At 61.5% G+C, this 53,642-nt stretch carries 60 protein-coding genes and 9 tRNA genes (1 of these 69 running past the window's edge); 39 read left to right on the forward strand and 30 right to left on the reverse strand.

Features of this window, described 5'->3' with window-relative positions:
* The first annotated feature begins 236 nt into the window (after positions 1–236).
* The 6 genes from GTP69_RS19335 to GTP69_RS19360 all read left to right on the forward strand — a co-directional run bounded on the left by GTP69_RS19335 (position 237) and on the right by GTP69_RS19360 (position 5,112).
* Positions 237–1,100 carry a CheR family methyltransferase gene (locus tag GTP69_RS19335; protein WP_110848814.1) on the forward strand — a complete coding sequence of 288 codons (864 nt, stop codon included), beginning with the start codon at positions 237–239 and terminating at the stop codon, positions 1,098–1,100.
* 9 nt (positions 1,101–1,109) lie between these two features.
* On the forward strand, positions 1,110–1,706 hold the full coding sequence (gene cheD, locus GTP69_RS19340) for a chemoreceptor glutamine deamidase CheD (RefSeq protein ID WP_110848813.1): 597 nt from the start codon (positions 1,110–1,112) through the stop codon (positions 1,704–1,706).
* A gap of 19 nt (positions 1,707–1,725) precedes the next feature.
* Complete coding sequence (locus GTP69_RS19345) at positions 1,726–2,802, forward strand: protein-glutamate methylesterase/protein-glutamine glutaminase (protein ID WP_161056393.1); 1,077 nt, start codon at positions 1,726–1,728, stop codon at positions 2,800–2,802.
* A gap of 135 nt (positions 2,803–2,937) precedes the next feature.
* Positions 2,938–3,327: a chemotaxis response regulator CheY gene (cheY, locus tag GTP69_RS19350; RefSeq protein WP_008450066.1), complete on the forward strand. Its 390-nt coding sequence runs from the start codon at positions 2,938–2,940 to the stop codon at positions 3,325–3,327.
* Between the two features lie 111 nt (positions 3,328–3,438).
* Complete coding sequence (locus tag GTP69_RS19355; protein ID WP_161056394.1) at positions 3,439–4,650, forward strand: EAL and HDOD domain-containing protein; 1,212 nt, start codon at positions 3,439–3,441, stop codon at positions 4,648–4,650.
* 66 nt (positions 4,651–4,716) lie between these two features.
* Positions 4,717–5,112, forward strand: coding sequence for a hypothetical protein (locus GTP69_RS19360; RefSeq protein ID WP_161056395.1), 396 nt, complete (start codon positions 4,717–4,719; stop codon positions 5,110–5,112).
* Here the strand turns inward: GTP69_RS19360 and panC are convergent.
* From panC to GTP69_RS19375, 3 genes are read right to left on the reverse strand one after another with little or no spacing between them, the layout of a single operon-like run.
* A complete protein-coding gene (gene panC, locus GTP69_RS19365) occupies positions 5,109–5,948 on the reverse strand; it encodes a pantoate--beta-alanine ligase (RefSeq protein ID WP_161056396.1) in 840 nt (279 codons plus the stop codon). The genes GTP69_RS19360 and panC overlap by 4 nt on opposite strands.
* A 25-nt stretch (positions 5,949–5,973) precedes the next feature.
* Positions 5,974–6,834, reverse strand: coding sequence for a segregation and condensation protein A (locus GTP69_RS19370; RefSeq protein ID WP_110848808.1), 861 nt, complete (start codon positions 6,832–6,834; stop codon positions 5,974–5,976).
* A 20-nt stretch (positions 6,835–6,854) separates the two neighbouring features.
* Entirely contained in the window at positions 6,855–7,064 is a 210-nt protein-coding gene (locus GTP69_RS19375) for a DUF3460 family protein (RefSeq protein WP_110848807.1), read from the reverse strand.
* A 127-nt stretch (positions 7,065–7,191) separates the two neighbouring features.
* Here GTP69_RS19375 and GTP69_RS19380 point away from each other — a divergent pair, with 127 nt between their 5' ends.
* Together GTP69_RS19380 and GTP69_RS19385 are read left to right on the forward strand one after the other, a co-directional pair.
* Positions 7,192–8,094: a DMT family transporter gene (locus GTP69_RS19380; protein ID WP_161056397.1), complete on the forward strand. Its 903-nt coding sequence runs from the start codon at positions 7,192–7,194 to the stop codon at positions 8,092–8,094.
* Positions 8,095–8,170: 76 nt separating this feature from the next.
* Entirely contained in the window at positions 8,171–9,844 is a 1,674-nt protein-coding gene (locus GTP69_RS19385; protein WP_202424494.1) for a hypothetical protein, read from the forward strand.
* On the opposite strand, the gene GTP69_RS19390 is transcribed toward GTP69_RS19385, so the two are convergent.
* Positions 9,810–10,715: a LysR family transcriptional regulator gene (locus GTP69_RS19390; protein WP_161056398.1), complete on the reverse strand. Its 906-nt coding sequence runs from the start codon at positions 10,713–10,715 to the stop codon at positions 9,810–9,812. The genes GTP69_RS19385 and GTP69_RS19390 overlap by 35 nt on opposite strands.
* Positions 10,716–10,823: 108 nt before the next feature.
* Between GTP69_RS19390 and GTP69_RS19395 the strand changes: the two genes are divergently transcribed.
* Both GTP69_RS19395 and GTP69_RS19400 read left to right on the forward strand, forming a co-directional pair.
* Positions 10,824–11,447: a glutathione S-transferase family protein gene (locus GTP69_RS19395; protein WP_161056399.1), complete on the forward strand. Its 624-nt coding sequence runs from the start codon at positions 10,824–10,826 to the stop codon at positions 11,445–11,447.
* A 2-nt stretch (positions 11,448–11,449) separates the two neighbouring features.
* Complete coding sequence (locus GTP69_RS19400) at positions 11,450–13,456, forward strand: 2Fe-2S iron-sulfur cluster-binding protein (RefSeq protein ID WP_161056400.1); 2,007 nt, start codon at positions 11,450–11,452, stop codon at positions 13,454–13,456.
* Between the two features lies 1 nt (position 13,457).
* Here the strand turns inward: GTP69_RS19400 and GTP69_RS19405 are convergent, their stop codons facing one another.
* The 5 genes from GTP69_RS19405 to metG form a co-directional block, all read right to left on the reverse strand.
* Entirely contained in the window at positions 13,458–13,775 is a 318-nt protein-coding gene (locus GTP69_RS19405) for a hypothetical protein (protein WP_161056401.1), read from the reverse strand.
* A gap of 90 nt (positions 13,776–13,865) precedes the next feature.
* Positions 13,866–14,171: a hypothetical protein gene (locus tag GTP69_RS19410; protein WP_161056402.1), complete on the reverse strand. Its 306-nt coding sequence runs from the start codon at positions 14,169–14,171 to the stop codon at positions 13,866–13,868.
* Entirely contained in the window at positions 14,168–14,626 is a 459-nt protein-coding gene (locus GTP69_RS19415; protein ID WP_161056403.1) for a hypothetical protein, read from the reverse strand. The genes GTP69_RS19410 and GTP69_RS19415 overlap by 4 nt, the downstream gene beginning before the upstream one ends.
* Before the next feature lie 86 nt (positions 14,627–14,712).
* On the reverse strand, positions 14,713–15,192 hold the full coding sequence (locus GTP69_RS19420; protein WP_161056404.1) for a GNAT family N-acetyltransferase: 480 nt from the start codon (positions 15,190–15,192) through the stop codon (positions 14,713–14,715).
* Between the two features lie 10 nt (positions 15,193–15,202).
* Positions 15,203–17,368 (reverse strand): methionine--tRNA ligase, encoded by a 2,166-nt coding sequence (metG, locus tag GTP69_RS19425; RefSeq protein ID WP_161056405.1) that lies wholly within the window; start codon positions 17,366–17,368, stop codon positions 15,203–15,205.
* A 100-nt stretch (positions 17,369–17,468) separates the two neighbouring features.
* Between metG and apbC the strand changes: the two genes are divergently transcribed.
* Positions 17,469–18,557: an iron-sulfur cluster carrier protein ApbC gene (apbC, locus tag GTP69_RS19430; protein ID WP_161056406.1), complete on the forward strand. Its 1,089-nt coding sequence runs from the start codon at positions 17,469–17,471 to the stop codon at positions 18,555–18,557.
* 14 nt (positions 18,558–18,571) lie between these two features.
* On the forward strand, positions 18,572–18,961 hold the full coding sequence (locus tag GTP69_RS19435) for a DUF4399 domain-containing protein (protein WP_161056407.1): 390 nt from the start codon (positions 18,572–18,574) through the stop codon (positions 18,959–18,961).
* Here GTP69_RS19435 and GTP69_RS31115 read toward each other — a convergent pair whose 3' ends face one another.
* From GTP69_RS31115 to GTP69_RS19450, 3 genes are read right to left on the reverse strand one after another with little or no spacing between them, the layout of a single operon-like run.
* Positions 18,962–19,825, reverse strand: a complete 864-nt coding sequence (locus GTP69_RS31115) for a DUF2141 domain-containing protein (RefSeq protein ID WP_202424495.1) — start codon at positions 19,823–19,825, stop codon at positions 18,962–18,964.
* Positions 19,826–19,848: 23 nt separating this feature from the next.
* Positions 19,849–20,139, reverse strand: coding sequence for a transcriptional regulator (locus GTP69_RS19445; RefSeq protein WP_161056408.1), 291 nt, complete (start codon positions 20,137–20,139; stop codon positions 19,849–19,851).
* 11 nt (positions 20,140–20,150) lie between these two features.
* Positions 20,151–20,699 (reverse strand): hypothetical protein, encoded by a 549-nt coding sequence (locus tag GTP69_RS19450; RefSeq protein ID WP_161056409.1) that lies wholly within the window; start codon positions 20,697–20,699, stop codon positions 20,151–20,153.
* A 114-nt stretch (positions 20,700–20,813) separates the two neighbouring features.
* On the opposite strand from GTP69_RS19450, the gene GTP69_RS19455 reads away from it, so the two are divergent.
* The gene (locus GTP69_RS19455) at positions 20,814–21,419 is read left to right on the forward strand and encodes a TetR/AcrR family transcriptional regulator (protein ID WP_161056410.1); all 606 of its coding nucleotides are present in this window, start codon (positions 20,814–20,816) and stop codon (positions 21,417–21,419) included.
* A gap of 4 nt (positions 21,420–21,423) precedes the next feature.
* Here the strand turns inward: GTP69_RS19455 and GTP69_RS19460 are convergent, their stop codons facing one another.
* Complete coding sequence (locus tag GTP69_RS19460) at positions 21,424–22,395, reverse strand: ornithine cyclodeaminase family protein (protein WP_161056411.1); 972 nt, start codon at positions 22,393–22,395, stop codon at positions 21,424–21,426.
* A gap of 60 nt (positions 22,396–22,455) precedes the next feature.
* On the opposite strand from GTP69_RS19460, the gene GTP69_RS19465 reads away from it, so the two are divergent.
* The 17 genes from GTP69_RS19465 to GTP69_RS19545 all read left to right on the forward strand — a co-directional run bounded on the left by GTP69_RS19465 (position 22,456) and on the right by GTP69_RS19545 (position 30,393).
* Positions 22,456–23,571, forward strand: coding sequence for an alanine racemase (locus tag GTP69_RS19465; RefSeq protein ID WP_161056412.1), 1,116 nt, complete (start codon positions 22,456–22,458; stop codon positions 23,569–23,571).
* Between the two features lie 126 nt (positions 23,572–23,697).
* Positions 23,698–24,105 carry a VOC family protein gene (locus tag GTP69_RS19470; RefSeq protein WP_110848792.1) on the forward strand — a complete coding sequence of 136 codons (408 nt, stop codon included), beginning with the start codon at positions 23,698–23,700 and terminating at the stop codon, positions 24,103–24,105.
* Between the two features lie 30 nt (positions 24,106–24,135).
* Complete coding sequence (gltX, locus tag GTP69_RS19475; RefSeq protein ID WP_161056413.1) at positions 24,136–25,545, forward strand: glutamate--tRNA ligase; 1,410 nt, start codon at positions 24,136–24,138, stop codon at positions 25,543–25,545.
* An 85-nt stretch (positions 25,546–25,630) separates the two neighbouring features.
* Positions 25,631–25,706, forward strand: a tRNA-Ala gene (locus GTP69_RS19480).
* 35 nt (positions 25,707–25,741) lie between these two features.
* Positions 25,742–25,817, forward strand: a tRNA-Glu gene (locus GTP69_RS19485).
* Positions 25,818–25,857: 40 nt separating this feature from the next.
* Positions 25,858–25,933: transfer RNA gene (locus GTP69_RS19490), tRNA-Ala, on the forward strand.
* 36 nt (positions 25,934–25,969) lie between these two features.
* A tRNA-Glu gene (locus GTP69_RS19495) sits at positions 25,970–26,045 on the forward strand.
* Positions 26,046–26,090: 45 nt separating this feature from the next.
* A tRNA-Ala gene (locus GTP69_RS19500) sits at positions 26,091–26,166 on the forward strand.
* Between the two features lie 34 nt (positions 26,167–26,200).
* Positions 26,201–26,276 (forward strand) — tRNA-Glu (locus GTP69_RS19505).
* Between the two features lie 132 nt (positions 26,277–26,408).
* Positions 26,409–26,564: a hypothetical protein gene (locus GTP69_RS19510; protein WP_161056414.1), complete on the forward strand. Its 156-nt coding sequence runs from the start codon at positions 26,409–26,411 to the stop codon at positions 26,562–26,564.
* Positions 26,565–26,568: 4 nt separating this feature from the next.
* Positions 26,569–26,964: a YunG family protein gene (locus GTP69_RS19515; RefSeq protein ID WP_161056415.1), complete on the forward strand. Its 396-nt coding sequence runs from the start codon at positions 26,569–26,571 to the stop codon at positions 26,962–26,964.
* A 22-nt stretch (positions 26,965–26,986) separates the two neighbouring features.
* On the forward strand, positions 26,987–27,292 hold the full coding sequence (locus GTP69_RS19520; protein ID WP_161056416.1) for a hypothetical protein: 306 nt from the start codon (positions 26,987–26,989) through the stop codon (positions 27,290–27,292).
* A gap of 33 nt (positions 27,293–27,325) precedes the next feature.
* Positions 27,326–27,604: a hypothetical protein gene (locus tag GTP69_RS19525; RefSeq protein ID WP_161056417.1), complete on the forward strand. Its 279-nt coding sequence runs from the start codon at positions 27,326–27,328 to the stop codon at positions 27,602–27,604.
* A 152-nt stretch (positions 27,605–27,756) separates the two neighbouring features.
* Positions 27,757–28,083, forward strand: coding sequence for a DUF6968 family protein (locus GTP69_RS19530; protein ID WP_161056418.1), 327 nt, complete (start codon positions 27,757–27,759; stop codon positions 28,081–28,083).
* A gap of 61 nt (positions 28,084–28,144) precedes the next feature.
* Positions 28,145–28,777 (forward strand): hypothetical protein, encoded by a 633-nt coding sequence (locus GTP69_RS19535; protein ID WP_161056419.1) that lies wholly within the window; start codon positions 28,145–28,147, stop codon positions 28,775–28,777.
* Between the two features lie 163 nt (positions 28,778–28,940).
* Positions 28,941–29,243: a hypothetical protein gene (locus GTP69_RS19540; protein WP_161056420.1), complete on the forward strand. Its 303-nt coding sequence runs from the start codon at positions 28,941–28,943 to the stop codon at positions 29,241–29,243.
* Between the two features lie 433 nt (positions 29,244–29,676).
* A complete protein-coding gene (locus tag GTP69_RS19545; RefSeq protein WP_161056421.1) occupies positions 29,677–30,393 on the forward strand; it encodes an MgtC/SapB family protein in 717 nt (238 codons plus the stop codon).
* 13 nt (positions 30,394–30,406) lie between these two features.
* Here GTP69_RS19545 and GTP69_RS19550 read toward each other — a convergent pair whose 3' ends face one another.
* Entirely contained in the window at positions 30,407–30,832 is a 426-nt protein-coding gene (locus GTP69_RS19550; RefSeq protein WP_161056422.1) for a PIN domain-containing protein, read from the reverse strand.
* A complete protein-coding gene (locus GTP69_RS19555; RefSeq protein WP_161056423.1) occupies positions 30,799–31,071 on the reverse strand; it encodes a hypothetical protein in 273 nt (90 codons plus the stop codon). The genes GTP69_RS19550 and GTP69_RS19555 overlap by 34 nt, the downstream gene beginning before the upstream one ends.
* A gap of 177 nt (positions 31,072–31,248) precedes the next feature.
* On the opposite strand from GTP69_RS19555, the gene GTP69_RS19560 reads away from it, so the two are divergent.
* A tRNA-Glu gene (locus GTP69_RS19560) sits at positions 31,249–31,324 on the forward strand.
* Between the two features lie 37 nt (positions 31,325–31,361).
* Positions 31,362–31,437, forward strand: a tRNA-Glu gene (locus GTP69_RS19565).
* Positions 31,438–31,482: 45 nt separating this feature from the next.
* Here the strand turns inward: GTP69_RS19565 and GTP69_RS19570 are convergent.
* From GTP69_RS19570 to GTP69_RS19580, 3 genes are all read right to left on the reverse strand, one after another.
* Positions 31,483–33,519, reverse strand: a complete 2,037-nt coding sequence (locus tag GTP69_RS19570) for a S8 family serine peptidase (protein ID WP_161056424.1) — start codon at positions 33,517–33,519, stop codon at positions 31,483–31,485.
* A gap of 10 nt (positions 33,520–33,529) precedes the next feature.
* The gene (locus tag GTP69_RS19575; protein WP_161056425.1) at positions 33,530–33,832 is read right to left on the reverse strand and encodes a hypothetical protein; all 303 of its coding nucleotides are present in this window, start codon (positions 33,830–33,832) and stop codon (positions 33,530–33,532) included.
* Positions 33,833–33,921: 89 nt separating this feature from the next.
* The gene (locus GTP69_RS19580; RefSeq protein ID WP_161056426.1) at positions 33,922–35,064 is read right to left on the reverse strand and encodes a hypothetical protein; all 1,143 of its coding nucleotides are present in this window, start codon (positions 35,062–35,064) and stop codon (positions 33,922–33,924) included.
* 151 nt (positions 35,065–35,215) lie between these two features.
* On the opposite strand from GTP69_RS19580, the gene earP reads away from it, so the two are divergent.
* The 3 genes from earP (at position 35,216) to GTP69_RS19595 (ending at position 38,797) form a co-directional block, all read left to right on the forward strand.
* Complete coding sequence (gene earP, locus GTP69_RS19585; protein ID WP_161056427.1) at positions 35,216–36,334, forward strand: elongation factor P maturation arginine rhamnosyltransferase EarP; 1,119 nt, start codon at positions 35,216–35,218, stop codon at positions 36,332–36,334.
* A gap of 122 nt (positions 36,335–36,456) precedes the next feature.
* Complete coding sequence (locus tag GTP69_RS19590; RefSeq protein WP_110848779.1) at positions 36,457–37,032, forward strand: elongation factor P; 576 nt, start codon at positions 36,457–36,459, stop codon at positions 37,030–37,032.
* Between the two features lie 154 nt (positions 37,033–37,186).
* A complete protein-coding gene (locus tag GTP69_RS19595) occupies positions 37,187–38,797 on the forward strand; it encodes an amidase (RefSeq protein WP_161056428.1) in 1,611 nt (536 codons plus the stop codon).
* Here the strand turns inward: GTP69_RS19595 and GTP69_RS19600 are convergent.
* From GTP69_RS19600 to msrB, 5 genes are read right to left on the reverse strand one after another with little or no spacing between them, the layout of a single operon-like run.
* Positions 38,794–39,516, reverse strand: coding sequence for a TOTE conflict system archaeo-eukaryotic primase domain-containing protein (locus GTP69_RS19600; RefSeq protein WP_161056429.1), 723 nt, complete (start codon positions 39,514–39,516; stop codon positions 38,794–38,796). The two genes, GTP69_RS19595 and GTP69_RS19600, sit on opposite strands and share 4 nt — an antisense overlap.
* A 19-nt stretch (positions 39,517–39,535) precedes the next feature.
* A complete protein-coding gene (locus GTP69_RS19605; protein WP_161056430.1) occupies positions 39,536–40,180 on the reverse strand; it encodes a hypothetical protein in 645 nt (214 codons plus the stop codon).
* Positions 40,181–40,238: 58 nt separating this feature from the next.
* Positions 40,239–40,940, reverse strand: coding sequence for a peptide-methionine (S)-S-oxide reductase MsrA (gene msrA / locus GTP69_RS19610; RefSeq protein ID WP_161056431.1), 702 nt, complete (start codon positions 40,938–40,940; stop codon positions 40,239–40,241).
* 14 nt (positions 40,941–40,954) lie between these two features.
* Positions 40,955–42,853 (reverse strand): cytochrome c biogenesis protein DipZ, encoded by a 1,899-nt coding sequence (locus GTP69_RS19615; RefSeq protein ID WP_161056432.1) that lies wholly within the window; start codon positions 42,851–42,853, stop codon positions 40,955–40,957.
* A 15-nt stretch (positions 42,854–42,868) separates the two neighbouring features.
* On the reverse strand, positions 42,869–43,354 hold the full coding sequence (gene msrB, locus GTP69_RS19620; protein WP_161056433.1) for a peptide-methionine (R)-S-oxide reductase MsrB: 486 nt from the start codon (positions 43,352–43,354) through the stop codon (positions 42,869–42,871).
* Between the two features lie 123 nt (positions 43,355–43,477).
* Between msrB and GTP69_RS19625 the strand changes: the two genes are divergently transcribed.
* The gene (locus GTP69_RS19625) at positions 43,478–44,194 is read left to right on the forward strand and encodes a response regulator transcription factor (RefSeq protein ID WP_161047116.1); all 717 of its coding nucleotides are present in this window, start codon (positions 43,478–43,480) and stop codon (positions 44,192–44,194) included.
* Complete coding sequence (locus GTP69_RS19630; RefSeq protein ID WP_161056434.1) at positions 44,191–45,672, forward strand: sensor histidine kinase; 1,482 nt, start codon at positions 44,191–44,193, stop codon at positions 45,670–45,672. The genes GTP69_RS19625 and GTP69_RS19630 overlap by 4 nt, the downstream gene beginning before the upstream one ends.
* On the opposite strand, the gene GTP69_RS19635 is transcribed toward GTP69_RS19630, so the two are convergent.
* Positions 45,653–46,462 (reverse strand): AraC family transcriptional regulator, encoded by an 810-nt coding sequence (locus GTP69_RS19635; protein WP_161056435.1) that lies wholly within the window; start codon positions 46,460–46,462, stop codon positions 45,653–45,655. The two genes, GTP69_RS19630 and GTP69_RS19635, sit on opposite strands and share 20 nt — an antisense overlap.
* A gap of 137 nt (positions 46,463–46,599) precedes the next feature.
* Between GTP69_RS19635 and GTP69_RS19640 the strand changes: the two genes are divergently transcribed.
* On the forward strand, positions 46,600–47,751 hold the full coding sequence (locus GTP69_RS19640; protein WP_202424497.1) for an MFS transporter: 1,152 nt from the start codon (positions 46,600–46,602) through the stop codon (positions 47,749–47,751).
* 20 nt (positions 47,752–47,771) lie between these two features.
* On the opposite strand, the gene dbpA is transcribed toward GTP69_RS19640, so the two are convergent.
* The 4 genes from dbpA to GTP69_RS19660 form a co-directional block, all read right to left on the reverse strand.
* Complete coding sequence (gene dbpA, locus GTP69_RS19645) at positions 47,772–49,181, reverse strand: ATP-dependent RNA helicase DbpA (RefSeq protein WP_161051241.1); 1,410 nt, start codon at positions 49,179–49,181, stop codon at positions 47,772–47,774.
* Between the two features lie 131 nt (positions 49,182–49,312).
* Positions 49,313–49,537, reverse strand: coding sequence for a hypothetical protein (locus tag GTP69_RS19650; RefSeq protein ID WP_110848767.1), 225 nt, complete (start codon positions 49,535–49,537; stop codon positions 49,313–49,315).
* An 86-nt stretch (positions 49,538–49,623) separates the two neighbouring features.
* On the reverse strand, positions 49,624–51,285 hold the full coding sequence (locus GTP69_RS19655; protein ID WP_161056437.1) for an acid phosphatase: 1,662 nt from the start codon (positions 51,283–51,285) through the stop codon (positions 49,624–49,626).
* Positions 51,286–51,355: 70 nt separating this feature from the next.
* Positions 51,356–52,480 (reverse strand): sensor histidine kinase, encoded by a 1,125-nt coding sequence (locus GTP69_RS19660; RefSeq protein ID WP_161056438.1) that lies wholly within the window; start codon positions 52,478–52,480, stop codon positions 51,356–51,358.
* 196 nt (positions 52,481–52,676) lie between these two features.
* Here GTP69_RS19660 and GTP69_RS19665 point away from each other — a divergent pair, with 196 nt between their 5' ends.
* Positions 52,677–53,117 (forward strand): cupin domain-containing protein, encoded by a 441-nt coding sequence (locus tag GTP69_RS19665; protein WP_161056439.1) that lies wholly within the window; start codon positions 52,677–52,679, stop codon positions 53,115–53,117.
* Positions 53,118–53,168: 51 nt separating this feature from the next.
* On the opposite strand, the gene GTP69_RS19670 is transcribed toward GTP69_RS19665, so the two are convergent.
* Positions 53,169–53,245 (reverse strand) — tRNA-Met (locus tag GTP69_RS19670).
* A gap of 61 nt (positions 53,246–53,306) precedes the next feature.
* Positions 53,307–53,642 carry the 3' portion of a LysE family translocator gene (locus GTP69_RS19675; protein ID WP_161056440.1) on the reverse strand. The gene runs 294 nt beyond the window's last position, so the window shows 336 of its 630 coding nt (coding positions 295–630); its start codon lies off the right edge, out of view; its stop codon occupies positions 53,307–53,309.

A 53,642-nucleotide genomic window follows, 5' to 3' on the forward strand; every position in this document is an offset into this window, starting at 1 on the left:
GACGCCGGCCATTGCGGCGGCCGCACCGCGTCCGGCATCGGCGCCAGCGCCGGCTGCCGCGCGTCCGGCCGCACCGAAGAAAACCGCAGCGGCGTCCTCGGGCGCCGACGAGTGGGAAGAGTTTTAAGCTGTACCCGTCGTACCCGCGCACGCGGGTACCCATGCTGAGCATAGGCTCCCGCATACGCGCGAGTGACGGTTGGCATAGTTAGCATGACCTGAGAGGATGTAAGCATATGCCGCAATCAAAAGACACGGTCAAGGAATTTGACTTCAACGCCCGGGACTTCGAACGGGTCCGCGGGCTGATCTACAAACGCGCCGGCATTTCGCTGGCCGACAGCAAGCAGGAGATGGTCTACAGCCGTCTGGCCCGCCGGCTGCGCGCCACCGGCATCGATTCCTTCGCCAAGTACCTGGACGACCTGGAAGCCGGCCGCCTGGGTGAAGAGTGGGAATCGTTCACCAACGCCCTGACCACCAACCTGACCTCGTTCTTCCGCGAAGCGCACCACTTCCCGCTGCTGGCCGACCACGTCAAGGGCAAGCGCGAGCCGCTGACCATCTGGTGTTCCGCCAGCTCCACCGGCGAGGAACCGTACTCGATCGCCATGACGGTGTGCGAAGCGTTCAACACGCTGACGCCGAACGTGCAAATCGTCGCGACTGATATCGATACCAACGTGCTGGCGACCGCCGCCAACGGCGTCTACGGCATGGACCGGCTGGACAAGATGTCGCCTGAACGCCAGCGCCGTTTCTTCCTCAAAGGCAAGGGCGACCGCGAAGGCATGGCACGCGTGCGGCCCGAATTGCGTAATATGATAACGTTCAAGCAGTTGAACTTGTTGGCGGACAGCTGGCCGATCAGCGGCCAGTTCGACGCCATTTTCTGCCGCAACGTGATGATTTACTTTGACAAAGCCACCCAGCGCAAGATTCTGTCGCGCTTCGTGCCGCTGATGAAACCGGATGCGCTGCTGTTTGCAGGGCACTCGGAGAACTTCCTGTATGTCTCGGAGTCGTTGAAACTGCGCGGCAAGACCGTCTACGAATTGGACGATACCGCTGCGGCCCGTAAAGCACCGCAACGCACATGAGAATAAAACATGGACCTCGAACAATTTGCCACGAACGTCTACTTTGACCGCACGTTCGACTGCCAGGCCGCCAAGATCCTGCCCGGTGAGTATTACTTCACCAACAAGGACATGCTGATTGTGACCGTGCTCGGTTCCTGCGTGTCGGCCTGCATCCGCGACCGCGTCACCGGCCTGGGCGGCATGAACCACTTCATGCTGCCGGACGGCGGCGGCGACGGCAGTCCGGTGTCGGCCTCGGCGCGCTACGGCACCTACGCGATGGAGATCCTGATCAATGATTTGCTCAAGGCCGGCGCGCGGCGCGAAAACCTGGAAGCCAAGGTGTTCGGCGGCGGCGCGGTGCTGAAGGGCTTTACCGCCATCAACGTCGGCGAGCGCAACGCCGCCTTCGTGCTGAACTTCCTCAAGGTGGAAAAAATCCGCGTGGTGGCGGAAGATCTGAACGACATCTATCCACGCAAGGTGTATTTCTTCCCGCGCACCGGCAAGGTGTTGGTCAAGAAACTGATGCAGAGCCATAACGATACGTTGGTCAAGCGGGAAATCGAATATGCCAGCCGCCTCAAAGTGGCGCCGGTGGGTGGCGAAATCGATCTGTTTTAAATAACAAGAAAGCCTTTTTATGAAGATCAAAGTCCTGGTGTGCGACGACTCCGCACTGATACGCAGCGTGATGAGCGAGATCATCAACTCGCAACCCGACATGGAAGTGGTGGGCGTGGCGCCCGATCCGCTGGTGGCGCGCGAACTGATCAAGCAAACCAACCCCGACGTGCTGACGCTGGACGTCGAGATGCCGAAGATGGACGGCCTCGACTTCCTGGAAAAACTGATGCGCTTGCGACCGATGCCGGTGTTGATGGTGTCGTCGCTGACCGAGCGCGGCTCGGAAATCACCATGCGCGCGCTGGAGCTGGGCGCGGTCGACTTCGTCACCAAGCCGAAGATCTCGATCCAGGCCGGCATGCGCGAATACACCGAACTGATTACCGACAAGATCCGCGCCGCCTCCAAGGCGCGCGTGCAGGCGCGCCGCCTGCCGCAGCCGGGCGCCGACGGTCATGCGGCCGCGCCGCTGTCGGCCTTGCGCAATCCGCTGCTGTCGTCGGAAAAACTGATCATCATCGGCGCTTCCACCGGCGGCACCGAGGCGATCCGCGAATTCCTGATGCAGATGCCGTCCGACTGCCCCGGCATCCTGATCACCCAGCACATGCCGGAAGGCTTTACCCGCTCGTTCGCCAAGCGGCTCGACTCGCTGTGCAAGATCTCGGTGCAGGAGGCGCAGGGCAATGAGCGCGTGCTGCCGGGCCATGCCTACATCGCGCCCGGCCACTCGCACCTGTACCTGACCCGTAGCGGCGCCAACTACATGACCCGCATCGACCAGGCCGAGCCGGTCAACCGTCACCGGCCATCGGTCGATGTTTTGTTCCGTTCTGCTGCACAAGCCGCCGGTAAGAACGCGGTCGGTGTTATCCTGACTGGCATGGGCAAGGATGGCGCGGCGGGGATGCTGGAGATGCGTAACGCCGGAGCGTATAATTTTGCCCAGGACGAGGCGAGTTGCGTGGTGTTCGGTATGCCGCGCGAGGCGATTGCGGTCGGCGCGGCGCACGAAGTTGGGGCACTGCAGGCACTGCCGGGAATGGTTCTTGGACACCTGGCACAGCATGGTATGCGCGCCTTGCGTGTTTAATCGTGCAACTGTGACGTTTTACTGCTACTTTGTTCGCCTTCAGGCAACGAAAATGCTATCCTACAACTTAATGCCGATGTGGGCACGATTAGTAGGCACTATTAACAACCGCGTAAAGAAACAACGGAGCAATTCATGGCTGATCCAAAGATGAAATTTTTAGTTGTTGACGATTTTTCGACGATGCGCCGCATCGTCCGGAATCTGTTAAAAGAACTGGGTTATGCCAATGTCGACGAGGCAGAAGATGGCGTGATGGCGCTGGCCAAACTGCGCGCCGAATCGTTCGACTTCGTCGTGTCCGACTGGAACATGCCGAACATGGATGGCCTGACGATGTTGCAAAACATTCGTGCCGATCCAGCACTGGCCAAACTGCCAGTACTGATGGTGACCGCCGAGGCGAAAAAGGAAAACATCATTGCGGCGGCTCAAGCCGGCGCCAATGGCTACGTGGTGAAACCATTCACCGCCGCTACGCTGGATGAGAAACTGAACAAGATCTTCGAGAAACTCGGCGCTTGATTTAAGTTTTAAGTGGCTGTGAGCGGCACCCGTACACCCGCACACCGCTGCGGCCAGGGTCTGACCCCGCACGGGGTCAGACCCTTTCGTTTTGGGGTAGTGTGAAAAATCATGCACCAGACTAACTTCATCGTCCGTGAACCCTTGCTCGACCCCAAGCAGCGCGTGGTCGGGTATGAGCTGTGCTGGCAACAGTCCAGCAGCGGCGCGGCGTCCACGCTGGAAGCGCTGGAGTCGCTGGTCGGCTTTGTCGCCAGCCAGGTGGTCGATGAAGATGACGGCTGGCTGCTGCGCGACAAGACCCTGTTCCTGGAAGCGGTGCCGGCCATGCTGTCGACCGATGCGCTGTACGAACTGCCACCGGAACGCACTGTGTTGTCGATCAAGGCTGCCGAGCTGGCCAATCCGGACACGCTGGCGGCGGTGCAGGGCTTGCGTGCCGGCGGCGTCGGTGTGCTGCTGCGTGAAGCCGACCTGACGCGCATCGGCAGCCGTTTGCCGAGCATTGCATCCTATGTAGAAATGCGCTTCTCCGGCGCCGACGTGGCCACCCAGGCCCGCACCTATGCCGGCCTGAAGCAAACCAGCGTGGGCATGATCGCCCGCCCAGTCAGCAACTGGGCCGACTTTGACGCCTGTGCTGCCTTGGGCCTGAACGCCTTCGTTGGCAAACTCCACCTGACACCGCGTCCTACCACCGACAGCAAGGGTCTGAATCCGGCCCAGACCATCATCATGCAGCTGATGCAGATGGTCCGGCAGAACGCCGACATCGCCCAACTGGAGGCAGTGCTGAAGCGCGACGCTACGCTGTCGTACAAGCTGCTGCGCTTCATTAACTCGGCCGGCTTTGGCGCGGGCAGGGAAGTGCAGTCGCTGCGCCAGGCGCTGACCTTGCTGGGCTACCAGCCGCTGTACCGCTGGCTGACCTTGCTGCTGGCAACCGCCAGCACCTCGGGCTATTCGCCGGTATTGCTGGAAACGGCGGTTGTGCGCGGTCGTCTGGCCGAGCTGTTGGCGCAATCGGCGCTGGGCAAGAGCGAGGCGGAAAATGTTTTCGTGGCGGGCATGTTCTCGCTGCTGGACCGGCTGCTCGGTATTCCGATGCAGGAAGTGCTGGCCAACATTCAGCTGTCCGACGATGTGGTGGCGGCGTTGCTGACGCGCAGCGGCAAGTACGGGCCTTATCTGGCGCTGGCCGAGGCCTGCGAACTGAATTCCGACCTGGTGGCCTCGCTGGCCGCGACCCTCAAGCTGAGCCCGCTGGACGTCAACAAGGCGCATCTCTCAGCGCTGGCCTGGGCCCAAAACGTCGCCGCCTGATCTGCCTCAAACACCGCACGCGCAGCCGTTGACGCTCCCGATTGCGCGGCGCATGATGACTCCATCATGAACGCCAATTCCGACAGGGAGTACATCGACAACAAAGTGGGCGACGTCCGCACCGCAGTTGATGATTTACGCGTGGCGATGGCCGAGCGTTTTACAGCCGTTCACGCGCGTTTTGACGCGTTTGGCGCCAAATTTGACGCGATGGACAACAAGATAGAGAGTGCGGTGGAGGTGGCAAAGGCCGAGATTATCAAATGGATAGTCGGCGTGCTTTTCGCGATGATCGGGATGTTCATCGCCATGATAGGTCTCATGGTGAACTTGCTGACACGTCAGCCGCCAGCGCCAGTGCAAGCGCCGGTACCGGCAATCAGCACGCCGTCAGTCATTATCCAGCTGACGCCGCAAGGCGCGACCGTGTTGCCGGCCGCGCCTGCGGGTTCCAAACCTTAAATTTCCAGATTGTCGATCAGGCGGGTCGTGCCCAGTTTGGCGGCGGCCAGCACCACCAGCGGCGTGCCTTGCGCCAGATCGCCGGCGTTTGGCGGTTGCAGATCGCCGCGCTTGCGGATCGAGATGTAATCCGGCTTCCAGCCGCGCTGGGCCAGATCGTCCATCGCCTTGTGCTCCAGCTGGAACACATCCAGATGGCCCGAACGCACCTCATCCGCCACCGCATTCAGCGTCTTGTACAGCGCCGGCGCTTCAGCACGCTCAGTCGCCGACAGATACATATTGCGCGACGACAGCGCCAGGCCATCTTCCGCGCGATATGTCTCGGCCGCAATAATCTCGGTCGGCATGGCAAACTGACGCGACATATTCCGGATGATCATCAGCTGCTGATAATCCTTCTTGCCGAACACCGCCACGCGCGGCTGAACGCATGAGAACAGCTTGGTCACCACCGTGCATACACCGTTGAAGAAGCCCGGACGGAACTCGCCCTCCAGCGTATTGCCAAGGCCATCCGGTGGCTGCACGCGGTACTCCTGCGGCTCCGGATACAGATCCTTCTCGGTCGGCGCAAACAGCACGTACACGCCTTCCTTCTCCAGCTTCTCGACGTCGGCCTGGAAGGTGCGCGGATACTTGTCGAAGTCCTCGTTCGGGCCGAATTGCAGGCGGTTGACGAAGATCGACGCCACCACCGGGTCGCCGTGCTTGCGCGCCAGGCGCATCAGCGACAGGTGGCCTTCATGCAGATTGCCCATGGTCGGGACAAAGGCCGTGCGCAGCTGGCCGCTGAGTTGGTCGCGCAGTTCTTCAATCGAGGTGATGATTTTCATGGTGTAAGCTCATTCGTATGCCGGCTCACGCCGGCGAGTAGGCCAGCCGCACATAAATCGGTGCGAACGGTTCGGCCTGGGTAATTTCAATCAGGGTTTCCTTGGCCAGCTCCAGCAGCGCGACAAAGTTGACCACCACCACCGGCACGCCGCCGGCCACGTCAAACAAATCGGCAAACTCGACAAAGCGAGCCGATTGCAGCCGCCGCAGGATGCCGGTCATGTGCTCGCGCACCGACAGTTCCTCGCGGCTGATCTTGTGATGCTGGGTCAGCTTGGCCCGTTTCATCACATCCAGCCACGCTTGTTGCAGGTCGCTGGCCACCACCTCCGGCCAGGTCGGCACCAGGCTCTGCTCGATGAAGATTTCGGTGCGGGTGAAATCGCGGTCGAGCTGCGGGATGGCGTTGAGGTCGTACGCGGCCAGTTTGATCTGCTCGTATTCCAGCAGACGGCGCACCAGCTCGGCACGCGGATCGTCTGCTTCCACATCAAGGTCGACCTGGCGCTGTGGCAGCAGCATGCGCGATTTGATCTCGATCAGCATGGCCGCCATCAGCAGATACTCGGCCGCCAGCTCCAGGTTGGACAGGCGGATCTGGTCGACATACTTCAGGTATTGCAGCGTCAGCTGCGCCATCGGGATGTCGAGGATGTTGAAGTTCTGCTTGCGGATCAGGTAGAGCAGCAGGTCCAGCGGACCTTCAAACGCGTCGAGGAAAATTTCCAGCGCGTCCGGCGGGATGTACAGGTCGGTGGGCAGCTTGAGCAGCGGCTCACCGTACAGGCGGGCGAGGGCGGAAACTTCGGCTGTGACGGCAACCGCGTCGGCAACCGCAGCGTCCTGTTCCGGCGGCTGCACCTCAGCCGTCTGATCTGGCAACATCCTTGCCGCCCCGCGTGTGCTTAGAGTTTGTTCTGGTAGACGTAAGCTTGTTGCTTGACGGCCGATTCCAGCTGACGCTGTTGCTCATCCAGCGAAACCGGTGGACGATCCCACAGCAGCGCGCGGCCCAGTTGCTGGCCTGCCTCAATACCTGGGTTCTTTTCCTTCAACGCCTTGATGAACAGGGTGTGCTCGGATTCGTACATCGAATGTTGTTTAGAAAGTTTCATATTATCTAAGTGGGTGGATCAGCAACGGCTATTTTACCGCGCCCCGGCGTTGCAAAGCTATTTCTATCGCTTGTGGCGGGCCGGATCGGGTATGCTTCCTGAAGATAATGTTGTACGAATATCAAAAATGACCACGCGCCTCACGTCCAGAACCATCTTCCTGCTGACTTTGCCTCCCTTGCTGTGGGCCGGCAACGCCATCGTCGGCCGGCTGGTGCATGACCAATTGCCGCCAGTGCTACTGAATTTCCTGCGCTGGGGCATCGCTTTCTTCCTGCTGCTGCCACTGGCCGGCCCGGTATTTCGCCGTGACGCCGGCCTGTGGCGACATTGGAAACGCTACGCCATGCTCGGCCTGCTCGGCATCGGCATGTACAACGCGCTGCAATACATGGCGCTGCAAAGCTCGACGCCGATCAACGTCACACTGGTGGCGTCCGGCATGCCGGTGTGGATGATGCTGACCGGCTGGCTGTTCTTTGGCGTGCCGGTCAACCGGCGGCAAGTGGCCGGCGCCGTGCTGTCGATCGCCGGTGTGTTGCTGGTGCTGGCGCGCGGTGAATGGCGGCATGTGCTGGAACTGCGGCTGGTGCCGGGCGACCTGTTCATGATCCTGGCCACCATCGCCTGGTCGTTCTACAGCTGGCTGCTGACCCGCACCACCGAACCGGCCGGCATACGCGCCGACTGGGCCAGCTTCTTGCTGGCGCAGGTGACGTTTGGCGTGCTGTGGTCGGGCGGTTTCGCGCTGGGCGAACAGGCGCTGGGGGCGATTTCGGTGCAGTGGAGCTGGAGCTTGGCGGCGGCGCTGCTGTACGTTTCGACCTGTCCGGCCATCGTCGCCTTCGGCTGCTGGGGCGCGGGCGTGCGGGAGGCGGGGCCGTCGGTCGGCAGTTTCTTCGTTAACCTGACGCCGTTGTTCACGGCCGTGCTGTCGTCGGCCTTCCTCGGCGAAGCGCCGCACGGCTACCATGCCGCTGCATTTGCGCTGATCGTCGGCGGCATCGTGGTCTCCGCCCGGCGCGGCTAGAAAGCTTGACGGAGCGTAACAAGCTCGGTAAAACACCGTTCTAAACTGCAACTCCGTCAACTTCCGGAGTGACAGCATGCCGCCACGTCCCGTTCTTGCTGTGCTGGCAGCGGCGGCCCTGTGCTACACGGCCGCCATGTCATCGCACGCTGCTCCATCACCAGACACCAGCATCCGCGACGCCCTCGCGCCCGGCTTGCTGGGACTGTATGCCACCGACCGCTTCAAGCTCTCCACCGGCCGCTGCCAGGATTGCCTGGCCCCGGAGCAGGCGCTGTGGTACTTCAACGATGACATGATTGCGGTGGCCAAGGCCGACGCTGCCGGCTACGCCCCGCGCCTGCGCGCGCAGGAGGATGTGCAGGCGTGGCTAATCAACGGCAAGGGCCGGCCCAGCGACCAGCCGCCGTCCTTGTTGTGGATCGGCTCGCCGCATGTGGCGGAAGGGCGCTTGCAGGCGGGCGGGCAACTGTCACGCGCCGGCAACGCCGCGCCGCTGGCCGTGACGCTGACGCCGCGCCTGTCGAGCAACCGCGCTTACGTGGACGACAGCAGCGTCGCTTTTTTCTCCGATGGCGATGTCAAGGCGCGCGGTGTGCTGCGCGACGATCACTTTGTGATCCGCACGCTGTGGCCCAAACGCTATGCCATTGATACCGCCGCCGCCAGCCAGCTGTTGGCGCGCGGCGAAACCATCGAAAGCCTGGTGCGCGCAGAGCACGGCGGCGCCCAAGCCAATTTTGCCGTGCGCACGCTGTGGCGCCGCGATGGCGGCATGCAACCGATGCCGCTGGCCGGCAAGCCGGTGCTGGGCTTCATCCTGAACGGTGCGCAAGGCGATGACGATGAGTCCTACGGTGGCCATTTCGCCGTGGCGACCGGCCGCTTCGGCAGCGCCGGCGAGTGGGACGACTGGCTGGTGAATAATTTCTACAGCCTGGCGTCTGTCAGCGAGAAAGGCATCATTGCCGCCACACTGCCCATGGATGCGTATATGGGCGACCTGAACAGCGGCCAGTCCTGGTATCGCCCGTCGTACATGCTGGTGGCGGTGCTGAAGGACGCTCGCGCGCCGGCCTTGTATCAGGAGGCGATCAGCCGGGTGTTCAGTCATTTCTATCGGCAGGATTTTCATTACCGACACGCCAGCACCAACTGTGCCGGCATCAATGTCGAGACGTTGCGCACCTTGGGCTGGCAGATTCCACGCCTGGGTGGCGAAGCGCCGCTGAAGGCTGCGATGGCCTTGCCTTACATGGCGCTCAAGGACGTCAGCCTGGCAAGCGGGCAGAGCGCCTATGACTACCTGAAAACCGAGCGTACCGAGTTGCTGCCTTTTGTGGCGTTCAACACCATCGGTGATGATTTGCTGCGCCGCCTGACCAGCGGTGCGGCCCGCAGCGGGCTGGAGGCGCAACTGGCTGAGGATCTGGAAGCGCTGCTGTTCGTGCGGCTGCCGCAATATCCATCGTCACGCGCGTTCGGCAGCGACCCTGTGTTGTCGTTGCGCGAGTACCAGCAGCGCGCGCCGGCCAACCGCGCGGATTGGAAGATCGTGCCGGTTGCGCCGCGCGCGTTTCCCGCCACCTTCAAAGACCCGGCTGCGCCGCGTGAGCGCCGGCCTGCATCGGCCAAGGCAACCTGGGTTTGGGGCGGCGTTGCGGTGGCGGCGCTCGTGGCGGGCGGCTGGATCGTCACCCGCCGCCGCAAGACGGCTAGCCGGCGGTTGCAGCCTTCAGCGCGTCGATAAACACGCGCACTTTCTGCGGCACGTGCGAGGTGGCGGGGTAGACCGCGTGGATATCGCTTTCCTGCAGCGACCAATCCGGCAGCACGCGCACCAGCCGGCCAGCCGCCACATCGTCCTTGACCGAAAACACGGTGGCGCGCAGCACGCCGTCGCCGCTCAGTGCGGCCGCGCGCGTGGCGTAGGCGGTGTTGGAGGAAAACACGGTGTTCTGCATGCGCACGTGTGCCTGTTTGCCGGCGCCATCACTCAGCGTAAATTGTGTCGGCTGCGCCAGCACCGATAGCGAGACATACGGCAGCGCCGGCAGATCGTCCGGTGTGGCCGGCATGCCGTGGCGGGCGATGAAATCCGGGCTGGCCACCAGCCAGCGCACCAGCGTGTCCACGCGCGTGGCCATGTGGCCGGAGTCGGCCAGCTTGCCCAGCCGCACGGTCACGTCGATGCCCTCGGCGATCAGGTCGATGATGTGGTCGCCGCAGGTAAGGTCGATCTTCAGCGCCGGATAGCGCGCGCGCAGTTGCGCCAGCAGCGGCGATACCACAATCAGCCCATAGTCGATCGGCGAGGCCACCCGCAGCGTACCTTGCAGCTGGTCGCGGCCGCTGCGCGCCTGTTCGATGGCTTGCTCCGCCGCTTGCAGCAGCTGGCGGCTGGCTTCGTAAAACGTGCGTCCGGCTTCGGTCAGGCTTAGCTTGCGCGTCGAGCGCAGCAGCAGGCCAACGCCGATTTCCTGTTCCAGCAGCTGCATATGCTTGCTGACCATGGATTTGGCCAACCCCAGCCGTTCCGCGGCGGCCGTCAGTGAACCGGCCTCCACCACGGCAACAAAGGTGGTCAGGCGGTTCAGGTTAATGGTACTGAGATCTATCATGGCTCGATTGTACACTTTGAGTGGACATTGATTCCGATTTTGTCCGTCTTATCAGCACGATCCGCGCTCTTTATACTGGCTCCATCATCAACTTACCAAGGACGCATCATGAAACTGTACGGCATTCCTCTTTCCGGCCACACCCACCGCGCGCAACTGTTCCTGGGCGTGCTGAACCTGCCTCATGAATTCGTCTCGGTCAACCTCGGTGCGGGCGAGCACAAGCAACAGCCTTTCCTGTCGCTCAACGCGTTCGGCGAAATTCCAGTGTTGCAGGACGGTGATGTGACGCTGGCCGATTCCAACGCCATCCTGGTCTACCTGGCCTCCAAATACGACGACACCGGCCGCTGGCTGCCGCGCGATCCTCTGGCCGCCGCCAACGTTCAGCGCTGGCTGTCGGCCGCTGCCGGCAAGATCGCCTACGGCCCGGCCGCCGCCCGCCTGGTCACGGTGTTCAACGCGCCACGCGACCACGAAGTCGCCAAGGACATCGCCGCCCGTCTGTTCGACGTGATGGAGCAGGAACTGCAAGGCCGCCGCTGGCTGGTGGGTGAGCACGCCAGCATTGCCGATATCGCCGGCTACAGCTACGTCGCCCACGCACCGGAAGGCGGCGTCTCGCTCAAACCGTATCCGAATATTCGCGCCTGGCTGGACAATGTGCGCGCACTGCCGGGCTTCGTGGCCATGCCTGCCACCAAGGCCGGCCTCGCCCCCGAGGAGGTGTAATCATGAATGCCGCTGCCTCTCCATTCCACGCCGGTGAACTGGCGATCCAGGAACGCGTCGGTGTGCGCGAACAAATGGCCGGTGCAGCGGCATTCATTCGCGACCACATGCCGGCCCAGCATCGCGAATTCTTCCAGTCGCTACCGTTCTTCTTCCTCGGCGCGCTGGACGAGGCCGGGCAGCCTTGGGCGACCATGCTGGCGGCCGATGCCGGCTTCATCGTGTCGCCGGATGCGCGCACACTGGATATCAACGGCGGTATGCTGCCGGGCGATCCGCTGCAAGGCCAGTTGCATGCCGGCGCGCACGTCGGCGGGCTGGGGCTGGAGCCGACCACGCGCCGCCGCAACCGCGTCAATGGCGAGATCGTGTCGACTGATAACGGCGTGCTGCGCATCGCCATCACGCAGAGCTTCGGCAACTGCCCGCAGTACATCCATCACCGCCAGCACAGCCCGGCGCCGGATGATGGCCACGCCGTCGAAGTTCTGCGCTCCGACAAGCTGAGCGACGCTGACCGGGCGCTGATCGCCCGTGCCGATACCTTCTTCATCGCCAGCGCCAATATGGCGTCCGATGCAGGGCGGGGCCGTGGCGTGGATGTGTCGCATCGCGGCGGCCGGCCCGGCTTTGTGCGGGTGGACGACGATCACACGCTGACCTCGCCTGAGTTCGTCGGCAACTACTTCTTCAACACTATGGGCAATTTGCTGACGTCGCCCCGCGCCGGCCTATTGTTCATCGACTTTGAGCGCGGCGACATGCTGCATCTGGCGGTGGAAGCGGAGATCATCTGGGATGGCCCGCAGTTGCAGGCCTTTGTCGGCGCTGAAAAGCTGCTGCGTTTCCATGTGCGCGAGGTGGTGCGCAATGTCGGCGCGCTGCCGTTCCGCTGGACTGCGCCGCAGCCGGCCGCACAAGTGGCGCGCACCGGCAACTGGACCGAGGCGGACAGTGTGCAGTCCGCTGCCGCGCTGGTCAAAGGCTGGCGCTCGTTTGCCGTGGCCGATGTGGTGATGGAGAGTGATGGCGTGCGCTCGTTCTATCTGGCGCCGGCGGACGGCGCCGGCGTCGCGCCGCATATGTCGGGCCAGTTCATCTCGCTGCGCGTGCCTGCGTGGGCGGACGAGGGCGTTGCATCGCAGATCCGCAGCTATACGATTTCCGACGCGCCGAACGGCCGCCAGTACCGCATCAGCGTCAAGCGCGACGGCCTGGTGTCGTCGTGGTTGCATCAGCATCTGGCGCCGGGCGCGTTGATCGAGCTGATGGGACCGGGCGGTGAGTTTACTTTTGAAGAAGGCATGCAGCGGCCGGTGGTGATGCTGTCGGCCGGCATCGGCGTCACGCCGATGATCTCCATGCTGAATGGCTTGCTGGTGAACGGCAGTCGCACACGGCACAAACATCCGATCTGGTTCATCCACGGCGCGCGCAGCCGCAGCGAACATGCGTTTGCCGCGCACCTCGACGGGCTGGCGGAGGGACACAACAATTTGCATCTGCACACGCGCTATAGCAGCCAGGACGGGCATATCGACATGGCGATGCTGAAGGAGTTGCTGCCGTTTGACGACTATGACTTTTACCTGTGCGGACCGGCCGCTTTCATGCAGGCGATGTACGACGGCTTGCGCAAGTTGAACGTGGCCGATGCGCGCATTCGCTTCGAAGCGTTCGGCCCGGCCAGCGTGCGGCGCGATGCGGGCCGGGACACACAGGCCGTCACGGAGCCGGCCAGCGGACCGGTAGAGGTACGCTTCGAGCGCTCGGGTATGAATGCAACCTGGGACGGCACGCACGGCAGCCTGCTGGAATTGGCCGAGGCCAGCGGCGTGGAAGCGCCATCCGGCTGCCGCTCGGGCTTGTGCGGATCATGCGCAACCGGGCTGGCAGGCGGCGACGTCAGCTATACACGTAGCTGCGGCACCGAGCCGGAAGCCGGCCAGGTGCTGCTGTGTTCCGTCGTGCCACGCGCCGGTAGCGGCGCGCTTACGCTGGCGCTGTAAATCAGCCGCGTTTCGACTTCACGTTCTTGTCTTCACATGGCGCGTGAGCCGGGGCGGTTGCGCCGCCGTCGGTGGCCGCAGTATTGCAATCGACCTTGTTCTTATCGCGCTGCATCTGCTTGCGCTCCTTGGCGGTTTTGGCCGGCGCGGTGTTCTGCATATTGGAGTTGTTCTGCATCGTGGTTGCCTGCTGTTCGCCGCTGGTAGCCGAACTCTGGCCTGCCGTCGGCGTGCCGGTGTTGCTGGTGCCCGAGGTTTGTGCCATGGCGGCGGTGCTCAGGCAGGCGGCGGCGATCAACGCGATTACTTTGCTGTTCATGGTGTTCTCCATTACTCAGGTTCAAGAGGTTTGATTGTTTCATGCCAAACACGGCGGACATGTAGGAGTCTGCCTTGTGTTGCGGTCGGACTAGGACCGGCTTTTCACGTCTGGATTGGGCGTGGTCGGCGCGGCATGGGGTGCCGATGCCTTGCCGTTCGACTTGCCGCAACCTGCGGTTTTCGCCTTGCCGGCCTTGGCATGCGTTTCGACGTTTTCGCCGCCGCTGGCCTCGGTTCCGCCTGACATATTGCTACAGGCGGACGCACTGGATTTTTTCGCTGGCGCTGCTTTGCCATCGCCAGTTTTGACAGATGGATCGGGATCTGCCTGGTGCGCCCACACCGGGGCGCCCAGGCAGCCTGCCATCAGATAGAGGGCGAGCGCGCGCTTCATGGTCGCACCTGGCCAGGCTGGGTGCTGTTGTTACATGCCACGCTAGGGGCCGTGTCCACGCGGCTGCTAGTGGTCAGCGGCGGCGCGCCGGTAGTCGCGCTGCTTGTTGCGCTGCCGCAATTCACAGTACTGCCGTTGCGATTGGTGTTGCTCAGGTTGCTATTGTTGAGATTGTTGCTATTGAGATTGCTATTGGGGCTGTTGAGGTTGTTGCTATTGAGGTTGCTGTTCGGCGTGGTCGGCGTATTTAGCGTATTGGGCGGGTTGCTGAGCGTGCTGCGGCTCGGATTCAGCGGCAATGCGTTGGGATTTTGCGTGCCGGCCGGCTGCATGGTGGTAGGCCGCGTGGCCGTGCCGGTAGCGGTTTGGCCGGTCTGACCAGGGGTAGTGGTCTGGGCGGTGGCGGCGAAGCTGAAACCGGCGGCTGCGATCAGTGCGATAAATTTGCTGTTCATGTCGTGCTCCTCGAATACAAGTCGATGAGCAGTCATTCTTTCATGCGAGCCCGGGTGCACACGTAGGACACACGCCCGCACGCCTGTCAGTGTCGCAGCAGACGTCGCATCACCAGCGGTGCTGGTTCCAGCGGATTGGCGTGGGAATATTCCAGCTCTTCCGCTAGTTCAAACTCGTAGGCAGCGTAGAAATCGATCAGTTTGGGCTGGTCGGCGCGCACCGCCAGCCGCACTTCCTGCACGCCGGACGTCAATCCATGATGGATCACCGCCTCCAGCAAGTGCTGCGACAGATTAGTGCCGCGATGCCCGGGCAGCACGCCCATGCGGCACACTTCCCACACGTCCTGTTCCGAATCCAGCGGCAGCCAGCGCACCGAGCCGATCGCCTGATTGTCGACCTCCAAAACAAAACCGCCGCCATCGCGCAGATGTTCTGCAACGATGACGGCGGTTTCGCGGTGGCCGCTGGAGGTGACGCTGACCTTGCCGGCCCACGCAGCGCGCGTGAGCTCGGCGATCAGTCTGGCATCTTCCGTTGTTGCTTCGCGCACACGCAGGTTCATGCCTTAGCCCTTAACTGATGCGCATGCCTGGCTCGGCGCCCGGCCATGGATTCAGGATGTAGATACCCGGCTTGGTTTTCTCATCCACCGCCGAGGCGGCCATGACCATGCCTTCCGACACGCCAAACTTCATCTTACGCGGCGCCAGGTTGGCCACCAGCACGGTCAGCTTGCCGATCAGGTCTTCCGGCTGGTACATCGACTTGATGCCGGAGAACACGTTGCGCAGGCGGCCTTCGCCGGCGTCCAGCGTCAGGCGCAGCAGCTTGTCCGAGCCTTCCACGTGTTCGCAGTTGACGATCTTGGCGATGCGCAGGTCGACCTTGAAGAAGTCGTCCACCGAGATTTCCGGGGCGATCACTTCGATGCCGGTTTCGGTCACAGCGACTGCCGGCGCGGCCTTGGCCTTGGCTGGCTTTTCGGCCTTGACGGCAGGGGCGGCGGCTTGTGCGGCGGCGCCTTGTGGCGCGTCGAACAGGTCCTCAATCATCTTGGCGTCAACGCGGGTCATCAGGTGCGTGTAGGCGCCGATGGTGCGGCCCAGCAGCGCGCTCGATACCACGCCGCTGGCGACGTCGGTATCAGCCCACACCAGTTGCTCGTCGTTGAGAAACTTGGCGACATTGGCGGCGACGCCCGGCAGCACCGGCGACAGCAGCAAGGTCAGCTGGCGGAACAGGATCAGCGCGGTGGTGCAGACGTCGTGCAGCTCGGCCAGTTTGGTTTCATCCTTGGCCAGAATCCATGGCTTGTTCTCGTCCACGTACTGGTTGGTGATGTCGGCGATTTCCATGATTTCGCGCAGCGCCTTGCCGAACTCGCGTGCCTCGAAATTGGCGGCGATGTTGGCCTGGCGCTCGACGCCTTCCGGCGTTACCAGTGCGCGCTTGATCCATTCCTGCGCGTTGGTGGACAAGCTGTCGGCCAGCTTGCCGTCAAATTTCTTGGCGATGAAGCCGGCGCAGCGCGAGGCGATGTTGACGTACTTGCCGATCAGGTCCGAATTGACGCGGGCCACGAAGTCGTCGCCGGTGAAGTCCAGGTCTTCCACTTTGGAGTTCAGCTTGAAGGCGATGTAGTAGCGCAGCCACTCCGGATTCATGCCCAGGTTCAGGTAGCGCAGCGGCGAGATGCCGGTGCCGCGCGACTTGGACATTTTTTCGTTGTTGACGGTCAGGTGACCGTGCACCGCCACGCGCATGCGCTCGACGGTCGGCAGGCCCGAGAACTTCAGCATCGCCGGCCAGAACAGCAGGTGGAACGACACGATGTCCTTGCCGATGAAGTGGATCTGCTCGGTATTCGAATCGCGCAGGAACGCCTCGTAGTCCAGGCCCTTCTTGTCGAAGTAGTTTTTCAGCGAGGCCAGATAGCCGACCGGTGCGTCCAGCCAGACGTAGAAGTACTTGCCCGGCGCGTCAGGGATCGGGATGCCGAAGTACGGCGCATCACGCGAGATATCCCAGTCGGCCAGCTTTTCGCCGGCTTCGCCCAGCCATTCGGAGACCTTGTTGACCATTTCTGGCTGCAAACGGCCAGGCGTGTTCAGCCAGGCCTTGAGGAACTCGTAGCAGCGCGGGTCGGACAGCTTGAAGAAATACTGTTCCGAATCCTTCAGCACCGGCGTGGCGTTGGTGAACACCGAGAACGGGTTGATCAGTTCGGTCGGCTGGTAGGCGGCGCCGCAGACTTCGCAGTTGTCGCCGTACTGGTCCTTGGCGTGGCACACCGGGCACTCGCCCTTGATGTTACGGTCGGCCAGGAACATGCCCTTAACCGGGTCGTAGAAGCGCGGCACGATTTTGGTCTGGATCAGGCCGGCATCGCGCAGCTTGCGGTAGATGCCTTGCGACAGTTCGACGTTTTCCGGCGAATCGGTCGAGTACCAGTTATCGAAAGCGATGTGGAAACCGTCCAGATACTGGGCGCGGCCGGCGGCGATCTTGGCCACGAACTGCTGCGGCGTGATGCCTTCCTTCTCGGCGGCGATCATGATCGGCGTGCCGTGGGTATCATCGGCGCCCACAAAATGCACCTCGCGCGCCACACCGTTGTCGCGCTGCATTCGCTGGAAGCGTACCCAAATGTCGGCCTGGATGTACTCCATCATGTGGCCAATATGGAAAGCGGCGTTAGCGTAGGGCAGGGCAGTGGTGACGAACAGCTTGCGGGTCATGGTTTGTTGCACTTTGTGGATGGAAAGGGCTCATTTTAACAGCGGATGCGGCACTTGCGCAGGTTGCGCTAGAATGGCGGCATATTTAACGGAGAGTTACATGAGCATTGCAGTAGAAGACGTCAAGGCCGCCCTGTCCAAAATTGTTGATCCAAACACAACGAAGGACTTCATAACGGGTAAAGCCGTCAAGAATTTAAAGGTCGATGGCAGCGATATTTCGCTCGATATCGAACTGGGCTACCCAGCCAAAAGCCAGATCGACGGCATCCGCGCCAGCGTCATCGCCGGCCTGAAGACCCTGCCGGGCGTGGGCAACATCAGCGTCAGCGTGTACACCAAGATTCTCGCGCACACCGTGCAGCGCGGCCTGAAGCCGATGGTCAATGTCAAAAACATCATTGCCGTGGCTTCGGGCAAGGGCGGCGTCGGTAAATCGACCACCGCCGTCAACCTGGCGCTGGCGCTGTCCGCCGAAGGCGCGTCGGTTGGTCTGCTGGATGCCGATATCTACGGCCCATCGCAGCCGATGATGCTGGGTGTTAAAGGTCGTCCGGAAACCAAGGATGGCAAATCGATGGAGCCGCTGGAGAACTACGGCGTGCAAGTGTCGTCGATCGGCTTCCTGATCGATCAGGACGAGCCGATGGTATGGCGCGGCCCGATGGTCACCCAGGCGCTGCAACAGCTGCTGGAACAAACCAACTGGCGCGATCTGGACTACCTGATTGTCGACATGCCGCCAGGCACCGGCGACATCCAGCTGACCCTGTCGCAAAAAGTGCCGGTCACCGGCGCGATCATCGTCACCACGCCGCAGGACATCGCGCTGCTGGACGCGCGCAAGGGCCTGAAGATGTTCGAAAAGGTCGGCATTCCGATCCTGGGCATCGTGGAAAACATGAGCGTGCACATCTGCACCAACTGCGGTCATGCTGAAGAAATCTTCGGTCACGGCGGCGGCGAGAAGATGTGCAAGGACTTCCACGTCGACTTCCTTGGCGCGCTGCCGCTGACCATGGCGATCCGCGAGCAGGCTGACGCCGGCAAGCCGACCGTGGTCGCCGATCCGGACGGCCAGGTCGCGGCTATCTATAAGGCGATCGCCCGCAAGGTAGCAATCCAGGTGTCGGACAAAGCCAAGGACATGACCAGCAAGTTCCCGACCATCGTCGTTAAAAACGACTAAACAGGAGCGTCATTATGATGAAATCGGTATTGGCGGCGGGCTTGCTGGCGATCAGCGCTGCGGCGTTTGCGCAGCAGTCTGTGTCGTTTGTCGAGCCGGCCAATGGCGCTACCGTGAGCAGCCCGTTCAAGGTCAAGTTTGCGGTGGCCGGCATGGACGTCAAGCCTGCCGGCGACATGACCGCCAATACCGGACATCATCATTTGCTGATCAACGCCGCGCCAATCAAGGCCGGCGAAGTGATTCCCATGGATGACAAGCACATCCACTTCGGCAAGGGTCAGACCGAAACCGAACTGACGCTGCCGCCGGGGAATTACACCTTGACCATGCAGTTTGCCAACGGCCTGCACCAGGCTTACGGCCCCGGCATGAACAAGGAAATCAAAGTCACCGTCAAGTAGTTACTTGTGCAGCGTGATGCCGATGGTTGTGCCGTCGGCCGGTAGCGTGAAGCGCGCCGCTTCAAATTTTGGCGGTCCGAACTTGCCTTCGGCGTTGTTGCTGAAGCCGGTGGGCTCGGACGGAATGCCGAACATCATGGTATCCATCTTGCCGTTGCCGTTGACGTCCTGGAACAGCGCGATCGCGTAGTCTCCGGGCGGCAGGTCGTCCAGCTTGACCTGCATGGCCGCATCGCCTGCAGGCACTGTCAGCCTCTTCATCGACTTGCGCAGGAATTGCTCGCTGTTGTTATAGACGGCGACCACCAGCGTGCCCTTGCCGGGAACGACGTCTTTCAGATCCAGCGTCACCGTGGCCGCCTGTGAGGCGGTCGCCATGGCGGCCAGCGCCACCGCTGCCATGCCGGTGCGCGCCGTCCGGCCCCAGAAATAGGCCAACAGCATCAGGAACACCATCATCATCACGCCCTGCGTCAGGCCGACCAGCGCGCGTTCCCCTTGCAGGAAAGGCACGCGCACGAATGCTTCGTTGATCAGGCCGCCGATCAGCTGGTAGTAGCTGAAGACGATGGCGGTCAGGTGGATGCGTAGCCAGTAACGCCCCGGTTTGCGCCAGCGCGCGCTGGCAAAGGCGATCGCCAGGCTGGCGAGCGTGGCCAGCGCCAGCACGTGGAACACATTGAAGCCGCCCAGCTGATAGATGCAGAGCGCGCTCACGTTCACGAAAGTCATGGCGTATATATAGCGCAGGCCGTCGCGCCGGTGCGTGGCGCCGCCTTTGGCGCGCCACAGCAGCACGCCGCCGATTGCCAGCGCGTAGAAACAGGCCAGGGTGTGCAGCCAGCCGATCAAAGTCATGTGCATGATGTTCCTCTCAGGTCAGGTGATCACATATCCAGCAATGCGCGCAGTTGTGCCACGTGGTGGCGGTAGGCGGCGCGGCCGGCAGGGGTGGTGCGGATGCGGGTCAGCGGTTTTTTGCCGACGATTTGCTTGTCGATCTCGACATAACCGGCGCGCACCAGCGTTTCCAGATGCGCGCCGAGGTTGCCGTCGCTGGCGTTGACCAGCGACTTCAGGCGGACAAATTCAATCCATTCGTCTTTCTTCAGGGTATGCAGCGCCGTCATCATGCGCAGCCGCGTGCTTTGGTGTATGACTTCGTCGAGGCCGTCCATTGCCATCGTCCTCAGCGCGCGTGGCGCATCCAGGTGCCGCCCAGCAGCAGGCCGCCGCCGGCCGCCACTGCCATGATCAGCTCGTACCATGGGCTGTGAAGCAGATAAGCGGTCAGGCTGATGGCAATCACCAGTCCGCCCAGTATGGTCCAGCGCAGGCCGAACCACAGGCCGTGCAGCATGTAGGCGCTCATCGCCAGGCAAGTCCAGAACACTTCAATGCTGCGTCCGCGTGGGCCGATCAGTATGGAGACGATGATGCCGAACCCCAGCAGGATGCCGCCGGCCCATGCCAGCCGCCGGTCGTCCTGTTGCTGCTTGTCGCCGCCGCTCTCGCGCCAGCGCAGCAGGAGGCTGCCGATAAAGCCTGCGAGGTCGCAGATCATCCAGATCTTGCCGGCGCTACCAGGCAGCCAGTAGCAAGCCAGGTGGGCGACGATCCACACCACGCCCCACAGTTGCACGATCGGCCCCTTGCGCCAGTAGCCCAGGTATTGCTCGCTGCGTTGCTGTGTTTCTTCAATCTCCGCGAGGAGGTCGCGCGCCATTTGCTGATTCATGATGATCCATAGAGTACTCTGTAATGCAGAGTAGTTTGCTTTCAAATTATCTGGATGTCAACTCGAATATTTTGCGGCGCGCTAGAATGATGATTTTTACGCACAGTCCCTGTTATGCCGCCTGCCGCACTTCGTCTTCGCAAAGCTCCGCGCCAGAGCCGCGCCGTCAACACGGTGGATGCGCTGCTGGAAGCGGCTGCGCTGGTGCTGGAGGCGGAAGGGCTGGAAGGCTTTAACACCAATGCGGTGGCGCGTCGCGCCGGCGCCAGCATCGGCACGCTGTATCAATATTTTCCGAGTAAGGATGCGCTGACCCTGGCGCTGTTGATGCGCGAGGAAGCCAAGGCGCACGCCGCTGCCGCTGCGGCCGCCGCGCTGCCATCGTGGCGCGAGGCGTTGACGGCCTTTATCGACGTCGGCGTGGCGCAGCAGCTGACGCGGCCGAACTTGGCGCGGTTGCTGGATCAGGAAGAGGGACGTCCGGAGATCCGCGCGGCGATGGATGGGCAGCACAGCTTTCATGACCTGCTGCTTATCGTGCTCGACAAGCCCGACACGCCGCCGCATTTACAGGATGCGGCGCGCCGCAGTGTCGCTGCCGCCGATCTGTTCGTGATCATCCGTGGACTGGTGGACGCCGCCGGCCAGCGCGGCGAACGCGATGTGGATGACCTTGCCCGCCGCGTGCGCGCGGCAGCCTTTGGCGTGCTGGGCGGCTAGCTAGCTACCACGGCCAGGCCACGTTCAGGCCCGCGCCATCCCGTTGAGCAGCTTTATATAGATACTCTCCCAGCACCAGATCCTGCAAGGCCAGGCCGGTCATGTCGAAGACCGTGATATCCGATGGTTCGCGCGTGAACGATGCGTGGCTGGCCAGCAGGTCGCCCATCTGCACGCATGCCAGGCCGTTCGCCCATTGCATTTCACCGAGCGCGCTGGCCTGGGCCTGTTCGTCCACGACGATGCGCGCCTGTTGCAGCAAGCCCTCCGGCAGTTCCCGCTTGCCGCGCGTATCGGCGCCGACGCAGTTGATGTGTGCCCCCGGCTGCACCGCGCCTGCGCTGAACAGCGGCCCACGGCCCGGCGTCGCCGTGATGACGATGTCGCTGGCGGCGACCGCTGCGTCGGCATCGGCAGTATGTTCGGGCTTACCCCAGGCGGCGAATTGCGCTTCAAAGCCGGGGTCCGGCGCGCCGCTGTGCGACACGTAGCGAATCTCTTTTAACGAAGGCAAGGCGCGCAACGCTGCTGCTGTTTGGGCGGCGGCCTGCACGCCGGTGCCGAAGACGCACAGCGTTTCGCTATCCTGCCGCGCCAGCATGCGCAAGCCGAGTTCGCCCGCCGCCGCAGTCCGCGCGGTGGTGATCGCATTGCCATCCATAATGCAGCGCGGCCGCCCGGTTGCCGGGTCGAACAGCATCACTGTGGCCTGGTGCGGCTCGCCGCCAAGTGCGCGGTTGGCGGGCCAGAAACCCGCGGCCTTAAAACCCAGCACGTCCTGGCTGGCGATATCCCCCGATTTGATGCCAAACACGCCGCCCGTCGCCAGCGCCTCGCGCACGACAGGGAAGATGCGTCCCTGCTGTGACCCCTGCAGTGTGAATGCAGTGCTCACCGCTGTGAGCGCCATGTCCGGCGTGAGCAGGCCGTTAATGGTATCGCGGTCCAGAAGCAAAAGTTGGGCTTGATTGCGCATGATTGGCTAATTTGTCTAAAATTGGATAGAATGTATTTTATCGCAAATAAGGAGCTGGTCATGCAAGACATCCTGGAAACCCCGGTCCTGTTGTTGGACGAGCGCCGCATGCAGAACAATATCGAACGCATGCAGAATCGTATGGACAAGCTGGGCATGTCATTCCGTCCGCACGTCAAGACCAGCAAATGCCTGGAAGTGGTGCGCCGCCAGATCGCCGCCGGCGCGCGCGGCATTACCGTTTCGACGCTGAAGGAAGCGGAAGAGTTCTTTCGCGCGGGCGTCGAGGATATTCTGTACGCCGTCGCCATCGTGCCGAACAAGCTGGACCATGCGCTGAAGTTGATTCGCGCCGGGCTGCGCCTGACGCTGCTGGTGGAATCGGTGGCGATGGCGGAGCAGGTCGCCCGCCACGGCGCCGAACACGGCCTGACCTACGAGGTGCTGATTGAAATCGATACGGACGGCCACCGTTCCGGCGTCAAGCCTGCCGACCCGGTGCTGCTGGACATCGCCGCCGCATTGCAAGGCGGCGCGCGCCTCAAGGGCGTGATGACGCATGCCGGCGCCTCCTACGACCTGAATACGCCGGAAGCGCTGGAAGCGATGGCGGAGCAGGAACGCTCGCGTTGCGTGGCGGCCGCTATGTTGTTGCGTAGTGCTGGCCATGCGTGCGAAGTGGTGAGCGTCGGCTCCACGCCCACCGCCCTGAGTGCGCGCCACCTGGAAGGCGTGACGGAAGTGCGTGCCGGCGTGTACGTGTTCTTCGATATGGTGATGGCCGACGTGGGCGTGTGCACGCAGGACGACATCGCCATCAGCGTGCTGTGCACCGTGATCGGCCACCAGCCGGCGCAAGGCTGGGTCATTACCGATGGCGGCTGGATGGCGATGAGCCGCGACCTCGGCCATCACGAGCACGGCTACGGCGTGGTGTGCGACGCCGACGGCCAGCCGATTCCTGACCTCGGCTTCGGCAAGGCCAACCAGGAGCACGGCGTGCTGCAATGGCGCGGCGACGCGGGCGTCGACATCGCCCAGCGCTTTCCGGTCGGCAGCAGCCTGCGCGTGCTGCCGAATCACGCTTGCGCCACCGGCGCGCAGCACGGGCAATACCATGTTATTCCGCAAAACGGCGGCGATTGGCCGGTGTGGCCGCGCTTCAGCGGCTGGTAAAAGCGAGTAATTCGCTTGCGGCGGCGTTAAGTCGTTGATGGGAAAGGCTTTTCTGCGAATGAAAAGCGAGTTGAGGGCAGGGCGTTCGGGTCTTATTCTGATGGCTTCACCAACAGGAGTCAGACCATGAAATTCAATCACCTCAGCTTTCCATCCAGCGACGTTAAAGCCACCGCCAACTTCTTCGTGCAGCACCTCGGCTGCTCGCTGGAATTCATCAGCCCGGCGGCAGCGATGCTCAAGCGCGCCGGTTTCGACATCGTCATCGAGGCCAAGGATCATACCGTGGTGTGGCCGCACAACTTCCACCTCGGCTTCGAGTTGCCGTCGGTGGACGCAGTCAGCGAGCTGTATCAGCACTTGCTGGCGCAGGGCGTCACGATGAAGACCGGCATGTTTCAGCACGAGCGCGGCTCACGCTTCTTCTGCGAGGCGCCCGGTGGCCTGCTGTTCGAAATGAACACCCGTGCCGACGCCCACGAGAAGTACCGCGCCAGCTTTGAGCGCCAAGCCCTCGCCGACGCGGTAAAATAGCATTCTTTATATATCTCAGCTTTCACTCCGATGACCAACGCACCAGCCAAGCCAGTCCGTACCCGTTTCGCACCTAGCCCGACCGGCTACCTCCACCTCGGCGGCGCCCGCACGGCGCTGTATTCGTGGGCCTTCGCCCGTCACTTCGGCGGCACCTTCGTGCTGCGTATCGAAGACACCGATCTGGAACGCTCGACCCCGGAAGCCGTGCAGGCGATTATCGAAGGCATGGCGTGGCTGGGTCTGAATCACGACGAAGGCCCGTTCTACCAGATGCAGCGCATGGACCGCTACCGCGAAGTGGTCGGCCAGATGCTGGAAGCCGGCACCGCCTACCACTGCTATTCGTCGCCGGAAGAAGTGCAGGCGATGCGCGACCGCGCCACCGCCGCCGGCCAGAAGCCACGTTACGACGGCACCTGGCGTCCAGAGCCGGGCAAGACCCTGCCGGCGATTCCGGAAGGCCGCAAGCCAGTGGTTCGCTTCAAAAATCCGCTGGACGGCGAAGTGACCTGGAACGATTTCGTCAAAGGCACCATTACCATCGGCAATAAAGAGCTAGACGATCTGGTCATCGCCCGCACCGACGGCACGCCGACCTATAACTTCTGCGTCGCCATCGACGACCTGGATATGGAAATCAGTCACGTGCTGCGCGGCGACGACCACGTCAACAACACGCCACGCCAGATCAACATCCTGCGCGCCATCGGCGCAGCGCTGCCGGAGTACGGCCACCTGCCGATGATCCTGGGTTCGGACGGCGCCAAGATGTCCAAGCGCAAGGACGCGGTCAACGTCATGCAATACCCGGCCGAAGGCTATCTGCCGGAAGCCATCCTGAACTACCTGGCGCGCCTGGGCTGGAGCCATGGCGACGAGGAAGTGTTCTCGATGGAGCAGGTGTGCAGCTGGTTCGACGGTTCGCACCTGTCCAACTCGGCGGCGCAGTTCAACATCGAAAAGCTGAACTGGCTGAACAACCACTATATTAAGCAGGCCGACAACGAACGCCTGGCCGAACTGGCCAAGCCGCGCATGCTGGCCAACGGCGCCGTGTTCGAAGGTGCGCCGTCGCTGGCCGTGGTGCTGGGTCTGCTGAAAGAACGCACCAACACCGTCAACGAACTGGCCGATGCCGCCATGCTGTTCTACCGTGAGCCGCAGCCGGACGCCGCGCTGCTGACCCAGCACGTCACCGACGCCGTCAAGCCGGCGCTGGCCGATTTCGCCGAGCGTTGCAAAACGGTGGAGTGGAACAAGGCTGCGATCGCCGCGATGATCAAGGAAGTGCTGGCTGCGCATGGTTTGAAGATGCCGCAGATCGCCATGCCGTTGCGCCTGTTTATTACTGGCCAGTTGCAGACGCCGGCGATTGACGCGGTACTGGAAATCTTTGGCCGCGATACGGTTGTCGCGCGCCTGGCAAAGTTCATTTAATTAATTCATTGAAGCAGGGGCAAAGTTGCAAAAGGGTATTTGCATAATACGGCGCCTCTGCTATACTCTTGTCTCTCGCGCAAACGGGGGTATAGCTCAGCTGGGAGAGCGCTTGCATGGCATGCAAGAGGTCAGCGGTTCGATCCCGCTTACCTCCACCAGTTTGCAGAGGTTGTAGTGCCGTAGTAGTGCCAAGGTCCCCATCGTCTAGAGGCCTAGGACATCACCCTTTCACGGTGAGTACGGGGGTTCGAATCCCCCTGGGGACGCCAGCTTCGCCAAGGCTGGTAGTAGTAAATAATCTGTGCCAGAGGGGGTATAGCTCAGCTGGGAGAGCGCTTGCATGGCATGCAAGAGGTCAGCGGTTCGATCCCGCTTACCTCCACCAACGCACAGAGGATGATAGTAGTGCCGTAGTTCCGAGGTCCCCATCGTCTAGAGGCCTAGGACATCACCCTTTCACGGTGAGTACGGGGGTTCGAATCCCCCTGGGGACGCCAGCTTCGCCAAGGCTGGTCGGTAGTGGTAAATAGTTTCTGTGCCAGGGGGGTATAGCTCAGCTGGGAGAGCGCTTGCATGGCATGCAAGAGGTCAGCGGTTCGATCCCGCTTACCTCCACCAACGCACAGAGATGATAGTAAGTCGTAGTTCCAAGGTCCCCATCGTCTAGAGGCCTAGGACATCACCCTTTCACGGTGAGTACGGGGGTTCGAATCCCCCTGGGGACGCCAAAAATGATGAAGCCGCTTAGAGCGGCTTTTTTGTTTTCTGGGCCCATCAACATCCTTCCTTCCGCTTCCTTGTCGCCATCTGCGTGACAATTTGTGCATTTTTTCTTGATTGCAACATGGTAGGCTGTTGGCATGAAAAGAAAAATCGAAATTTCCCTGCTTGCGTGGTTTGTTTTTTTTGGTGTGGTGAGTGGAAGTTTTGCTGCTCGTCATACGCCCGAGCCTGGGTGGTGGCATTTGGTTTCGGGGCTGATTACAAGCACCGCCATCGGTGCTGTCATCGCGTAGGACAATGGAGCGCCGCCCGCAAGATTTCATGCTTCGACTTCGGGATGCGCTCGTTGCTTCCTGGGATAGGCAAACCGCTTACCTGGGCGTGGAAGAAATAGGAAATCCGGCCCTCGGCCAATGCTATCCAACGTCGCGAATCGTGCAGCATTACTATCCCGAGACAGAAATCATCAAGGGAAAGGTGTGGACTGGAAAATCGCTAGAGGTCCATTTCTGGAATGGGCTTCGCATTGGCGACGACTGGTATCACATTGATCTAAGCTGGCAGCAGTTTCCGGCTGGTTCCATCGTTCAAGAATTCGCAGTCATCGGGCGTCAAGAATTGAATGATAGTGAAGCGACGAGGCTGCGCTGCGCATTGCTGTTAAAGCGGGTTGATGACTACCTGCAAGCTTAGGCCTCAATCGGCAAGGTACAGGATGAAAAATCTCATTTTACTTTTATCGCTGGTAATTTCTGGTTGTGCGACCAAAGGCAACGTGTCTGATATCTCTATTTCCGAGTCAGGGGCTCACTTCCAAGGTAATACTTATACTTCTAAAGCAGACCTCGCAGCGGCCCTGGTATCGAGGAGGGGCGCAACTATTCATTTGGTGTTAGAGAAAGATGTTACATATAAGCAGGTTGAAATGACCATGGGCGCTATCCAAGATGCAGGTGCTGTTCTTGATGTTGGGTTGGTCGGCAGTTGCAAAGGACCATTGTTGAAGCAGGAAAGCTGCTAAGCAAGGACCGAAATCGGCCAATGGCGGTCGGTAATGATGCACTTTATCAGAACAAAACTTACGAGATTTTTTGTGGATAAATTAAATCGATACGAGGCTGGGCTGTCACGTAGCGCTCTCTGCCGTACCATACTTGGCGTGATTGCAGGCTGCATTATTGGCGCTTTTTTTGCAGGCCCGGTTGTGGGCTATTTCCGAAAATTTACCCCATGGCTAGGGACAACGGTGATTGTCGGAATAGTGGGATTAGTGATGGTAGCAATGCTCTTATTGCCCCTTATACTCAAACCACGCGCTAACAAAGACAAATGAGTTCAATCGTTCGATGGGGACGGGCCAATAGCGCTACAACCAAACGTGGGACTCTGTGAGTTTTGTGGGTTGCCCCAATGTTATTCTGATTGCAGTTGACTGCAACCGGCCAGCGGCGGACATTCATGGCTGCCAAGCTGGAGTAAAAAAATATGATGAAAATTGATAATCCCACCGTCATTGCGACACATGATTTCATCTGGTATAAAAGTGATGGTACTACAGTTCCAATGCAAATTATGATTGGTGCGCCATACAGGCAAGGTATGGACTGGGCATGTCCTTGCGCAATATTTGGCTTTGAGGGACGTTATGCTGACATAATGGGAATTAGCTCAATTCAAGCGCTGTCGTTGGCAATCAGTTTAGTCAAAAATCGACTTAGATGGATGATTGAAACGGGTGAAGTGTTAGACCTTTCACAAGATGGAAAGCACATCGGTCCAGAATTTATTGAATCGCTTTTTGGAGGCCGCTGACGGCCAAAACCAGACATTCAAAAATTAAAAGTATTACGTATCCATATCGAACCATACCGAAATGAAAAATACAATAGATTACTCAGATGACTATTCTGTCTCATATCGTGCTCAGCTAACTGCCGCAATATCGGAGTCAAAAAAATTAGGTTTTAATCGACCCCTTTTCATTTCTGAAAGGCTCGCTGTTGCAGATGAAACGCTAGCGGCAACCGCAAAATTTCTAAACCAATTCTCAGGTTTTTTAGATACCGTCGTACCTGGTTACTGGGGAAATTCCTGTCAAACGCTTTCTACGAACATCTTCGCTCAGCTTAATGGAAGAGGTATCGCTGCTGATATAGTGCTAGGAAATGTAATAATTAATGGTACGGATGAGTTCGACACTACTCTGAAAATCTTGCAGAACGAGTATTTCGCTGAAGACGATTTAATTGGGCACCAGCAGGTTCATGCTTGGGTTACTTTAGGCGATGATACGATTGTGGATGCTGCACTGCCACCTCGATTGGCAAAGCATTACAACGCCCCAGGCCATTTTAACGATATGATTTTTATTAATAGAGCAGCCACGCTTTCTTCCCGCTTCAAGGTTCGCTATCAACCAATTCTCGTTGGAACAGAGTTCTTTGCAAAAACAAATCCGCCAGACCCGATGGATTTACTGAAATCGATTCAGTCATTGCGGTATTAACAACTATAATGATCAAATGGGCATGACGTATTAGACCGAAATCGGCCAATATCGGACCTTCGCAACTCATTAAGATAAGATTTTTCATGTTTGGGTATCTTTGTAATTATGTTGTTCTATTTGCGGTTTGAGCTAGCTGTCCCACAAACTTTCGATTGATTATATGTCGCTTGAATTGATACTCGTTTTTGCACTAACAGCCCCGCCCTCGACAGACAGCTTGCAGGCCGCGTTAGTTCGCCACAGTATTCCAATTCAACTCTCACAAGTTCATGAACTACAAAAACACAAAGGATTCTTGCCGCTCGATTATGAGGCAAAGAAGACCGGCTTTTACGTTACTCAGCTAACGTACAACGAGCTGCTATCGGACTATCCAGAAGCCAAGCTTGCAACAGATGCTGGTAAGGCCGTGATTTCTTTAGAATTCGGTGGACATTTTTTGGAATGCGCTTCCGTATTTTAAATTGCCTCGGTACTGGTATCAGAGTTTGGCGCAAATGCGTTCGATACCGAGTCTCTCAGCTACCTCTCTCTTGAGGACATCAGTAGTAATGCATCAGCCTGCTACGAAGAGTCTAAAAAAACGGAAAATACAAAGTAATGCGTTGTGCTGCATTTCAGTACCCGTCAACAAATGACCTGCTGCCGAGACTTCGGCCTCGAGGGTCCGAGATGGGGCGTAAGCGGCCGGTCGTGAGCATGGGGTAAAGAATATTTCCTCGAAGTTGGCCACCTGTGGCACTTTTTCGTGTTGCTGTCGTGGCGGAATAGGGGGCTTCGATCATACTGAGGGCTCGGCGGATGAGCCAATTCAGCAATGTCATGTGCCGGTAATCCTGGCAAAGTATTGTGCTCTCTTTTCGCTGTCGCCTCTCGGCCGAGGTAAGGTCCTCACTATGCAGATGCTCGCCAATATCAATATGGACTCGTTGCTGGATACGCTGGTGTCGCTTGGCGCGGCGTTTGTGCTGGGCGGCGTGATCGGGTTGGAGCGGCAGTATCGGCAGCGCACTGCCGGACTGCGGACCAATGTGCTGGTGGCGGTCGGCGCGGCGATGTTTGTCGATATGGCCAATCGCTTGCAGGGGCATGAGGGGGCGGTGCATGTGATTGCGTACGTGGTGTCGGGCATCGGTTTTCTCGGCGCCGGCGCGATCATGCGCGAGGACGGCAACGTGCGTGGGCTGAATACTGCGGCGACGCTGTGGGGTTCGGCCTGCGTCGGTGCTGCCGCAGGCGCCGATCTGATCCTCGAAGCGGTGCTGGCCGCGCTGTTTGTGCTGGCCGCCAATACGCTGCTGCGGCCCATCGTCAATCAGATCAACCGCAAGCCGATCGATGTCGAATCGGTGGAGGTGACCAACATCGTCTACGTCATCGCGGAACGGCCGCATCAGAAAACGGTGATGGCGCAGCTGGAGGAGGCGCTGGAGCGCGGCAACTATCCAACCCGCGCGCTCAATCTGCATCCCTTCGGCAACGACGAGGTGGAGATCGAGGCGACGCTGGCCAGCACGTCTGTGGATGGCGACGACCTGGATCTGCTGGTAGCGCAGTTGCAAGGACTGGCCTTCGTGCGACAAGCTTTTTGGAGCCCTAGTACAGCGGATTAATGCATGAATTAAGTCATGCCAGCGGCGCCCTGATGTTGATGGCTACGCCGCCATTTAATTCGTAAGGCACATGCACTCCCGGACTTTCACTGCCGAAGTCTTTGGTATTGCGGGTAATGATGACTCGCGCCTGAGATTCTGCTGTGGCGCGGATAATGCAATCGGGCAGTTTGATTTTTTGTTGGGTTGCGAGGCTGGCGCCGCGTAGCGTGGCAGCACGATCCATGATGTTGTCGTCAGGATGAATAACGCGAATGCCAGCGCCCGCAAGCAGCGCATTAAAAGCTGCACGTTGCATCCGATCCATTTTGCACGCCACTTCAATCCAGGTAATCGAGCTGATGATTGCGTCATCGTAACTGGATAATTCCGCCGCCGCTTCCGGAATTCCTTCAAAGTTGTCGATCAGAATATTTGTGTCGAACAGGAATATTGCCATTCGTCGCGTACCTCGCGCTGGTACTCGACTCCCTCATGCGGCTTGGTTGGGTCGTCTTTCCAGATGCCGTGCATGCTCATGATCGCTGCATGACGCCGCTGGCGTTTGGTAAGGAGGTTGGCTTGCTCGTTTAACTTCGTCGACGGAGCTGCTGATTGACGCCCCAGATCGCGCATGGCTTCAATTATCGTGCTGCTGATTTGCGCAAGCTTGAAAGGCATCCGCTGTTTGGGGGCCATGGCTTACCTCGACGTCAGTTTTGGTTAAAGCTAGTGTATAACATTTAAATAGCAGCGGTTCCCGCTGCGGTCGTAGCAACGTTGCGGCACTGCCAATCTTGCTGTGTTTTTTCAGCAAAAACGGGGTTGGCTATTGCGTTCGTGGTGGGGTGCTGCTATGATTCGCGCCTTGGAAATGTCCCCATCGTCTAGAGGCCTAGGACATCACCCTTTCACGGTGAGTACGGGGGTTCGAATCCCCCTGGGGACGCCAACGCGACATTTCCAAGCGGCCAGTACGGACAGTTTCTGTCCCCATCGTCTAGAGGCCTAGGACATCACCCTTTCACGGTGAGTACGGGGGTTCGAATCCCCCTGGGGACGCCAAATCATGCAAAAAGCCGCCTTGTGCGGCTTTTTGCATTTCCGGGCTCACCACATGATCGGGTTGTACGGTTTCGGGATCGGGAACTGGCCCACGTGCAGCTGCGGCCACTGCATGCCGAAGTTGCCCATGTGTGCACGCGCCATATCGAACGCGAACGGATCGTACACCGGCGCCTGCGCCATCAACGGCGTCGCCATCAACGGCGCGATCATCGGTGCGACAAGCGGCGTGACCATCGGCCCCATCATCTGCTGCGGCTGCATCGCCGTCCGCGCGGCCTGCGTTTGCAAGCCCACCGCCAACAACACATCCGGTAAGCCGAAACCGGTACGGCTCTGGTCGCCCAGGCTGACGCGGTGCGCGCTGGCGCGGATGATCTGGAACAGCCGCTCGACCCGCTCCGGTCCGCGCGCCTGGTACTGCGCGGTCTGGAAGTCCGGATGATGCGCCACCGTCAGCGCCGCCAGTCCGGTCACGTGCGGCGTGGCCATCGAGGTGCCGTCCCAGGCGGCGAAGTTATTCGGCGGCACGCACGAGGTGATCGCCACGCCCGGCGCGCACACGCCCACCTGCGGCCCGAAGCAGCTGAACTTGGCCGTGAAGTAGCCGTTGGCGTCGACATTGGTGTCCAGCGTTTGCGCGTGGTAGCTGTCGGCCGGGAATTCGTCCAGCTTGCCGATAGCCGACACTGCCAGCACGTTGGGCGACGAAGCAGGGTACTGCACTGGTCCGCCCGAGTTGCCAGCCGCGACGATGCACGCCACGCCGGCGCGCTTGGCGCGGATGATCTGCTGCTCCAGCGTCTCTGATACTTCGGCGCCGCCCAGCGACAGGTTGACCACGTCGATCTGCTTGTCGATGCAGTATTCCAGCGCGTCGATCAACTGGCTGACCTGGCCGCCGGGGAACAACTTGCAGGCGTGTACCTCCGCATCCGGCGCGAAGCCGCGAATACCGGACGCGATGTCGGCCGCCGCGATCACGCCGGCACAGTGGGTGCCGTGGCCCAGTGTGTCCTGGTCCCAGCTATCGGGATTGGTCTGCTTGTTGAGCACGTCGAAGCCGGCGTGGATGCCATGCAGGTTGTCGTGCGAGGTGGCGGCGCCGGAATCGATGATGGCGATTTTCACGCCCTGGCCGCGATAGTTTCCGGGCAGCTGGTCGAGCCGCATGGCCTTCTGGCCCCAGCCGTAGCAGCGCTGGCGCGGAAAGCCGGCCAGCGCCGGCCAGTCGGACAGCGCGCGCAGCGCCACCACGTTAGGCTCGTCGCTGCTGATGTCGGGATCGCTCTGGTAAAAGCTCCAGTAGTCGGCTTTGGGCTTGACGTACAGGCCGCGCACGGTGTCGGGCGTTTCACCAAACAGCGACAAGGTCACGCGGCCATTGGCGTCGGTCACGCCGCTGGCGGGCAGCATGCTGCCGAATAGTGACACCTCGGCATTGGCCTGCGGCGTGCCGTCCTTGCCGACCACGCTGATGACGGCGTTGAGCACCGGTCCCCCGCCATTGGTTGGCGTCACGCCGGTGACCATGGCGGGCAGGCGCAGCGACGGGTCCATCAGCGCCAGATGCTGGTCGCGTTCAACCAGCAGGCGGCCCTGGCCTTGTTGGTGCAGCGCGGCGGCTTTCTGCTCCGTCATGCGCGCCACCAGCACGCCTTGCGACGCGCCGCTGCCGTCGGACAGCGCACTCAGCACCGAGCGCGGACCGACCTTGTCGACTACCTCGATATCGTTGCTGTTGCGCAGCGCCTGTTCCAGCGCATCGAATTGCAGGGGCTGGAAGCCCAGTGTCTGCAAGGCTTCCGTCTGATGGCGCGGGGCGATGACGAATTGTTTTTTGCGTGCGCCGATGGCGTGGCCGGTGCTGCCGGCGTGGCCGTTGCTTTGCGGCGCGGACTCGCCATCGGCGCCGCTGGCCATGGTGTCGGTGGCGCGCGTGTCACCGCTGCTGGCACTGCTTGAGCCGGAGCGGCGGCCGCCAGGACTGCTGCTTTCCGCCGGCGAGGCAGTATCGCCGTCAATCGCGGAAGGTGGAAGGTCTGGCGGCGTAGTGCTGCCGCCATTGGGATTTTTAGGCATGATGTTCCTTTCAAAAGGGATCGGCCGCACCGCTGTCGAACATGGAGAGCGGGCGGTCCGGTTCTATGGTCAATTGGTGCGAGGGGGTGCCGGTAAGGCGGAAATGCTGGTCCAGCAGGCGCGCCTTGTCCGGGCTGATTTCCACGACCGCCGTGTGCGGCCGGTCGCGCGGGCCGATGACGTCGACCACGGCGATCTCGGGATCGGTGGCGGCCACCGTCAGGAAGTCGTTGAGCGGCGCGCCGAGCGCGGCATGGACGAGGAAGCGGGCCTTGTCCGGCATGGCTTGCGTGGCGCTTGAGGTTTCAGGCATGAGGAATTCTCCTTAAAGCACAGCGCCCTCCGGCAGCCGGGCCGCCGGAGGGCAAATTGGCGAGCGCCCGCGTCCGGGCGCTGCCGCGATCAATGCAAGGTTTGCTGGCCGTACAGCGCGCTGTTGCCTTGCTGTGCCGCCGCCAGTTGCGCCAGCTGTGCCTGTTGCGCTTGTTGTGCGTAGGCGGCCGTTACCGGATCGACGCCGAACGGCAGCATGCCGCCCAGTTGACCGGCGATGCCGCCGATGGTGTTGCCCAGGCCAGCGTTACCGAAGGCGCCGCCAATCGCGCCGCCCAGCGGCTGCGCCACGCTCTTGATGATGTTGCCGAACCAGCCCTGCGGCGCCAGGCCTTGTTGCGCCAGCACGTCCTGCTGGCCTTGGGCGTAGGCCTGGGTGACCGGGTCGGCGCTGAATGGCAGCATGGTGGACTGCGGCGGCACCGGCACGGTGGGGCTGATGATGCCGGTGTACGGACGGTATTTGCGCATCAGGTCATTGAACCAGCCTTGCGGCGCCAGGCCTTGTTGCTGTAGCTGTTGTAGTTGCGCTTGCTGCGCATAGGCTTGCGTCACCGGGTCGGCGGCAAACGGCAGCATGCCGCCCAGATGGCCGGCGATGCCGCCGATGGTGTTGCCCAGGCCGGCGTTACCGAAGACGCCGCCGATCGCGCCCCCCAGTGGTTGCGCCACGTTCTTGATGATGTTGCCGAACCAGCCTTGCGGCGCCAGCCCTTGTTGTTGCAGCTGTTGGAGTTGCGCTTGCTGCGCGTAGGCTTGTGTTACCGGGTCGGCGGCAAACGGCAGCATGCCGCCCAGTTGGCCGGCGATGCCACCGATGGTGTTGCCCAGGCCGGCGTTACCGAAGGCGCCGCCAATCGCGCCGCCCAGCGGCTGCGCGACGCTCTTGATGATGTTGCCGAACCAGCCTTGCGGGGCCAGGCCTTGTTGCGCCAGTTGGGCTTGTTGTAGCAGTTGCTGTTGTTGTGCTTGTTGCGCATAGGCGGCAGCGACCGGATCGACGCCGAACGGCAGCAGCCCGCCGCCAATGCCGCCGGCGGCCGAACCGATCTGGCGGCCCAGGTTGGCATTGCCGAACAGGCCGCCGATGCCGCGACCAATCAGGCCGCCCAGCGGGGCGCCGATCAGGCCACCGAAGAAACCTTGCGGGGCGAGCTCGCCGTATTGCTGTGGTGCGATTTGTTGTCCATAGTATTGTTGAAACTCGTTCATGACATCTCCTTGTTGTTGGTGACTGCAGCGGGCCAGGGGGCCACGCTGGAAGGATTGGACTAGGGGCGATGCATGAAGTTTTGGTATTCTTGGTGGCCGCTGCGCGGTAATCAGGTATCATCCAGCCTCGATTTTTTCTGCCTGCACACATATGAAACTGGACCTGTTCTGCCGCGTGGTCGACAACTACGGCGACATCGGCATCTGCTGGCGTCTCGCCAAACAGCTGGTGCGCGAGCATGGGCTGGCGGTCACGCTGTATGTCGATGACCTGGCCAGCTTCCAGCGCATCTGCCCGCCGGTGGACGTGGCTGCCGAACGCCAGCAGGTGGAGGGCGTGACCGTGCGTCACTGGCGCAGCCAGGACGACATCTACACGCCGGACGAGGTGGCGGACATCGTGGTTGAATTCTTCGCGGTCGATCTGCCGCCCGGTTACATCAACGCCATGGCGCAGCGCCAATCACGTCCCGTATGGTTCAACCTGGAAGGGCTGACGGCAGAAGAGTGGGTAGAGGGCTGCCACCGCCTGCCGTCGTCGCAGCCGCAGTCGCTGGTCAAGCATTTCTTCTTCCCGGGCTTTACCGAAAAAACCGGCGGCCTGCTGCGCGAGGCGGCGCTGGAACAGCAACGCCTGCAATTCGCGCCGGCGCCGTTCCTCCAGCAACTGGGTCTGACGCCGGACGAGATGGCGGCCACCAAGGTGTCGCTGTTCTGCTATCCGCACGCGCCGGTGGCGGCGTTGTTCGAGGTGTGGCAGCAGGGCGCCACACCGGTCGCCTGCCTGGTGCCGGAAGGCGTGGCGGCCGATGCCGTGCGCGCCTTCATCGGCGGCGAAGGCAAGGCGGGCGAGGTCGCCACGCATGGCGCGCTGACGGTGCGGGTGCTGCCCTTCTTGCCGCAGCCGGATTACGACAAGCTGCTGTGGGCTTGCGATTTGAATTTCGTGCGCGGCGAGGATTCCTTCGTGCGCGCGCAGTGGGCCGGCAAGCCGTTCATCTGGCACATCTACCCGCAGGACGAAAACCTGCACCACAAGAAGCTGCGCGCCTTCCTGCAACGCTACGCCGGCGAGCTGCCGGGCCTGGCCGCGTTCTCGCTGGCCTGGAACGGCGCCGCCGCGAGTGGCGACGACTGGTCCGCCTTATGGGGCGCGCTGGCGGGAGAGAGCGCCGTTGCTACCGTCCGCGCCGCCGAATGGCAGCAGCAAATGCTGGCGTACGGCGATCTAGCCAGCAATATGCTGTCGTTTGCAGCCACGCTGAGATAGGCGCTGCCGGAAAAACAAGGTACAATGCCGGGTTAATCTCTGACGCATTTTTTACCCGATCAAACGTAAGCCTGCGTGGCGACGATGATCTTTACGCAACCACCTTATTAAGTAGAATTACTATGAAACCTGCAAAAGAAATTCGTGTTGGCAATATCATTATGGTTGACGCTAAGCCATTCATCGTGCTGCGCTCCGATGTCAATGGTTCGAGCCGCACGGGCTTCACCTACAAGTGGAAGATGAAGAACCTGCTGACCAACGCACCGCTGGAAAACGTATTCCGCGGTGACGACAAGTTCGACGTCGTGGTTCTGGACAAAAAGCCAGTGACCTACTCGTACTTCGCCGATCCACTGTACGTGTTCATGGACGCTGACTACGAACAGTACGAAATCGAAGAAGAAAACCTGGGCGAATCGCTGAACTACCTGAAAGACGGCATGGAATGCGAAGCCGTGTTCTACGATGGCAAAGCCATCTCGGTAGAACTGCCAACCACCATCCAGCGTCAGATCGTGTACTCGGAGCCTGCAGTTAAAGGCAACACTTCGGGCAACGTGACCAAAGAAGCGAAAATCGAAAACGCCATCGAATCGAAGCAGTTCTCGATCCAGGTGCCACTGTTCGTTTCGCAAGACGACCTGATCGAAATCGACACCCGCACCAACGAATTCAAGAAAGTTGTCCGTAACTAAGACGACGTTTTTGTAAGAAAAGCACACCCGCGCAAGTCGGTGTGCTTTTTTTTCGTCAATTTTTGTGGTGTAAGTTGCAACCTGCTGATATATTAATGCAACGCAATAAATGCGGCGAATTAGTGATCAAAGCAAAACCAACCACGAGGATGGCATGGATCGCAGGGATTTCGTAAAAATGGGGCTGGCGGCGGGGGCTGTCACGAGCGGCAACCGGGTGTTGGCGGCGCCGAGCAATGCTGCGGCGCGGCAGCTCGGCACGGGCGGCATACTCGACGCGGGCGTCTGGGAACAGCAGCAGATGATGGAGGCCGGCAAGCTGACCTCGCATTCGCTGACGTCGCAATATCTGGCGCGCATCAAGACCATCGACAAGTCTGGCCCGCGCCTGAACTCCATCATCGAAATCAATCCCGAAGCGCTGAAAATCGCGCTGGACATGGACCGCGAGCGCAACCTCAAGCGCGTGCGCGGCCCGCTGCACGGCATCCCGGTTCTGCTGAAAGATAACATCGCCACCGGCGACCGCATGAGCACCACGGCCGGTTCGCTGGCGCTGGCCGGCGTGCGCGCGGCGCGCGATGCGCATGTGACGGCGCAGCTGCGGGCGGCCGGCGCGGTTATCATCGGCAAGACCAATTTGAGCGAGTGGGCCAATATGCGCTCCACCAATTCCATCAGCGGCTGGAGCGGGCGCGGTGGCTTGACCTTGAATCCGTATTCGCTGGACCGCAATTGCAGCGGTTCCAGCTCCGGCTCCGGCGCGGCGATTGCGGCCGGCCTGGCGACGCTGGCGGTAGGCACCGAGACCGATGGTTCGATCGTGTCGCCGGCGTCGATTTGCGGGCTGGTTGGCATCAAGCCGACATTGGGCCTGGTCAGCCGCAGCGGCATTATCCCGATCGCGCATTCGCAGGACACCGCCGGCCCGATGGCGCGCAGCGTCGCCGATGCGGCCCTGATGCTGTCGGCGATGGCGGGCGTGGACCCGAAAGATCCGGTGACGTCGGAAAGCGTCGGCAAGGTCGGCGACTACCGCGCGGCGCTGGACAAGGGCGGCCTGAAAGGCGTGCGCATCGGCGTGGCGCGTAATTTCTTCGGCCATCTGGCGGAGCTGGACGCGGTGATCGAGAAAGCGCTATTGGACCTGAAGGCGCAAGGCGCGGTGCTGGTTGAAACCGAAGTGCCCAACGTCGGCAAGTACGGCGACAGCGAAACCGAAGTGCTGCTGTACGAATTCAAGACCGATCTGGAAACGTACCTGAAGGAGTATGCGCCGAACGCGCCGGTGTCCAATATGGCCGACGTGATTGCCTTCAACCAGAAGCATCAGCAGCAGGAGATGCCTTACTTCGGGCAGGATTACCTGGAGCAGTCGCAGGCCAAGGGCGGGCTGGAATCGCCGGCCTACAAGGAGGCGCTGGCCAATAACCGCCGCTACGCGCGCGCGGAAGGCATCGACCAGGTGATGAAGCAGCACCAGCTCGACGCACTGGTGGCGCCGACCGGCGGCCCGGCGTGGCTGACGGATTTCATCAACGGCGATCATTTTGTCGGCGGCTTCTCGTCGCCGGCGGCGGTGGCGGGCTATCCGCACATCACGGTGCCGGCCGGGCATGTGCATGGGCTGCCGGTGGGCTTGTCGTTTGTCGGCGCGGCCTACAGCGAGGCGGCCTTGATCCGCATGGCGTATGCATATGAACAGGCGACGCTGCACCGGCGCGCGCCGCAGTTCCCGCCGAGCGTATCGCTGGCGGTGCGCTAGTTTTTCAGTACGTGACGGAAGGTGGGCTCGATGCCCAATGCGTGCAGGTGCTTGACGATGTCTTCCAGCGTGGCGTCTTTCAGCAGCAGGCCTTGCGGCGTGGCGGCTGATGGCATGGGCGCCGGCGCGGCTTTGACTGCGGTGTGGCGGCGTTGCAGCGTGTCCATCGCGTGCGCGAATGCTTCGTCGCTGATGCAGTGCAGCTTTTCCAGGAAGGCCGCCTGCGACAACTCATTCGGTGGCATCTCCAGGCCCAGGTCTTCGGCCAGCGCGCCACCCATGCCCGGATTGATGAACGATGCCCACAAGCCAGTGGCGACGTGCAGGCATGGCGGCAGCTCGACTACCGTGCGGCCCAAATCAATCGCCTCGTCTTCAAAGTAAGCCTTGTGCAGCAAGGCCAGGAACTGGCGCGCGCGCTCGGTGGAGATGGGAGAGGCCAGCGACAGCCACAGACGATAGCTCTCGCCGCCGGATACGCTGACCGCCGGTGCGGGCAAATCCAGATCCGATTGCAGCGCGTTGGCGACTTCGCACAGGCGCAGCCAATGCTGCTCGCCGTGCGCCTTGTGAAAATCGATGACGATGGCGCGCGTCATGCCGTCCTGCGCCAGGTCGAAGGCAAACGTCGCCTCGCCGCGCAGGTGATGCTGCAGGCGCTGGTGATTGTCGGCGTTGAGCAGGAACAGCCTTCTCAGTTCTGAAATTAATTTGTCCATGCCTGCATTATCGCCGATGTCAGCGTAGCCAGAACAGCCATCGGGATTTCTTCTTAACCGGCTCCGACGCGGATGGTGGTGGCGGTGGCGTCAGGCGTGGCGGCCATTCTTCGGATGCGTTGGCGGAGCCGGCCAGACGGAAACCCTCGATCTGCTCCAGGCTTTCGCCGGCCGACACGCTGATGAGATTTCGTATTGCGTCGCCAAGCCGTAATTCGCCGGTCTGGCGCGCGTATTCCAGGTCGTCGAAGGCCGCGCGCAGTTGGCGTTCCAATTCGCCTTCGTCGTCCATCCAGTCCAGTTCCACAGTGCGCACCAGCATGTGCTGGAAAGGCTCGGCAGCAATTCGGCCTGTCCACTCCTCGTACAGGGCGAAGCGCCGGGCGCCCAGTGCGGTTCGCATGGCCGGCGACAAGGCGCGCAGGCGTTCGACGCCGGCCGCCTTGTCGCCAAACAGGTAGGCGTACTTGCGGTCTTCCTCGTCCAGGTCATTCTGCTTTGCCAGCGTGATGTCGCCGGCGGAGAACAAGGCAAGCCAGAACAGCGGAATCGTGTAGCTGGCTTCATATTCGATGCCGCTAGCGTCGCTGAAAGCGTCGAAGTCCTTGTCGTCGTCGGGCAGGCCGGCAAAATCGGAACAGTAGAAATAAACGCGGTTAGACACATATCCTCCTGTGTGGAATTATGCCGCGCAGCTTAGCATTCCCACACAGGAAGCGGCGCTAGATAGCCTTGCGCACCAGGACCGCATCCGCGCGATACTGGTCCGGCAGCACGCGTTTGAGGTTCGCCACCTTCGGCAAGTCGTTGTAGACGATGTAAGGATCGGTCGGATGCAGCGTCAGGTAGTTCTGGTGGTAGGACTCGGCCACGTAGAACTTCTTGTCCGTTTCGATCCTGGTCGTCAGCGGTTTTTTGAACACGTGCGAGGCATCCAGCTGGGCGATATATTTCTCGGCCACCGCGCGTTGCACCGGTGTTTGCGGGAAGATGGCGGAGCGGTATTGCGTGCCGACGTCGCCGCCCTGACGGTTCAAGGTGGTCGGATCGTGCGTTACAGAGAAGAAGATCTGCAGCAGCTTGCCGTAGCTGACCTGCGTTGGATCGTAGGTGATCTTCACCGATTCCGCATGGCCGGTGTCGCCGTTTTCGATCATCTCGTAGGTGGCGGTGCGCGCATCGCCCCCGGTATAGCCGGAGACGGCGTTGCTGACGCCTTTCACGTGCTGGAACACGCCTTGCACGCCCCAGAAGCAGCCGCCGGCAAAGATGGCGGTGGCCGAGTGTTCGCTGCCGGCCGGTTCATCCACCGCCGGCGGCGCGATGATGACGGCTGCTTCCGCTGCCGATGCGGCGTGCTGCTGGAAGATGACGCCGACGAGGAAGGCGATTGGTGCGCCGATTTTGAGTACAAGGTTTTTCATGGCGATGCTCCTGTTTAACCGAAGGTGAAGGCGTAGGCTTGTACGCCGGGATCGAGGAATTCAATGTTGAAGGTGTGGTCGCCGACATCGCCGGCATTGCCCGTTTGCCGCACCAGCTGATACAGGCGCTGGCTGTCGACGATGCCGCTGCCGTCGGCCTTGACGTCGGTGCCGTGGTTCTGGCCCGGCGCAACGCCGTCGATGGTCACGCGGAAGCGCACCGGCTTGCCGTCCTTGGTCGGCCCCAGCACCAGATGCAGGTCGCGCGCATGGAAGCGGTAGACAATGCTGCCGCTGCCCTGGTTCAGCGTGATCTGCTCCGCCTGCGACAGCCAGTTGCCGCCCAGGCCCCACTGGTTCAGCACCGGCTTGGCAGGCGCTGTGTATTGACGGGCGGCGTTGGCTGCCTGCTTTTCCGGCGAGGCGAAATTCTGAGTGCGCTCGAAGCCCAGATAGGTCTCCGGCGATCCGACCTGGCCCATGTCCGACTGCTGCTGCACGCCGTGCGCGTCTTCCGTGCTGACCACGGTGTTGGTCACGTCTTTGCGGCCAGCTTCTTCCAGCAGTTGCTGGATGACCTGCTCTGACTGCGCGTACTCGCCTTCGCCGAAATGATGGTGGCGGATGCGGCCCTGGGCGTCGATGAAGTAATGCGCCGGCCAGTATTGGTTGCCGAAGGCGCGCCAGATCGCATAGTCGTTATCGATCGCCACCGGGAAGGTGATGCCCTGGTCCTTGACCGCCTTGCGCACATTGCCGACGTTGCGCTCGAAGGCGAATTCCGGAGCGTGCACGCCGATCACCACCAGGCCCTGGTCACGGTACTTCTCGGCCCAGGCTTTGGTGTAGGGCAGGCTGCGCAAGCAGTTGATGCACGAGTAGGTCCAGAAGTCGACCAGCACCACTTTGCCTTTCAGCTGTGCTGCGGTCAGCGGCTTGGAGTTCAGCCATTCGACCGCGCCGTCCAACTGCGGCAGCGTGCCTTCGACCGGCAGCTCGTCGTTGCCATGTGCTGCGGCGCGCATCGCTCGCATGGCCGGACCGGCGGCGTCGCCAACCATGGCGGCACGCGACATCATCGCGCCGCCCGGTGCGGTTTCGTCGCTGCGGGCCGCTGCTGCGCTGCGCATCATGGCGCCACCTTCGGCAGGCACGTTATCGCTCTCTGGATTGCTGCGCGGGGCTAGCGTATCGATCAGCTTTTGCTCGACGCCGGAAGTGGCGACGGTCGACACTTGCGTCAGCAGGCCGGTATCGAGGCCGGTGGCGATGGCTGCCACGCCGGCCAGCATTGCCGCGCCCAAGCCACGGCGAACCCACTCGCCGGCGCCCAGCGAGCGCTTCATCGCGCTGAAGACTTTACCGCCGACCAGCAGCGCCAGTGCCAGCGAAGTGGCGGCGCCGGCGGCATACGCCAACAGCAGCAGCGTGGTGCCAACGCTGGCGCCATTCAGCGCCGCGCCGGTCAGCACGAGGCCCAGTACCGGTCCGGCGCACGGCGCCCACAGCAAGCCGGTCGCCACGCCAAGCAGGAAGGACGAGCGCGCGCCGGCTGCACTTGAACCGGAGGCGTCAGCCTGTTGCGCCTTGTTGGACAGCTTGTCGCCCAGCGCCACCAGTGGCTTGGTCAGGCGATCCGCCAGATGCGGCAGCAGCAAGGTCAGGCCGAAGAAAGCCATCAGCGCCAGTGCCAGCCAGCGGCCGTACTGGTTGGCTTGCACCACCCAGCCGCCGCCAACGGCAGCCAGCGTGGCGACCAGCGCAAAGGTCACCGCCATACCGGCCAGCAGCGGCAGGGCGCTACGCGCAAATGGTTGGCCGGTGCGGGCAAACACAAACGGCAGCACCGGCAGAATGCATGGGCTGACAATGGTCAGCGCGCCGCCGAGATAAGCAAGCAGTATCAGTAACATGATGTGATCTCCTTATCAGGCTTCGCCGGCGGCGAAGTTGAGCGCGACGCCGTCGATGCAGTAGCGCAGGCCGGTCGGTTCCGGGCCGTCGTCGAACACGTCGCCCAGATGGCTGCCGCAGCGGCGGCACACCACTTCCACGCCGTACAGGCCGAGCGCGTTGGTGCGGCTGGTGATCACGCCACGGTCCAGCGGCTTCCAGAAGCTTGGCCAGCCGGTGCCGCTATCGAATTTGTTCTTCGACGAGAACAGCGGATTCTGGCAGCCGGCGCACACGAATTTGCCGGCGCGGTGCTCCTTGTACAATGGGCTGCTGAACGGCCGTTCGGTGCCGTGCTTGCGCAGCACCTCGTACTGGGCCGGTGAGAGCAGGGCGCGCCATTCGGCGTCGGTGTGGGTGACTTCCCATGCGGCGGCGGGGCCGGCGATGGTGCTGCGGTAGGCGACGCTGGCCAGCAGGGCGGCGCCGCTGGTGAGCAGGAAAGAACGTCTGGTTGTCATGCTGGTCTCCGTAGGTGGAATGACGATGGAGCCATTCTGCGCTCCCAGTGCTGACAAAATCCTCACGTAAACGTAAACGATTTGTGATACTTTTCATCGCTGGAATCCTGCACAATACGGACCATGGAACCCGCTAAACGTGTCTTAATTGTCGAAGACGACATACATATCGCAGACCTGCTGCGCATGCACCTCCAGGATGAGGGGTATCAGGTGACGCATTGCGCCGATGGCGCGCAAGGCCTGGCCCAGGTGCGCACCGGCGGCTGGGATGCGCTCATCCTCGACATCATGCTGCCCGGCGTGGATGGCCTGGAAATCTGCCGCCAGGCGCGCGCCATGACGACTTATACGCCGATTATCATCACCAGCGCGCGTGCCAGCGAGGTACACCGCATCCTTGGCCTGGAACTGGGCGCGGACGATTATCTGCCCAAGCCGTTCTCGGTCTTGGAACTGGTGGCGCGCGTGAAAGCGCTGCTGCGCCGGGCCGACGCCATGTCGCGCAACCAGCGCAACGAGGGCGGGGCGCTGGAGCTGAACGGTGTGCGCGTCGATCCGTTGACGCGCCAGGCCAGCGTCAACGGCAGTGCGCTGGACCTGACTCCGCGCGAATTCGACCTGCTGTACTTCTTCATCAAGCATCCCGAAAAGGTGTTTTCGCGGCTGGACTTGCTGAACCAGGTGTGGGGCTACCAGCATGACGGCTACGAGCACACCGTCAACACCCACATCAACCGCCTGCGCGCCAAGATCGAAGCCGATCCGGCCGACCCCACGCGCATTCTCACCGTCTGGGGCAAAGGCTACAGATACGCCAGCGCCGGCGAGTCAGCATGAACCTGACGCTGTCGCAGCGCCTGTCGCTGGTGTTCTCGATCCTGCTGCTGGCCTGTTGCGGCGCATCCGCATGGCTGCAGATCCGCGCCAACATCATGCACGAGAAGGAAGTGGTGCAGGGCCTTTCGCGCGGACTGGCGCGCAGCATTGCGCTGGACGCGCAGCTGATGCATGCGGAAGACGACACCACCGCCACACAAGGCATCAGCCCCGAGGCCGTCCGCCGCCTGTTCAGCCGCCTGATGGATGTGAATCCCAGCGTGGAAGTCTACCTGCTGGACATGGATGGCCGCATCGTTGGCCACGCCGCGCCGAATGGAAGCCTGAAGCGCGACCATGTCGGCCTGGAGCCGATCCGTCGCCTGCTGGCCAACGAACCGCTGCCGATACAAGGCGACGATCCGCGCAGCGAGACTGGCCGCAAGGTATTCAGCGTGGCCGTGCTGCGCGCCGGCGAACGCAAGGTCGGCTACATCTACGTGATTTTGCAAAGCGAGGAACACGACCGCCTGTCCGCGCGCGCCACCGCCAGTTCGGTGCTGCGCACCACCTTATGGTCGATGGTGGTGGTGGCTGCGCTGGTACTGATCGCCGGCCTGATTGCCTTCCGCCTGATTACCCGGCCGCTGCGCCGGCTGACCACCACCATGCGGCAGCTGGACACAAAGGCCGATCAACTGACGCTGCCAGTGGCGGTGCCGGACGCCGCCAGCCAGCGCGACGAAATCGCGGTGCTGGAACACGCCTTTGGCGACATGGCCTCGCGCATCAACGACCAATGGAAAACCATGCGCCAGCTGGATCACGATCGGCGCGAAGTTGTGGCGAATATCTCGCACGACCTGCGCACGCCGCTCGGCTCCTTGCACGGCTATCTGGAAACGCTGTCGCTGAAAGACGAGACGCTGGACGCGGTAGAACGCCAGCGCTACCTCGGCATCGCGCTGGCGCAGAGCCAGAAGGTGGGGCGGCTGGCGCAGGCCTTGTTCGAGCTGGCGCGCCTGGAGCATGGCTCGGTGCAGCCGGAGCTGGAGGCGTTCTCGCTGTCGGACCTGATCCAGGACGTGTTCCAGAAATTCGAACTGCAAGCGGCCGAACGCCAGGTGCGGTTGATGGCGACGCTGCCGCATCCAGCGCCGATGGTGCGCGCGGACCTGGGCATGATCGAGCGCGTGCTGACCAATCTATTCGATAACGCGCTGCGCCACACGCCGGCCGGCGGCGAGGTCGAAATCACCGTGCAGCCGGGCGCCGGCGGCAAGGTCGTTGTGACGGTGGCCGACACCGGCCCCGGCGTACCAGCCGCCATGCGCGACAACCTGTTTCGCCGCCCGGTGGCGCTGCAAGGCGAATACCGTGTCGGCGGCCTGGGTCTGCTGACGGTCAACCGCATCCTGCAACTCCATCACAGCAGCATAGAACTGGTGAGCGAACCCGATCTGGGCGCGGTGTTCCGCTTTACGCTGGATGCTGCGTAAGCGGCTGGCGCCACTCGGTCAGGTAATGCTGCGGCGTTTTGCCGAGAATGCGGCGGAACATGGCGCTGAACGCGCTCGGACTGGCATAGCCAAGTGTCGCAGCAATCTCGCCCACGCTCTGGCCCTGCGCCAGACGGTTGAAAGCTTCCGCCAGATGCACCTGCTGCACCCACTGGCGGTAATGCAGGCCGGTCTCCTTGGGGAATAGGCGGATCAGCGTGCGCGCGCTGGCGCCCACTTCATCGGCCCACTGTTCGATATTCCGGCTGCTGCCCGGATCGGCCATGATGGCGCTGCACACCGCCACCAGCCGGCGGTCGCGCGGCCACGGAATCGCAATCGGCACCGTCTCCGCCGCCTTCAATTCGGACAGGATCAGCATCGCCAGATGCTCGCCGCGTCCCGGAATCGGATATTCAATCGGCTCGTCCAGCAGCGCCAATATCAGCTCGCGCAGCAGCGGACTGACTTCGATCACGCGGCAGCTGTCGCCAAATTGTCTGGCGGCGCCGGGTTCCACGTAAATGGTGCGCATGGTGACCTTGCTGACCGAGGTCCAGTGATGCGTGACGCCGGACGGTATCCATAGCGCGCGGCGCGGCGGCAATATCCACACGCCGTCGTCGGTCTGTACCCGCATCAGGCCCTGGGTGGCGTACAGCAGCTGCGCGCGTTCGTGGCTGTGCGCCGGCGCGGTGACGCCATGTTCCGTATCGCGCGCCAGCGCCGTGACGACACGCGGCACGCGCTGGTAATCGCGGTGGTCGGTGCTGCGGCTGGCATCGGGCATTTGTCACCTATTCGACGATAGTTGGAATATCAAGCTTTGCCGACCATATTACACTGTCATCATCCTAAAACAAGGTCTTTACTATGAATACTGCTACTGCAACCGCCGCCATCAGCCGGCCCCACGGCGACACCGTCATGCGCATCCTCGGCGTGGTGGCGCTGGTCCACCTGCTGAATGACCTGACGCAGGCCATGCTGCCGTCGATCTACCCGATGCTGAAGGCCGAATTTGGCCTGACCTTCACCCAGGTCGGCCTGATCACGCTGACCTTCCAGTGCACCGCGTCGCTGCTGCAGCCTTGGATCGGCGCTTACACCGACAAGCGCCCGATGCCGTTCCTGCTGCCGATGGGGATGGTGGCCACGCTGGTGGGCGTGTTGATGATGTCCTTCGCCTCGTCGTTCCACGCGCTGCTGATTTCGGCCGCGCTGATCGGCGTCGGTTCGTCGACCTTCCACCCTGAAGCCTCGCGCGTGGCGCGTGCCGCATCAGGCGGACGTTTCGGCTTTGCGCAGTCGCTGTTCCAGGTGGGCGGCAATGCCGGTTCGGCGCTGGGGCCAGTGCTGGCCGCAGCGGTGATCATCGGCCGTGGCCAGGCCAACATCGCCTGGTTTGCGGTGCTGGTGGTGGCCGCGATTGCGGCGCTGGTGTATGTGAGCCGCTGGCACAGTCACCATCTGGCGCAGCCGAAGAAGGCTGCCGCCGTGGCGGTGTCACCGCTGCCCAAGGCCAAAGTGTATGGCGCTATGACGGTGCTGGCGCTGCTGGTCTTCTCGAAGTACATCTACATGTCCAGCCTGACCAGCTACTACACCTTCTACCTGATCGATAAATTCGGCGTGTCGGTGTCGAATGCGCAGATGTACCTGTTCCTGTTCCTGGCGGCTGTCGCTGCGGGCACCTTCATGGGCGGCCCGATTGGCGACCGCATTGGCCGCAAGCGCGTGATCTGGATGTCGATCCTGGGCGCGGCGCCGTTCACGCTGGCGCTGCCATATGTGAACCTGTTCTGGACTGCGGCGCTGACGGTGATCATCGGCTTCGTGATCTCGTCGGCCTTCTCGGCGATCGTGGTGTTTGCGCAGGAACTCATGCCGGGCAAGGTCGGCATGGTAGCGGGGATCTTCTTTGGTCTGATGTTCGGCATCAGCGGTATTGGCGCAGCGGCCATGGGCCACATTGCAGACATCAGCGGCATCGCTTACGTCTACCAACTGTGTTCGTACCTGCCGCTGCTGGGTATCCTGACGGTGCTGCTGCCGCACGTTGAGCAGCAGAAGCACTAAGCTTGATTCACCAAGCCTGATCAGGCGTCGATAAAGCGCATCTTGAAGTTGCGGCCTTTAAAGGCGCCGAAGTCGCCGCCTAGCGGATTGCCCTTGCTGAGGTTAGCAAAAGCGTCATACGCCACGCGGCGGTCGATGGCGACGTAGGTCTGGAACTCGGTGACGTTGATCTTGCCGACTTGTTCCTTGCTCAGGCCTGCGTCGCCGGTCAGTGCGCCCAGCACGTCGCCCGGACGCAGCTTGTCTTTCTTACCGCCCGAAATCACCAGCGTCATCATCGGCGCTGGATCGACGCCGTACTCGTTGTCGTCCAGGCTTTTCAGGTCGAACCACTCGACCGGCTGGCCTTGATATTCTTCGATCAGCTTGACCCACTTCTTCTCGTTCGGCGCGCACAGCGACAGCGCCAGGCCTTGTTCGTCGCCGCGGCCGGTACGGCCGACGCGGTGAATGTGCACCTCGGTGTCCTTGGAGACGTCGACGTTGATCACCGCTTCCAGATTCGGAATATCCAGGCCGCGCGCGGCGACGTCGGTGGCTACCAGTACGGAGCAGCTACGGTTGGCGAACAGGATCAGGATCTCGTCACGCTCACGCTGTTCCAGCTCACCATACAGCGCCATGGCGGAGAAGCCTTTCTGTTGCAGGGACTCGACCAGCTCACGGCACTGCACCTTGGTGTTGCAGAAGGCGATTGCCGATACCGGCTTGTAGTGGCCAAGCAGGCGCGCCACGGCGTCATTGCGGCCGTCGAAACCGATCTCGAAGAATAGCTGCTCGATCTTGTCGTTATCGTGCTGCGCTTCGACCGTGACTTCGACCGGATCAACCAGGAAGTCGTCGGTGGCGCGGCGGATGTCGTCCGGGTAGGTGGCCGAGAACAGCAGCGTTTGACGGCGTTTCGGGCAGGCGCTGACAATGCCGGCGATTTCGTCGTAGAAGCCCATGTCGGTCATGCGGTCGGCTTCGTCCAGCACCAGCGTGCCGACCTTGGACAGGTCCAGCGTTTCGCGGCCCAGGTGATCGCGCACGCGGCCCGGCGTACCGACGATGATGTGGGCGCCGTGTTCCAGCGAGGCGATTTGCGGCCGCATTGGCGAGCCGCCGGTCAGCACCAGCACCTTGACGTTGCCGGTCGAACGGGCCAGGCGGCGCAGTTCATTGGCCACCTGGTCGGCCAGTTCGCGGGTAGGGCACAGCACCAGCGCCTGCACCGCAAACCATGCAGGATTCAGCTTGGCCAGGATGCCGATGCCGAAGGCGGCGGTCTTGCCGCTGCCGGTCTTGGCCTGGGCGATCAGGTCGCGGCCTTCCAGCACCGACGGCAGGCTTTGGGCCTGGATCGTGGTCATCTCCTTGTAGCCGAGCGAGTCGAGGTTGTCCAGGAAGGCGGGAGTCAGCGGCAGGCTGGCAAAGGAGGTGGAAGTCATGGTGGCGGACCCTGTTCAAAAAGGATATGGGCACAGTCTAACAGGCTAACCGTAGCCTGGCCCACTGTGCGGGATGTGTATATGTGATGTGCTGCGGTGGCGTGCTGCGGCCGTAGCGACGTTGTACCGTATCAGTCACGCTTCCATACCGGCAAACCGGTAAGGTCGAGATTCTCGTCGCGGACCCAGACCGGCAGGCCGCTGTTATCGGTCGGTTCCAGCAGTTCCATTTGTTCCTGCTTGAGCGTCGCCCGCCGGATGCGCGGCAGTGGTGGACGTTTTGCTTCCGGTTCGAGCGGCGCGGCAGGGGCAAAGCCCGGCAGGTCGAACGTAGCGTTATCTTTTTTATCTCTCATCGGGAAAAAACAAAAGCCCGGCTGTAGTAGTCGGGCTCCGGTAGCTTACTGGATTAATTGCGCGCAGTGTAACACAAAGCCGCAGATCAGCGGAAGCTCAGGGCCCCCGTCAGGTCGCCCGGCGGCGTGGCGTGGCGCTCGGCGAAGGCCGCGTTACGCGTCTTCAGACCTTCCAGCAGCGGCAGGTCGTGCAGGCGGGTGATGAAGCGCATGATCGAGGTGGTGTCGTAGAAGCTGTGATCCACATGGCCTTTTTTCGCAAACGGCGAAATGACGATGGCCGGAATGCGCGAACCCGGACCCCAGCGGTCGCCCTTTGGCGGCGCGACGTGATCCCACCAGCCGCCATTTTCGTCGAAGGTGATCACCACCAGCATGTTCTTGAACTGTGGCGACTTGCGCAAGTGCTCGACCACATTGGTAATGTGGGCGTCGCCGGATTCCACATCCGAGTAACCGGCGTGCAGGTTCAGGTTACCTTGCGGCTTGTAGAAGCTTACCGCCGGCAGTTTGCCTGCCACCACGTCGGCCAGGAATTTGTTGGAGATCGGGCTATCACCCAGGCCGCCATCGCGCAGATGCTCGTCGCGCGCCTTGGTGCCGGGCGCGAACTGCTGGAAGTAGTTGAATGGCTGGTGGTGGTACTGGAAGTTCGGCTTCTCGCCGCCGCCGCGCGCATCCAATGCCGCCTGCCACGCGCCGCCGTACCACGCCCAGCTGACGCTCTTGCGCGACAGCAGATCGCCAATGGTGTCGTAGCTTTGCGGCGGCAGCGTGCTGGCGTCCTTCGGATCGGCGCGCAGCGGATCGCCGTCGTAGGCAGGGCGGATGTAGCTAGGCTGATAGGGCGGGGCCATGGTGTTGACCGCGTAGCCGTCCGGCGTGATGGCGCCGTTGTTGACGAAGTGCGGATGGCCGTCCAGCGCCGACGCCGGCGAATCCTTGGCGGTCGACAGGCGCACGCCGGTCGGGCCGTCGTCCAGCACCGCGATCTTCTTCTTGGCCGCTGTGTCCTTGGCGTTGAAGTATTCCGGCACGCGGCCGGTGATCAGGAACTGGTGGTTCAGGTAGGAGCCGCCGAAGGCCGCCATGAAGAAGTTATCGCACAGCGTGTACTGCTCGGCGATCTTCCACAGACCGAGGTTCTTGTTGGTTTCGCCGTAGTAGCCCATCACCATGCCGCCGGTGTTGCCCCACGCGGCGAAGCCGTCGTTCTTGCCGCCGTTGATCTGCATTTGGTTCTGGTAGAACAAGTGCCACAGGTCGCGCGTGATCACGCCTTCCGGCAGCGGCTTGCCTTCGGTGTCCACCAGCTTGAACGGGCCGTTCGGCAGGTTCTTGATGTCGTCTTCCTTGACGGCGTACTTCTTGCCGCCAATGTCCTGCGTGTTCGGCACCATGCCGCCCCAGACCTTCGGCAGCACCGGCAGCACCGAGCCGTCGCGATCGCGCTGCTGGCAGGCGGCGGCCGGCGCAGCCGACAGCGGATTGGCCGTGCCGGGGAAGTTGGCAAACAGGTTGTTGAAGCTGCGGTTCTCCAGATAGATCACCACCACGTTCTTGATGTTGGACTTGATCTTGTCGTCGAGCGAGCCTTTGGCACCCGCCTTGGCCGGTGCGGCTTCGCTCAGCGCTGGCAGGGAGGTCGCCAGGCCGGCGGCGCCGGCTGCCTGGAAGATGCGGCGGCGCGAAGGGCTGACGGGAGCATCTTGTTCTAATTGTTCTGCTGCTGGTGCTTGATCCTTCACGCGGGCCTCCGTGGCTAAGCTAAAACAATAATTGTGACAGCTTTATCGGCGCTTGGGTATGGATCCAGGTTCACACGCCCGGCACAAAGGGCCGGCAGTCCACCGGGATATCAATGATGAAAGTGGTGCCGCTGGCTGCAGAGCTGTCTACCGCCACGCTGCCGCCATGGCTCTCGGCCACGTTCTTCACAAACGGCAGGCCGATGCCCCAGCCTTGCTTGTCCTTGGCGCTACCATCGCGCCACAGGTATTCGAAGACCTGGCCGTGATGTTCCTGGGCGATGGGGTTGCCGCTGTTATGCACGGAGATCAGCATGCGGCCGTGCGCCTCGTCCACCTTGATCTGGACGCCGTTGCCGTCGCCGTACTTGATGGCGTTGATGACCAGGTTTTCCAGCGCGCGGCGCAGCGAATTTTCGCACCAGTAGCCGGTGACGGAACTGCCGCTGACGGTGCAGGCGTCCGGCGCGGCGACGCTGGCGTCGCTGCACACCTCGCGCGCCAGTTCCAGCACGTCGAACTGGCTAAGGTCGAGTGGCAGTTTTTCGCCGCGGTTGAAACTCAGCGCGTCCAGCAGATCGTCGATCATGGTGCCCAGGCGCTGGCCGTTGTCGAGGATTCTTTTGGCGAGGACCGGGGTGCGCTCCGGCGTCACGCCGATGGTCAGCAGATGCGCAGCCGTGATCACCACCGACAAGGGACTGCGCATATCGTGCGACAGCGCAGCCGCCATCTGGTGGCGGAACGACTCGTGCATCGCGGTGAACTTGCGGATCGACTCGCGCACCGCGCTGTCGATCGAGCCGTTGACGATGCCCCATTCGGCGCGGCTCAGCGTCACACCCTGTTCATCGGCCACGCGCGAGAAGGCGTCGCGGAACAGCTGGTATTCCTGGACGATTTGTTCCGGCTCGTAGGATGTCATGCGGGCGCGCTCATCGCCATGGGCGGCGGCGATGTCGGTGTTGCTGGTGGCCTCGTCGCGCGGATGATTCGGCGTCAGTGCCTCGGCAATATTGTCATAAAAGACAGGCAGCGTATTGAGCAGCGTAGGGTGCAGAATATGCTGCGCGCCTTTGATCAGCGTGCGCACCTGGCTTTCCCATTCCGCGAACACCGCATCGCGCATGGCCAACACTTGTTTGGAGGTGGCCGACAGGCCGTTCTGATTCATTTTTTGATCTGATGCCAACATGCTGATCCTTGCGCGTAGTGATATGCCTAATTGAAGAGCATGTGGCAGAGCGGGCGAGGATGAGGACCACCGAGCGAAATGTTCGACTGTGATGATACACAGATTTATTGCTGGATGGACGATATTGGGTGGGGCTGTTACGTCAGCATAGTTGATGCTACATTAGTAATGCCAATTTGCTTACGGAGCTTTATCCATGCCAGTCTTCACGCCAGATCAACTCACCACCGAGACCGAACCGAATCAAACACTTTGGATTAGTGAGACGGGGGAGCTTACGCAGTTTGGTGCATTCATTGAAGTGCTTCAGCCAGGCGGCAGGTCGTCAATCAAGCATTGGCATAGCGCGGAAGATGAGATGGTCTATGTGCTGGCCGGCGAAATCACAGTGGTGGAGGGCGCGACCGAGACATTGGTGCGTGCTGGTGGCGTCGCCACTTTCCGGGCTGGCGTCGCGGTTGGGCACTATCTGGAGAATCGCAGTTCTGCCGAAACGCGCTGCCTGGTCGTCGGCACCCGCGCGCCGGTTGATCACATTACCTACCCAGAGCACGATCGGGTCTGCGTGCGAGACCGATCGCTGCCAGACGATATCTGGACTGATCTGGCTGGCCAGCCTGCATCCAGCCCGTACTAGAAAGCAAAAAGCCGTTGAATCGATTAAGAGTCAACGGCTTCTGCCTGAATTTGGTTGCGGGGACAGGATTTGAACCTGTGACCTTCGGGTTATGAGCCCGACGAGCTGCCAGACTGCTCCACCCCGCGTCTGAGGCCATGATTATATACAAGTCAGCAGCAAAGCGCAAGGACGGAGTTTGGTGACAGATCAACGCTGCTGGGTTGCGACCTTCAGGCCGAGCGTAATAAAGATCGAACCGACAATCTTGCCTTGCCAGCGCTCCAGCCATGTCAGGCGTTTGGTCAGGCGCCCGATCGGTTTGATCAGCATGACGATGGCGGTGGTATAGAGCGCGCTGAGGACCACAAAAATCAGCCCCAGCACCAGAAACTGCGGTAGGGCTGGACCCTTGTCAGTATGAACAAACTGCGGCAGGAAGGCGAGGAAGAACAACGCGGTCTTGGGATTCAGGACCTCCGCCGGAATGGCCTGCAGAAAAGCCTGCAGCGGCGAGACCGGCTGGCTTGGCTGCCGACTGGCTGT

The sequence above is a fragment of the Duganella levis genome (genome assembly GCF_009857605.1).
Lineage (GTDB): Bacteria > Pseudomonadota > Gammaproteobacteria > Burkholderiales > Burkholderiaceae_D > Rugamonas > Rugamonas levis.

Bases quoted from the DNA above. Each gene is read 5' to 3' on its own strand.
- GTP69_RS19385 (WP_202424494.1), top strand. From the start codon at position 8,171: ATGCCGCCACGTCCCGTTCTTGCTGTGCTGGCAGCGGCGGCCCTGTGC.
- GTP69_RS19345 (WP_161056393.1), top strand. From the start codon at position 1,726: ATGAAGATCAAAGTCCTGGTGTGCGACGACTCCGCACTGATACGCAGC.
- GTP69_RS19510 (WP_161056414.1), top strand. From the start codon at position 26,409: ATGAAAAGAAAAATCGAAATTTCCCTGCTTGCGTGGTTTGTTTTTTTT.
- GTP69_RS19335 (WP_110848814.1), top strand. From the start codon at position 237: ATGCCGCAATCAAAAGACACGGTCAAGGAATTTGACTTCAACGCCCGG.
- gltX (WP_161056413.1), top strand. From the start codon at position 24,136: ATGACCAACGCACCAGCCAAGCCAGTCCGTACCCGTTTCGCACCTAGC.
- GTP69_RS19470 (WP_110848792.1), top strand. From the start codon at position 23,698: ATGAAATTCAATCACCTCAGCTTTCCATCCAGCGACGTTAAAGCCACC.
- GTP69_RS19410 (WP_161056402.1), bottom strand. From the start codon at position 14,171: ATGAAGCGCGCGCTCGCCCTCTATCTGATGGCAGGCTGCCTGGGCGCC.
- msrA (WP_161056431.1), bottom strand. From the start codon at position 40,940: ATGAAAAACCTTGTACTCAAAATCGGCGCACCAATCGCCTTCCTCGTC.
- GTP69_RS19395 (WP_161056399.1), top strand. From the start codon at position 10,824: ATGAAACTGTACGGCATTCCTCTTTCCGGCCACACCCACCGCGCGCAA.
- cheY (WP_008450066.1), top strand. From the start codon at position 2,938: ATGGCTGATCCAAAGATGAAATTTTTAGTTGTTGACGATTTTTCGACG.
- apbC (WP_161056406.1), top strand. From the start codon at position 17,469: ATGAGCATTGCAGTAGAAGACGTCAAGGCCGCCCTGTCCAAAATTGTT.
- msrB (WP_161056433.1), bottom strand. From the start codon at position 43,354: ATGACAACCAGACGTTCTTTCCTGCTCACCAGCGGCGCCGCCCTGCTG.
- GTP69_RS19535 (WP_161056419.1), top strand. From the start codon at position 28,145: ATGAAAAATACAATAGATTACTCAGATGACTATTCTGTCTCATATCGT.
- GTP69_RS19580 (WP_161056426.1), bottom strand. From the start codon at position 35,064: ATGAACGAGTTTCAACAATACTATGGACAACAAATCGCACCACAGCAA.
- GTP69_RS19615 (WP_161056432.1), bottom strand. From the start codon at position 42,853: ATGTTACTGATACTGCTTGCTTATCTCGGCGGCGCGCTGACCATTGTC.
- GTP69_RS19555 (WP_161056423.1), bottom strand. From the start codon at position 31,071: ATGGCCCCCAAACAGCGGATGCCTTTCAAGCTTGCGCAAATCAGCAGC.
- GTP69_RS19630 (WP_161056434.1), top strand. From the start codon at position 44,191: ATGAACCTGACGCTGTCGCAGCGCCTGTCGCTGGTGTTCTCGATCCTG.
- cheD (WP_110848813.1), top strand. From the start codon at position 1,110: ATGGACCTCGAACAATTTGCCACGAACGTCTACTTTGACCGCACGTTC.
- GTP69_RS19375 (WP_110848807.1), bottom strand. From the start codon at position 7,064: ATGAAACTTTCTAAACAACATTCGATGTACGAATCCGAGCACACCCTG.
- GTP69_RS19390 (WP_161056398.1), bottom strand. From the start codon at position 10,715: ATGATAGATCTCAGTACCATTAACCTGAACCGCCTGACCACCTTTGTT.
- GTP69_RS19465 (WP_161056412.1), top strand. From the start codon at position 22,456: ATGCAAGACATCCTGGAAACCCCGGTCCTGTTGTTGGACGAGCGCCGC.
- earP (WP_161056427.1), top strand. From the start codon at position 35,216: ATGAAACTGGACCTGTTCTGCCGCGTGGTCGACAACTACGGCGACATC.
- GTP69_RS19435 (WP_161056407.1), top strand. From the start codon at position 18,572: ATGATGAAATCGGTATTGGCGGCGGGCTTGCTGGCGATCAGCGCTGCG.
- GTP69_RS31115 (WP_202424495.1), bottom strand. From the start codon at position 19,825: ATGCACATGACTTTGATCGGCTGGCTGCACACCCTGGCCTGTTTCTAC.
- GTP69_RS19455 (WP_161056410.1), top strand. From the start codon at position 20,814: ATGCCGCCTGCCGCACTTCGTCTTCGCAAAGCTCCGCGCCAGAGCCGC.
- GTP69_RS19355 (WP_161056394.1), top strand. From the start codon at position 3,439: ATGCACCAGACTAACTTCATCGTCCGTGAACCCTTGCTCGACCCCAAG.
- GTP69_RS19415 (WP_161056403.1), bottom strand. From the start codon at position 14,626: ATGAACAGCAAATTTATCGCACTGATCGCAGCCGCCGGTTTCAGCTTC.
- GTP69_RS19640 (WP_202424497.1), top strand. From the start codon at position 46,600: ATGCGCATCCTCGGCGTGGTGGCGCTGGTCCACCTGCTGAATGACCTG.
- GTP69_RS19660 (WP_161056438.1), bottom strand. From the start codon at position 52,480: ATGTTGGCATCAGATCAAAAAATGAATCAGAACGGCCTGTCGGCCACC.
- GTP69_RS19360 (WP_161056395.1), top strand. From the start codon at position 4,717: ATGAACGCCAATTCCGACAGGGAGTACATCGACAACAAAGTGGGCGAC.
- GTP69_RS19550 (WP_161056422.1), bottom strand. From the start codon at position 30,832: ATGGCAATATTCCTGTTCGACACAAATATTCTGATCGACAACTTTGAA.
- GTP69_RS19540 (WP_161056420.1), top strand. From the start codon at position 28,941: ATGTCGCTTGAATTGATACTCGTTTTTGCACTAACAGCCCCGCCCTCG.
- GTP69_RS19590 (WP_110848779.1), top strand. From the start codon at position 36,457: ATGAAACCTGCAAAAGAAATTCGTGTTGGCAATATCATTATGGTTGAC.
- GTP69_RS19445 (WP_161056408.1), bottom strand. From the start codon at position 20,139: ATGGACGGCCTCGACGAAGTCATACACCAAAGCACGCGGCTGCGCATG.
- GTP69_RS19570 (WP_161056424.1), bottom strand. From the start codon at position 33,519: ATGCCTAAAAATCCCAATGGCGGCAGCACTACGCCGCCAGACCTTCCA.
- GTP69_RS19450 (WP_161056409.1), bottom strand. From the start codon at position 20,699: ATGAATCAGCAAATGGCGCGCGACCTCCTCGCGGAGATTGAAGAAACA.
- dbpA (WP_161051241.1), bottom strand. From the start codon at position 49,181: ATGACTTCCACCTCCTTTGCCAGCCTGCCGCTGACTCCCGCCTTCCTG.
- GTP69_RS19420 (WP_161056404.1), bottom strand. From the start codon at position 15,192: ATGAACCTGCGTGTGCGCGAAGCAACAACGGAAGATGCCAGACTGATC.
- GTP69_RS19400 (WP_161056400.1), top strand. From the start codon at position 11,450: ATGAATGCCGCTGCCTCTCCATTCCACGCCGGTGAACTGGCGATCCAG.
- GTP69_RS19665 (WP_161056439.1), top strand. From the start codon at position 52,677: ATGCCAGTCTTCACGCCAGATCAACTCACCACCGAGACCGAACCGAAT.
- GTP69_RS19625 (WP_161047116.1), top strand. From the start codon at position 43,478: ATGGAACCCGCTAAACGTGTCTTAATTGTCGAAGACGACATACATATC.
- GTP69_RS19525 (WP_161056417.1), top strand. From the start codon at position 27,326: ATGATGCACTTTATCAGAACAAAACTTACGAGATTTTTTGTGGATAAA.
- GTP69_RS19545 (WP_161056421.1), top strand. From the start codon at position 29,677: ATGCAGATGCTCGCCAATATCAATATGGACTCGTTGCTGGATACGCTG.
- panC (WP_161056396.1), bottom strand. From the start codon at position 5,948: ATGAAAATCATCACCTCGATTGAAGAACTGCGCGACCAACTCAGCGGC.
- GTP69_RS19515 (WP_161056415.1), top strand. From the start codon at position 26,569: ATGGAGCGCCGCCCGCAAGATTTCATGCTTCGACTTCGGGATGCGCTC.
- GTP69_RS19405 (WP_161056401.1), bottom strand. From the start codon at position 13,775: ATGAACAGCAAAGTAATCGCGTTGATCGCCGCCGCCTGCCTGAGCACC.
- GTP69_RS19595 (WP_161056428.1), top strand. From the start codon at position 37,187: ATGGATCGCAGGGATTTCGTAAAAATGGGGCTGGCGGCGGGGGCTGTC.
- GTP69_RS19520 (WP_161056416.1), top strand. From the start codon at position 26,987: ATGAAAAATCTCATTTTACTTTTATCGCTGGTAATTTCTGGTTGTGCG.
- GTP69_RS19380 (WP_161056397.1), top strand. From the start codon at position 7,192: ATGACCACGCGCCTCACGTCCAGAACCATCTTCCTGCTGACTTTGCCT.
- metG (WP_161056405.1), bottom strand. From the start codon at position 17,368: ATGACCCGCAAGCTGTTCGTCACCACTGCCCTGCCCTACGCTAACGCC.
- GTP69_RS19650 (WP_110848767.1), bottom strand. From the start codon at position 49,537: ATGAGAGATAAAAAAGATAACGCTACGTTCGACCTGCCGGGCTTTGCC.
- GTP69_RS19530 (WP_161056418.1), top strand. From the start codon at position 27,757: ATGATGAAAATTGATAATCCCACCGTCATTGCGACACATGATTTCATC.
- GTP69_RS19575 (WP_161056425.1), bottom strand. From the start codon at position 33,832: ATGCCTGAAACCTCAAGCGCCACGCAAGCCATGCCGGACAAGGCCCGC.
- GTP69_RS19370 (WP_110848808.1), bottom strand. From the start codon at position 6,834: ATGTTGCCAGATCAGACGGCTGAGGTGCAGCCGCCGGAACAGGACGCT.
- GTP69_RS19600 (WP_161056429.1), bottom strand. From the start codon at position 39,516: ATGGACAAATTAATTTCAGAACTGAGAAGGCTGTTCCTGCTCAACGCC.
- GTP69_RS19460 (WP_161056411.1), bottom strand. From the start codon at position 22,395: ATGCGCAATCAAGCCCAACTTTTGCTTCTGGACCGCGATACCATTAAC.
- GTP69_RS19635 (WP_161056435.1), bottom strand. From the start codon at position 46,462: ATGCCCGATGCCAGCCGCAGCACCGACCACCGCGATTACCAGCGCGTG.